This is a genomic window from Kocuria sp. CPCC 205235, assembly GCF_040980905.1.
Classification (GTDB): Bacteria; Actinomycetota; Actinomycetes; order Actinomycetales; family Micrococcaceae; genus Kocuria; species Kocuria carniphila.
The window spans coordinates 1-43,325 of the sequence record NZ_JAVKPR010000021.1; the positions used below are offsets into that span (position 1 = coordinate 1).

General features: G+C 64.0%; 39 protein-coding genes, 2 tRNA genes and 1 riboswitch. Of the genes, 26 read left to right on the forward strand and 15 right to left on the reverse strand.

The window, feature by feature from the left end:
- Nucleotides 1-169 precede the first annotated feature (169 nt).
- The gene (gene adhP, locus RF638_RS12755) at nucleotides 170-1,195 is read left to right on the forward strand and encodes an alcohol dehydrogenase AdhP (protein ID WP_129700347.1); all 1,026 of its coding nucleotides are present in this window, start codon (nucleotides 170-172) and stop codon (nucleotides 1,193-1,195) included.
- A gap of 9 nt (nucleotides 1,196-1,204) precedes the next feature.
- Here adhP and RF638_RS12760 read toward each other — a convergent pair whose 3' ends face one another.
- Both RF638_RS12760 and RF638_RS12765 read right to left on the reverse strand, forming a co-directional pair.
- On the reverse strand, nucleotides 1,205-2,020 hold the full coding sequence (locus RF638_RS12760) for a methyltransferase domain-containing protein (RefSeq protein ID WP_129700349.1): 816 nt from the start codon (nucleotides 2,018-2,020) through the stop codon (nucleotides 1,205-1,207).
- A 78-nt stretch (nucleotides 2,021-2,098) separates the two neighbouring features.
- Nucleotides 2,099-2,175, reverse strand: a tRNA-Thr gene (locus RF638_RS12765).
- Between the two features lie 175 nt (nucleotides 2,176-2,350).
- Here RF638_RS12765 and RF638_RS12770 point away from each other — a divergent pair.
- A complete protein-coding gene (locus tag RF638_RS12770; protein ID WP_368630791.1) occupies nucleotides 2,351-2,857 on the forward strand; it encodes a ferritin in 507 nt (168 codons plus the stop codon).
- A gap of 113 nt (nucleotides 2,858-2,970) precedes the next feature.
- Here the strand turns inward: RF638_RS12770 and RF638_RS12775 are convergent, their stop codons facing one another.
- From RF638_RS12775 to RF638_RS12785, 3 genes are all read right to left on the reverse strand, one after another.
- Nucleotides 2,971-3,573 (reverse strand): TIGR03085 family metal-binding protein, encoded by a 603-nt coding sequence (locus RF638_RS12775; protein WP_315279073.1) that lies wholly within the window; start codon nucleotides 3,571-3,573, stop codon nucleotides 2,971-2,973.
- Between the two features lie 63 nt (nucleotides 3,574-3,636).
- Nucleotides 3,637-5,619, reverse strand: a complete 1,983-nt coding sequence (locus RF638_RS12780) for an ABC transporter ATP-binding protein (RefSeq protein ID WP_259916410.1) — start codon at nucleotides 5,617-5,619, stop codon at nucleotides 3,637-3,639.
- Nucleotides 5,616-7,361: an ABC transporter ATP-binding protein gene (locus RF638_RS12785; protein WP_259916412.1), complete on the reverse strand. Its 1,746-nt coding sequence runs from the start codon at nucleotides 7,359-7,361 to the stop codon at nucleotides 5,616-5,618. The genes RF638_RS12780 and RF638_RS12785 overlap by 4 nt, the downstream gene beginning before the upstream one ends.
- A 130-nt stretch (nucleotides 7,362-7,491) precedes the next feature.
- On the opposite strand from RF638_RS12785, the gene RF638_RS12790 reads away from it, so the two are divergent.
- From RF638_RS12790 to RF638_RS12830, 9 genes are all read left to right on the forward strand, one after another.
- Nucleotides 7,492-8,739: an Nramp family divalent metal transporter gene (locus RF638_RS12790; RefSeq protein WP_095796939.1), complete on the forward strand. Its 1,248-nt coding sequence runs from the start codon at nucleotides 7,492-7,494 to the stop codon at nucleotides 8,737-8,739.
- An 84-nt stretch (nucleotides 8,740-8,823) separates the two neighbouring features.
- Nucleotides 8,824-9,615: a DeoR/GlpR family DNA-binding transcription regulator gene (locus tag RF638_RS12795; protein ID WP_129700484.1), complete on the forward strand. Its 792-nt coding sequence runs from the start codon at nucleotides 8,824-8,826 to the stop codon at nucleotides 9,613-9,615.
- Nucleotides 9,612-10,568, forward strand: coding sequence for a 1-phosphofructokinase family hexose kinase (locus tag RF638_RS12800; protein ID WP_095796937.1), 957 nt, complete (start codon nucleotides 9,612-9,614; stop codon nucleotides 10,566-10,568). Before RF638_RS12795 ends, RF638_RS12800 begins: the two co-directional genes overlap by 4 nt.
- Nucleotides 10,569-10,627: 59 nt before the next feature.
- The gene (locus tag RF638_RS12805; protein WP_368842169.1) at nucleotides 10,628-12,778 is read left to right on the forward strand and encodes a fructose-specific PTS transporter subunit EIIC; all 2,151 of its coding nucleotides are present in this window, start codon (nucleotides 10,628-10,630) and stop codon (nucleotides 12,776-12,778) included.
- A gap of 13 nt (nucleotides 12,779-12,791) precedes the next feature.
- Complete coding sequence (ptsP, locus tag RF638_RS12810; RefSeq protein WP_129700356.1) at nucleotides 12,792-14,522, forward strand: phosphoenolpyruvate--protein phosphotransferase; 1,731 nt, start codon at nucleotides 12,792-12,794, stop codon at nucleotides 14,520-14,522.
- Nucleotides 14,523-14,630: 108 nt separating this feature from the next.
- Complete coding sequence (locus RF638_RS12815; RefSeq protein WP_095796934.1) at nucleotides 14,631-14,912, forward strand: HPr family phosphocarrier protein; 282 nt, start codon at nucleotides 14,631-14,633, stop codon at nucleotides 14,910-14,912.
- A 121-nt stretch (nucleotides 14,913-15,033) separates the two neighbouring features.
- Complete coding sequence (locus tag RF638_RS12820) at nucleotides 15,034-16,944, forward strand: FMN-binding glutamate synthase family protein (protein ID WP_095796933.1); 1,911 nt, start codon at nucleotides 15,034-15,036, stop codon at nucleotides 16,942-16,944.
- Nucleotides 16,945-17,059: 115 nt separating this feature from the next.
- A complete protein-coding gene (locus RF638_RS12825; protein WP_095796932.1) occupies nucleotides 17,060-18,142 on the forward strand; it encodes a peptidoglycan bridge formation glycyltransferase FemA/FemB family protein in 1,083 nt (360 codons plus the stop codon).
- 87 nt (nucleotides 18,143-18,229) lie between these two features.
- Nucleotides 18,230-20,242 carry a threonine/serine exporter ThrE family protein gene (locus RF638_RS12830; protein WP_238663084.1) on the forward strand — a complete coding sequence of 671 codons (2,013 nt, stop codon included), beginning with the start codon at nucleotides 18,230-18,232 and terminating at the stop codon, nucleotides 20,240-20,242.
- A 108-nt stretch (nucleotides 20,243-20,350) separates the two neighbouring features.
- On the opposite strand, the gene RF638_RS12835 is transcribed toward RF638_RS12830, so the two are convergent.
- Both RF638_RS12835 and RF638_RS12840 read right to left on the reverse strand, forming a co-directional pair.
- Nucleotides 20,351-21,205 (reverse strand): siderophore-interacting protein, encoded by an 855-nt coding sequence (locus RF638_RS12835; protein WP_095796930.1) that lies wholly within the window; start codon nucleotides 21,203-21,205, stop codon nucleotides 20,351-20,353.
- Between the two features lie 19 nt (nucleotides 21,206-21,224).
- Complete coding sequence (locus RF638_RS12840) at nucleotides 21,225-21,908, reverse strand: uracil-DNA glycosylase (protein WP_095796929.1); 684 nt, start codon at nucleotides 21,906-21,908, stop codon at nucleotides 21,225-21,227.
- Nucleotides 21,909-21,974: 66 nt separating this feature from the next.
- Here RF638_RS12840 and RF638_RS12845 point away from each other — a divergent pair, with 66 nt between their 5' ends.
- From RF638_RS12845 to RF638_RS12865, 5 genes are all read left to right on the forward strand, one after another.
- A complete protein-coding gene (locus RF638_RS12845) occupies nucleotides 21,975-22,199 on the forward strand; it encodes a DUF3263 domain-containing protein (RefSeq protein ID WP_202976189.1) in 225 nt (74 codons plus the stop codon).
- A 68-nt stretch (nucleotides 22,200-22,267) separates the two neighbouring features.
- On the forward strand, nucleotides 22,268-23,002 hold the full coding sequence (locus RF638_RS12850; protein WP_368629128.1) for a hypothetical protein: 735 nt from the start codon (nucleotides 22,268-22,270) through the stop codon (nucleotides 23,000-23,002).
- Nucleotides 23,003-23,281: 279 nt separating this feature from the next.
- Complete coding sequence (groL, locus tag RF638_RS12855; protein WP_095796927.1) at nucleotides 23,282-24,913, forward strand: chaperonin GroEL; 1,632 nt, start codon at nucleotides 23,282-23,284, stop codon at nucleotides 24,911-24,913.
- 128 nt (nucleotides 24,914-25,041) lie between these two features.
- Complete coding sequence (locus RF638_RS12860; protein WP_129700365.1) at nucleotides 25,042-25,746, forward strand: MgtC/SapB family protein; 705 nt, start codon at nucleotides 25,042-25,044, stop codon at nucleotides 25,744-25,746.
- 40 nt (nucleotides 25,747-25,786) lie between these two features.
- The gene (locus RF638_RS12865; RefSeq protein ID WP_368630795.1) at nucleotides 25,787-26,788 is read left to right on the forward strand and encodes an RNase H family protein; all 1,002 of its coding nucleotides are present in this window, start codon (nucleotides 25,787-25,789) and stop codon (nucleotides 26,786-26,788) included.
- A 6-nt stretch (nucleotides 26,789-26,794) separates the two neighbouring features.
- Here RF638_RS12865 and RF638_RS12870 read toward each other — a convergent pair whose 3' ends face one another.
- From RF638_RS12870 to RF638_RS12885, 4 genes are all read right to left on the reverse strand, one after another.
- Nucleotides 26,795-27,085, reverse strand: a complete 291-nt coding sequence (locus RF638_RS12870) for a WXG100 family type VII secretion target (RefSeq protein WP_095796924.1) — start codon at nucleotides 27,083-27,085, stop codon at nucleotides 26,795-26,797.
- A 103-nt stretch (nucleotides 27,086-27,188) separates the two neighbouring features.
- Nucleotides 27,189-28,661: a sensor histidine kinase gene (locus RF638_RS12875; protein ID WP_259916436.1), complete on the reverse strand. Its 1,473-nt coding sequence runs from the start codon at nucleotides 28,659-28,661 to the stop codon at nucleotides 27,189-27,191.
- 4 nt (nucleotides 28,662-28,665) lie between these two features.
- Nucleotides 28,666-29,379 carry a response regulator transcription factor gene (locus RF638_RS12880; RefSeq protein WP_095796922.1) on the reverse strand — a complete coding sequence of 238 codons (714 nt, stop codon included), beginning with the start codon at nucleotides 29,377-29,379 and terminating at the stop codon, nucleotides 28,666-28,668.
- Between the two features lie 85 nt (nucleotides 29,380-29,464).
- Nucleotides 29,465-29,722 (reverse strand): hypothetical protein, encoded by a 258-nt coding sequence (locus tag RF638_RS12885; protein WP_129700371.1) that lies wholly within the window; start codon nucleotides 29,720-29,722, stop codon nucleotides 29,465-29,467.
- Between the two features lie 150 nt (nucleotides 29,723-29,872).
- Between RF638_RS12885 and RF638_RS12890 the strand changes: the two genes are divergently transcribed.
- The 3 genes from RF638_RS12890 (at nucleotide 29,873) to RF638_RS12900 (ending at nucleotide 32,122) form a co-directional block, all read left to right on the forward strand.
- Nucleotides 29,873-30,256: a cold-shock protein gene (locus RF638_RS12890; RefSeq protein WP_095797005.1), complete on the forward strand. Its 384-nt coding sequence runs from the start codon at nucleotides 29,873-29,875 to the stop codon at nucleotides 30,254-30,256.
- Nucleotides 30,249-30,827, forward strand: coding sequence for a DUF3027 domain-containing protein (locus RF638_RS12895; RefSeq protein WP_158222905.1), 579 nt, complete (start codon nucleotides 30,249-30,251; stop codon nucleotides 30,825-30,827). Before RF638_RS12890 ends, RF638_RS12895 begins: the two co-directional genes overlap by 8 nt.
- 65 nt (nucleotides 30,828-30,892) lie before the next feature.
- On the forward strand, nucleotides 30,893-32,122 hold the full coding sequence (locus RF638_RS12900) for an MFS transporter (protein WP_368842171.1): 1,230 nt from the start codon (nucleotides 30,893-30,895) through the stop codon (nucleotides 32,120-32,122).
- A 111-nt stretch (nucleotides 32,123-32,233) separates the two neighbouring features.
- On the opposite strand, the gene serC is transcribed toward RF638_RS12900, so the two are convergent.
- A complete protein-coding gene (gene serC / locus RF638_RS12905; protein ID WP_368629131.1) occupies nucleotides 32,234-33,364 on the reverse strand; it encodes a phosphoserine transaminase in 1,131 nt (376 codons plus the stop codon).
- 189 nt (nucleotides 33,365-33,553) lie between these two features.
- Here serC and RF638_RS12910 point away from each other — a divergent pair, with 189 nt between their 5' ends.
- The 4 genes from RF638_RS12910 to RF638_RS12925 all read left to right on the forward strand — a co-directional run bounded on the left by RF638_RS12910 (nucleotide 33,554) and on the right by RF638_RS12925 (nucleotide 37,250).
- A complete protein-coding gene (locus RF638_RS12910; protein WP_095796917.1) occupies nucleotides 33,554-34,264 on the forward strand; it encodes a metal-dependent transcriptional regulator in 711 nt (236 codons plus the stop codon).
- A gap of 319 nt (nucleotides 34,265-34,583) precedes the next feature.
- A riboswitch (cyclic di-AMP (ydaO/yuaA leader) is annotated at nucleotides 34,584-34,765 on the forward strand.
- Between the two features lie 5 nt (nucleotides 34,766-34,770).
- Nucleotides 34,771-35,445 carry a C40 family peptidase gene (locus RF638_RS12915; RefSeq protein WP_095796916.1) on the forward strand — a complete coding sequence of 225 codons (675 nt, stop codon included), beginning with the start codon at nucleotides 34,771-34,773 and terminating at the stop codon, nucleotides 35,443-35,445.
- Between the two features lie 238 nt (nucleotides 35,446-35,683).
- Entirely contained in the window at nucleotides 35,684-36,769 is a 1,086-nt protein-coding gene (locus RF638_RS12920) for an NlpC/P60 family protein (RefSeq protein WP_129700375.1), read from the forward strand.
- Nucleotides 36,770-36,980: 211 nt separating this feature from the next.
- Nucleotides 36,981-37,250 (forward strand): hypothetical protein, encoded by a 270-nt coding sequence (locus tag RF638_RS12925; RefSeq protein WP_165189289.1) that lies wholly within the window; start codon nucleotides 36,981-36,983, stop codon nucleotides 37,248-37,250.
- Here the strand turns inward: RF638_RS12925 and RF638_RS12930 are convergent.
- A complete protein-coding gene (locus tag RF638_RS12930) occupies nucleotides 37,221-38,111 on the reverse strand; it encodes a DUF4031 domain-containing protein (protein ID WP_368842174.1) in 891 nt (296 codons plus the stop codon). The two genes, RF638_RS12925 and RF638_RS12930, sit on opposite strands and share 30 nt — an antisense overlap.
- Before the next feature lie 63 nt (nucleotides 38,112-38,174).
- Here RF638_RS12930 and RF638_RS12935 point away from each other — a divergent pair.
- Nucleotides 38,175-38,247, forward strand: a tRNA-Arg gene (locus RF638_RS12935).
- Between the two features lie 45 nt (nucleotides 38,248-38,292).
- Here RF638_RS12935 and RF638_RS12940 read toward each other — a convergent pair.
- Nucleotides 38,293-38,988: a hypothetical protein gene (locus RF638_RS12940; RefSeq protein ID WP_259917075.1), complete on the reverse strand. Its 696-nt coding sequence runs from the start codon at nucleotides 38,986-38,988 to the stop codon at nucleotides 38,293-38,295.
- 164 nt (nucleotides 38,989-39,152) lie between these two features.
- Between RF638_RS12940 and RF638_RS12945 the strand changes: the two genes are divergently transcribed.
- Nucleotides 39,153-39,884, forward strand: coding sequence for an integrase (locus RF638_RS12945; RefSeq protein WP_368629134.1), 732 nt, complete (start codon nucleotides 39,153-39,155; stop codon nucleotides 39,882-39,884).
- Nucleotides 39,885-39,948: 64 nt separating this feature from the next.
- Complete coding sequence (pcrA, locus tag RF638_RS12950) at nucleotides 39,949-42,402, forward strand: DNA helicase PcrA (RefSeq protein WP_368842175.1); 2,454 nt, start codon at nucleotides 39,949-39,951, stop codon at nucleotides 42,400-42,402.
- Nucleotides 42,403-42,429: 27 nt separating this feature from the next.
- Here the strand turns inward: pcrA and RF638_RS12955 are convergent, their stop codons facing one another.
- Nucleotides 42,430-43,164 (reverse strand): hypothetical protein, encoded by a 735-nt coding sequence (locus RF638_RS12955; RefSeq protein ID WP_368842176.1) that lies wholly within the window; start codon nucleotides 43,162-43,164, stop codon nucleotides 42,430-42,432.
- Between the last annotated feature and the right edge of the window lie 161 nt (nucleotides 43,165-43,325).

The window sequence follows — 43,325 nt, forward strand, 5'->3', positions numbered from 1 at the left end:
GCTCATCACCCCAGGGAACTACGCGGACATTCTTACGTGAGGCACCCGCTCCCGTTCCCGGACCTTTTAGCTGAGTCTCGTCGTTCCGTTGAGACCGTGATGCGGGTCTTATAGACTGAAAATCCGCTGAGGCGGTTTCATCGACGGCACCGTGCAAAGGAGCATGAGGATGAGCTCGACATTTCAGGCAGCAGTAGTTCACAACTTCGGTGACGAACTCACTATCGACGACGTAGAGGTTCCTGAACCGGGTCCGGGGCAGGCGCTCGTCAAACTGATTGCATCCGGTGTGTGTCACACCGATCTCCACGCGGCCCAGGGGGACTGGCCCGTGAAACCCACCCTCCCGCTGATCCCGGGACACGAGGGTGTCGGCACCGTGGTCGCCGTGGGCGAAGGGGTGGATGACCTCAAGGAGGGCGACCTGGTGGGCAACGCCTGGCTGGGCAGTTCGTGCGGCAACTGCCAGTACTGCCGGGCCGGCTGGGAGACCCTGTGTGAGGAGCAAACCAACTCGGGGTACTCATCGAACGGTTCATTCGGCGAATACATGCTGGTGGACGCCAAGTTTGCCGCGCGGATTCCCGAGGGCGCGGACCCCTACGAGGTGGCTCCGGTGCTGTGCGCCGGCGTGACCGTGTACAAGGGGCTCAAGGAGACCGAGGTGCGCCCTGGTGAATGGGTCGTGATCTCGGGCATCGGTGGTCTGGGCCACCTGGCCGTCCAATATGCCGTGGCCATGGGTATGCGGGTCGCTGCGGTGGACGTCGCGGACGACAAGCTCGCGCTCGCCAAGAAGCACGGTGCGGAGGTCACGGTGAACGCGTTTGCTGCGGATCCGACCGAAGCCATCCAGAAGGAGATCGGTGGCGCCCACGGCGTGCTGGTCACGGCCGTTCATCCGGATGCGTTCGGGCAGGCGATCGGCATGACTCGCCGCAAGGGAACCATCGTGTTCAATGGCCTGCCACCGGGAGAGTTCCCCGCGCCGATCTTCGACATCGTGCTCAAACGACTCACGATTCGCGGTTCCATCGTGGGCACTCGTAAGGACATGGAGGAGGCCCTGGACTTCTACGCCCGCGGCCTGATCCATCCCACGTTCCACACCCGTGAACTCGGCGAGATCAACCAGATCTTCGACGAAATGCACCACGCCAAGATCGACGGTCGCGTGGTGATCAAGTACCAGTAGGTCGCGCGCTTACTTAGCTGTGGGAAGGGCCGGGCGCGCCAGGATCTCGGTGTGCAGCATCGCGAACCACGCGTCCGGCTCTCCCGCCCAGCTTTCCCAGGCCTCAGATATTTCGTCGAGTTCAGCGGGCGTGCTTAAGCCGAGTTCCACGGCTCTGCTCCCGTACGACGACGCTCGTACCCGTGCCGCCCACGAGTCACCCCACCAACGGGTTCCCTCCTCCGTGGCATAACACCACGACGACGCAGTGACCCGCACTTCCCGCAGGCCAGCTTTGCGGGCCCAGGATTTGAGGTGCCGCCCGGCATCGGGCTCGCCGTGGTTGGCTCGGGCCATGGCTCGGTAAATCTCCAGCCACCTGCTCAAACCGGGGGATTCCGGGAACCAGGCCATGGACGCGTAGTCCGCATCCCGCACCGCCATCACGCCGTCAGGTCTGCACACGTGGGACATTTCTCGGAGGGCCAGCACAGGATCCGGCAGGTGTTGGAGCACCTGGTGGGCGTGTACCACGTCAAAGCTCTCGTCCTCGAAGGGCAGGGCGTAGACGTCGGCGGTCATGAAGGTGACGTTGGACGAGTGCCGCGCGCGAGCGGCGTCGGCGGCGGAATTAACGGCAGCTGGTGACTGGTCGGTGCCGACCACCGGCCCCGGCGCAACCAGTTCCGCGAGGTCCAAGGTGATGGAGCCGGGTCCGCAGCCGATGTCGAGCAGGGACATCCCCGGGGACAACTCGGGCACGAGATACGCGGCGGAATCCGCGGCCGACCTCGTGCCGTGAGATGCCAGGACCGAGGGGGAGTGTCCGTGGGAGTAGAAGCTCATGTAAGCGGTTTACCGGGTGGCCGTCCCGGAGAAAAGTACTGCCCGGATGCTGAGACGAGCACCCGGGCAGTTCGGTGGTGGAGCCCCCTGCCGGATTCGAACCGGCGACCCTCTGTTTACAAGACAGATGCTCTGGCCATCTGAGCTAAGGGGGCGTGCCCGTCGCCGTGCGTGATGGCGCGGTGCTGGGACCGCTCCATATTACTGGACAACTCCCTGACGGACGAACCGTGTCCCGATGGTCGGGAGAGCTGAACCACTAAGGACGCCCGTACTTAGTTAGGAATTACTCACTATCGGGCGACACTCAAACGTGGTTTCATATCAATCATGGAAATCAAGGGAAAACTTGCCGAAGCCATTAATGACCAGATCACCATGGAGCTGCAGGCCACGGTTGTGTACCGCCAGCTTGCCATTGAAATGGACGTTGCCAGCCTGCCCGGATTCGCCAAGTGGTTCCGAGCCCAGGCCGCCGAGGAAATCACGCACGCCGAGAAGTTCATCGACCACATGGTCGACCGCGGTGGAGACCCGCAGATCGGTGACATGGCCGGACCCGACATCCAGGACAAATCCGTTCTGGGCTGCTTCGAATCCGCGCTGAACCACGAACGCAAGGTCTCCGAGTCCATCCGTAACCTGTACCGCTTGGCGCAGGAAGAAGGAGACATCGACTCCATGCCGCTGCTTCACTGGTTCATCAGCGAACAGGTCGAGGAAGAAGCTACCGTCGAGGGTATCTGCGATCAGGTGCGTCTGGTCCACAACGACGGTCCGGGTCTGCTTCGTTTGGATGGCGAACTCGGTTCCCGCAAAGCGCCCACCGTCGCCTAGCCCGATCGAGCTTGGGCTGAGCGACAAAAGGCCGGCACTGCGCAATCGCAGTGCCGGCCTTTCGCTATGCCATCAGCGTTTCCCCAGCACAGGGATCGTGACGGTGGAGTGCGTTACTCCTGGGTGATGTCCACGTCCGCCTGTTTCTGGCGGCCGAAGGCCCACAGCAGCAACTCGGACGGCTCGCCGCGAACCAGGTCCACGTGGCGCGCGGAGCGCTTGCCACCGCGGACGGCACCGAAACCATTGGCCAACAACACCACGGAGTTGGACTCCTTACGCAACATGGCGGGGCCCATAAGCTTGAGGATGTTCCAAAGGTCTTTCTGCTCGTCGTGGAGCAGTTGGCGGGCGTGCCACTGCGGCTGGGCACGGCGCACGTCCTCGTGGTGGACGAAGAATTCACCGGTGTTCATGCGCTTGTCCACTGGGGACCAGCGTGCGGGGGAGTGCAGCGGCGGGCGCTCCACCAGGTCGACCAGCTCTTCCCAAGGCATGTCGTTGTACTTGTTCTCGACGGTCTTGAAATGGGAACCCAGCACCGGAAGCTTGGGCGCGAAAATACCCACGGCGGCGTCGGGTCGGCCATCGCGAATCACCAGGTGGACCGCCAGATCGCGCGCGTTCCAGCCCTCGCACAGGGTGGGGGCGTCGGGACCCACGCGGCGTAGCAGAGCGGCCAAGTGGCGACGTTCAACATTGGCGAAATTAGTCATGAATCATCCGTTCTAGCGGTGCGTACGGTCAGTTTCCACGGTAGACGGGCAGGGTGCTGATTACTAGCGACCCTCCGCGGGAGCTTCCTGGGTGGGTCCCTGACCAGGGGAGAGTTCCGGAGTGTCAACGGGCGCCTCGGGTGCATTGAACTGTGAATCGTAGAGATCTGCGTAGTGGCCACCCAGGGCGATGAGTTCTTCGTGGGAGCCCTGCTCCACGATCTTGCCGGACTCCATCACCAGGATGGTGTCCGCATCACGGATGGTGGAGAGGCGGTGAGCGATCACGAAGGACGTGCGCTGGGCACGCAGCGCAGCCATTGCGTGCTGTACCAGCAGTTCGGTCCGTGTGTCCACGGACGACGTTGCTTCGTCCAGGATCAGCAGCGAAGGTTGCGACAGGAACGCGCGGGCAATGGTGATCAGTTGCTTCTCACCGACCGAGATGCTGCCGCCCTCTTCATCGATCAAGGTGTCGTAGCCGTCCGGGAGGGCACGAACGAAGCGGTCCACATACGTGGCCTTCGCGGCGTCGACGACCTCCTCGTCGGTGGCGTCCTGGCGGCCGTAGCGAATGTTCTCCATGATGGTTCCGGAGAACAACCAGGCGTCCTGGAGCACCATGCCCACCTGCGACCGCAGCTCATCGCGGCTGAGATCCCGGATGTCGATACCGTCCAGGGTGATGCATCCTTCATCGATCTCGTAGAAGCGCAGGATCAAGTTCACCAGGGTGGTCTTGCCGGCACCCGTGTGACCCACGATCGCCACGGTGTGACCCGGCCGGGCCTGGAACGAGAGACCCTCGATCAAGGGGCGTGCGCCGTCCGCCAATGCCTGCTTGTCGTAGGTGAAGCTCACGTTGTCGAAACGAACGTGACCGCTGGAGCGTGCCGGGAGGTGCTGCGTTGCGGTCTCCGGATCTTGCTCGTCCGCGTCCAACAACTCGAAGGTGCGCTCGGCAGACGCCACACCCGACTGCAACTGGGTGGCCATGCCGGCCACCTGAGACAGGGGCTGCGTGAACTCACGCGAGTACTGGATGAAGGCTGTCGCGTCACCGAGGGTCATTTGACCGGTCGCAACACGCAGCCCACCGAACACGGCAATGCCCACATAGGAGAGGTACGAGATGAACTGCATGACCGGCATGATGGTGCCCGACATGAACTGCGCACCGAACGAGGCCTTGTAGAGCTTCTCGTTGCGTTCGTCGAACGTGGCATCCATGTCGTGCTGCCTGCCGTAGGCGTGCACCAGCTCGTGACCGGAGAAGGATTCCTCGATGTGGCCGTTGAGGTGACCGGTCGCTTCCCACTGCTGCGTGAACAGTTTTTGGGACCGTGTACCGATGAAACCCGCGGCCACCGCGGACAGGGGCAGGGCGATCAACGCAACCAGTGCCAGCTGCCATGACACCACGAACATCATCACGGTGATGCCGATGACCGTGAGCACGCTCTGCACCAATTGTGAGAACGCCTGCTGCAGGGCGGTCTGGATGTTGTCGACGTCGTTGGTCACGCGGGACATCACGTCACCGCGCTGGCGGGAGTCGAAGTAGCTCAGGGGCAGAGCATTGATCTTCCGCTCCACCTCGGCACGCAGGTTGTACACCACGCGCATCACCACGATGTTGAGAACGTAGCCCTGCAACCACATGAGGAGTGACGCCATCGCGTACATGCCCAGCACGGTGAGGATCAGCGTGCCCAGGAGGGTGAAGTCCACGCCCTGTCCCGGAACCAGGGTGATGGCGGACATCATGTCGGCCAAGGTGTCCTGGCCCTGCGCTCGCAGCCCGTCGACCACTTGGGCTTTATCCACTCCCTCGGGTAGCTCCCGGCCGATCACACCGGCGAAGATCACGTCCATGGCGCGCCCCAGCACGCGTGGTGCGTAGACGCTCAGGACGACTGAAACGACCACCGCCGCGAACACGACGGTCAGGGCGAGCTTGTGCGGGAACAGAAGCTTGACCAGGCGAACGGCGGAGGGCCAGAAATGGCGTGCCTTCTTGACGGGCTCTTCCACTTCGTAGCTCATGACCGACCCCCGGTGCTCTGCTCAGCGCTGAGCTGAGACTCGACGATTTCGCAATAGGTGTCGCTGGAGTCCAGCAGTTCCCGGTGCGTGCCCCGGGCGGTGATCCGCCCGTGCTCGAGAACCAGGATCTGGTCCGCCCCGGTGATCGTGGAGACACGCTGAGCCACGGTCACCACCGTGGACTGCCGGGTGACGGGCCGCAGGGCCTCGCGCAATTTAGCGTCCGTGGTGACGTCCAGCGCCGAGAACGAGTCGTCGAAGACGTACACGCGGGGGGCGGTCACAATGGCGCGCGCAATGCACAGCCGCTGCCGCTGACCTCCCGAGACGTTCGTGCCGCCCTGTGAAATGGGAGAGTTCAAACCCTCTGGTTTTTCTCTCACGAACTCGTCCGCCTGAGCCACCGCGAGCGCTTCCCACAGTTCGTCATCGGTGGCCTCCTGGCGGCCGAAGCGCAGGTTGGACGCAATGGTGCCGGAGAAGAGGAAGGGCTTCTGCGGTACGAGACCGACACTCGAGGCCAGTTCCTGCGGCGGGTATTCGGTGAGGGCGACGCCGTCCAAGGTCACCTTTCCCGCGACGGGGTCGAACAGCCGCGGGATCAGGTTCACGAGTGATGACTTGCCGGAACCGGTTGCACCGATGATGGCCAGGGTCTGACCTGGTACGGCCGAGAAACTAATGCGATCCAGCACGGGGGCTTCGGCGCCGGGGTACTGGAACGTGACGTCATGGAACTCGAGAGTGCCGTCATGGGACGCGGGGTCCATAGGGTGAGCGGGCGGGTGCATGGTGGGTTCGGTACTCAAGACCTCGGTGATACGTTCGGCACAGACCACTGCTCGGGGGACCATCATCATCATGAACGTGCCCATCATGACGGCCACGAGGATCTGCAACAGGTACTGCAGGAACGCGGTGAGCGCACCCACCTCGATGAGCCCCTGGTCCACCCGTTGTCCGCCGAACCACAGTACGGCGGCCGTGGCGATGTGCATGATCATGTTGATGATGGGGAACATGAGCACGAACAGCGAGCCGATCTGCACGGAGATGTCCGTGAGTTGCTGATTGGCGCGAGCGAAACGCTCGGTCTCGTGACGTTCCTTGACGAACGCCCGAATCACGCGGATGCCGGTGATCTGCTCGCGGAGTACCCCGTTGATGCCGTCGATGCGGTCCTGCATGATGCGGAACCACGGCATCAGTTTGGCCACGATGATGCCCAACAGCACACCCATGACGGGAATGGACACCCACACGAGCCAGGACAGCCCCGGGTCCTCACGCAGGGCCATCACAATGCCACCCACGCACATGATGGGTGCCATGACCATGAAGTTGAGTCCCATGAGCGTGAGCATCTGGATCTGCTGGACGTCATTGGTGTTGCGGGTAATCAACGTGGGAGCGCCGAACTTCCCCACTTCGCGAGCGCTGAAGGATCCAACCTGGCGGTACACCGAACGGCGCACATCGCGGCCCAGGCCCATGGCCGTGCGGGAACCGCAATAGACGGCGATCACCGCAGCAATGACCTGAACGAAAGCGACGCCCAACATCACGGCACCGGTACGCCAGATGTAATCGGTGTCTCCGCGGGCCACGCCCTGGTCAATGATCCGGGCGTTGAGACTCGGCAGATAGAGCGTGGCGATGGTCGAAGCCAACTGGAAGATGAGTACGGCGATGATCCAGGGCCGGTAGGCGCGGGAATAGGTGCGCAACAAACGCAACAGCATGCGGGGTCCTGACTGTGTTCCTAGCGAGCGACGCTCGGCTATGTGAAACAGGATACGCCTGGGCTCAGACACCCAAACGAGCTAAAGTTTCGGTATACCGAAACTTTGAACTGCAGCACCAGGAGGCACCGTGCTCAACCGCAGGACCCGGGTCGAGAACCGTCCCGCCACTCGCGGCATCATCACGGCACTGGGGCCGGCATTCGTGGCGGCCATCGCCTATGTGGACCCGGGCAATGTGGCAGCCAATGTGAGCGCTGGGGCGAGTTTCGGCTATCTGCTCGTGTGGGTCCTCGTGATTGCCAACGTGATGGCCATGGTCATCCAGTACCTCTCGGCCAAGCTGGGCATCGTCACGGGCAAGTCCCTTCCCGAGGTGGTGGGGGAGTCGCTACCCCGTAGGGCGCGTATCGCCTATTGGGTGCAGGCCGAATTGATGGCCGTGGCCACTGACGTGGCCGAGGTGATTGGTGGCGCCCTCGCACTGTGGCTGCTGTTCGGCGTTCCGCTGCCCCTGGGTGGCGTGATCGTGGCCGTGATCTCGATGGCTGTGCTGTCCGTTCAGAACCGGCGGGGCCAGCGGATCTTCGAAACCGTCATCCTGTCCATGCTGGGCATTATCACCGCGGGTTTCCTGGCGGGGCTGGTCGTAGCACCGCCCGAGCCCGCCGGTGTGCTGGGCGGTGTGGTGCCGCGCTTGCAGGGTTCGCAGTCTCTGGTGCTGGCGGCGAGCATGTTGGGTGCCACGGTCATGCCGCACGCGATCTACCTGCACTCCGCGCTGTCCCGTGACCGGCACGGTGGTGCACATGGGGTTCGGCACACCCAGTACCTGTTGCGGGCCACGCGAGTCGACGTGGTGATCGCACTGATCGTCGCCGGGTCCGTCAACATGGGCATGTTGTTGTTGGCGGCGCGCAACCTCTACGGCGTGGACGGTACCGACACTATCGAAGGCGCGCACGCGGCCATTGCGGAGGCGCTCGGTCCGGCGGTGGGCATCGTCTTCGCCATTGGTCTGTTGGCCTCAGGATTGGCCTCCACCGCGGTGGGTTCCTACGCCGGGGACGTGGTGACGGCGGGGTTGTTGCATCGTCGGATCCCGCTGTTCGCGCGCCGGGTGTTCACCATGATTCCCGCCGTAGTACTGCTCGCGGTCGGAGTCGAGCCCACGGCGGCGCTCGTGGGGAGCCAAGTGGTGCTGAGCTTCGGCATCGCCTTTGCCTTGATTCCGCTCGTGTGGTTCACCGGGCGACGCCGCCTGCTCGGGCAATTCACGAACGGTCCGTTGCTCTCGGGGTTCGGTTGGGCCAGCTCCGGGATCGTGGTCGCGCTCAATGTTGTCTTATTGGGACTTATGGCAATCGGTGCAGCCTAGGGGCTAGTAAAACCACACAAACACACATAAACTCACATCACAGTGAGGGGAACCACTGTCGCAGCCCCCAACCGTGAGGTGCATATGTTCGCTGAGGAACGTCAAGAAGAAATCGCCCGACTCGTGGCCCAGTCCCGCCGTGTCAACGGTGCAGAGTTGGCCAAGCGGTTCTCCGTGACCATGGAAACCGTGCGCCGCGATTTGGCGGTGCTCGAAAAATCCGGGAAGCTGCGACGCGTTCACGGCGGTGCGGTGTCAGCCGATCAATCCACCAGCGGGGAACAGGGGATTGACTCGCGGCAGCGCATCAACGCCGACGAGAAGCGGCGGATCGCCGCGGCCGCGCTCGACGTCCTGGTCGATTCGGGTGCGGGCGCGGTGGTCCTGGATGCCGGTTCCACGGTGGAGATGCTGGCCGACCTGTTGCTGCATCGTGACAACGGCTTGCAGGACGGTCAGGAACGGCTGATCATCACTCACGCATTGCACATTGCCGCCAAGCTCGCGGATACGGACGGCATCGGCCTGGAGTTGGTGGGTGGTCGAATTCGAAAGCTCACCTGGGCCGCTACCGGTGCTCGGGCCAGCCAACATTACGAGCAGCTCCGCCCGGATATCGCGTTCGTGGGCTGCAACGGCATCCACGCGCAGTTCGGACTCTCCACCCCGGATCCCATTGAGGCCGTGGTGAAAACCGCGATCGTCCGAGGCGCTCGCCGAGTGGTGGCCATGTGCGACCACAGCAAGCAGGACCGGGAAACCCTCATGAAGTTCTGTTCCCTGCCCGAAATCGACACTCTCATCACCGATCGGGCACCGGGGGCAGAGCTCTCCCGTGCCCTCGAAGAAGCCAATGTGGAGGTGATTGTCGCGTGATCGTCACCGTGACACTCAATCCGTCCGTCGACCGCACCGTGGAACTCGCCGCACCCTTGCAGCGTGGCCAGGTGCAACGCGCCGAACGAACCAGACAGGACCCCGGTGGCAAGGGGGTGAACATCTCCCGCGCGCTGCAACTCAGCGGCGAGCCCACCTTGGCCGTGGTCCCGGGGGACAATAACGACCCCTTATTACAAGGGCTCGAAGAGGCAGGCGTGCGGTACGAATCCGTCTCCGTGGGCGCACCGCTGCGTTCCAACATCACCGTGACGGAACCGGGCGGCACCACGACCAAGATCAATGAACCCGGTCCCGAACTGGACTCCGACACCGTGGAACGGATCATCGACCAGCTCATCGCGCGCGGAGCGGGCGCCCAGTGGCTCGTCCTTGCCGGTTCGGTCCCTCCCGGGCCCGCCCCCAATATCTACGCACACATCATCAACCGCGTTCGGGCGGCACTGGGAAGCGCGGCACCGCGCATTGCCGTGGACACGTCCGGCCGGCCCCTGGCCGAGTCGGTGTCCGAAACGGTGGATTCACAGCCGGACATCATCAAACCCAACGGGGAGGAACTCGCCGAATTACTGGACCGCACGGACGGCGAAACCCTCGAAGCGGACCCGGCCGCGGCGGCGTCGGCGGCTCGTGCCCTGATCGAGCGTGGAGTGGGCGCAGTGCTGTGCACCCTGGGCGGGCATGGCGCGGTCTTGGTGACCCGGGACGGTGCGTGGCACGCCGTGCACGAACCCGTGACCGTGAATTCCACCGTGGGCGCCGGCGACAGCGCCCTGACGGGGTACCTGATCGCCGACGTCCGAGGCGAATCGCCGGAGGACTGCCTGCGCCAGGCCGTGGCCCACGGATCCGCCGCGGCAGCTTTGCCCGGAACCCAAATGCCCTCGATCGACAACACCACACCGCAAGCCGTGACCGTAACGGCCTTGTAGCTGGCCCTCGGGCCGGGCCGGCCCACCTACGCACCACGCGTACACCACAAGGAGCACCCATGTCGGATCTCATCAACCCCAGATTGGTCCTGTTGGACCAGGACCTGGGCAACACCACGGAAGAAGTGATTCGCGAACTCGCGAGCACCGTTCATCGCGAAGGCCGAGCGGAGAACGCGGACGCACTGGCCGCAGACGCACTGGCCCGCGAAGCCAAGAACGCCACCGGTATCCCGGGTGGTATCGGCATCCCGCACTGCCGTTCCGAGGCCGTTACGGAAGCCACGCTGGTCATGGCGCGGCTGCACCCGCCGGTCGATTTCGGCGCCAAGGACGGCCCCGCGGACATCCTCTTCTTCATTGCAGCACCGGCCGGCGCTGACCAGGCCCACCTCAAGCTGCTGTCCAAGCTCGCGCGCTCGCTCATGAAAAAGCCCTTTGTGGCCTCGCTGCGCGAAGCCGAGACGCCCGAGCGCGTTGTCGAGCTCGTGGATGATGCTCTTGGCCTGGGAACACCCGCCGACGCCAATCCGACCGGTGGCGTTGCGGCGGCACCCGCCGCGACCCCGAGTGATACCACCACCGACGGCGCCCAGAACGGCGCCGGTAACGTGACGAGCGCTGGTTCCACGGCGGCTGCGGCTGCGGTGGCCGGCCCGAATACCGTTGCCGCGGCGGACGGTGCACCGGGTGCGGCCGCTTCCGGCGCTCGTCGGTTGGTGGCCGTGACCGCGTGCCCCACGGGTATCGCTCACACGTACATGGCGGCTGATTCGCTCAAGAACACCGCGGATGAAATGGGCGTCGACCTCCAGGTCGAAACCCAGGGTTCAGCGGGCGCCACCCGCCTGGATCCGTCGGTGATCCGCAATGCGGAAGCCGTCATTTTCGCCACGGACGTGGACGTTCGTGAACGCTCCCGGTTCGCAGGATTGCCCTATATCGCTTCCGCTGTGAAGCGTGGCATCGACGAACCCCGCGAAATGATTGATGAGGCTCTGGCCGCCGCCGACAACCCGGACGCCAAGCGAGTCAGCGGTGACCCGGCAGATGCGAGCCAGACCTCCGACGCCGCAGAAGGCTGGGGAACCCGCATCCGCAAGGCCGTGATGACCGGTGTCAGTTACATGATCCCGTTCGTGGCGGCGGGCGGTCTGCTCATGGCCATTGCCTTCATGATCGGCGACGCGCAGGCAGTTCCCGTGACTGCGGACGAGATCCTGACGACCGCAAGTCTGGGAAACCTGGGTGACGTGAGCTTGGGTGCCTACATTGCGGCTGTACTGTTCAAGATCGGCAGTCTCTCAATGAGTTTGCTGGTCCCGGCGCTCGCGGCGTACATCGCCTACGGCCTGGCCGATCGACCCGGTATCGCACCGGGCTTCACGGTGGGTCTGGTAGCCAATTTCATGGGCGCGGGCTTCCTCGGAGGCATTGTGGGTGGTTTGCTCGCCGGTCTGTGCGCTTACTGGCTCACGCTCCCGCGGTTGCCCCGTTGGCTCGGATCACTCATGCCCGTGGTGATCATTCCGCTGTTGGCCACGCTGTTCGCCGGCGGTCTGATGTTCTTCCTGATCGGCGGCCCCATTGCCCTGTTCATGGAATGGCTGACCGGCCTGTTGACCGGCATGAGCGGTGCTTCCGCCATGGCTCTGGGAGCCGTGCTCGGACTGATGATGTGCGCTGACCTGGGTGGCCCCATCAACAAGGTCGCGTACTCGTTCGCGGCTGCAGGCCTGGGTGCTGCGACTGTGGCGAATACCGCCCCGCAGGAAATCATGGCGGCCGTGATTGCGGCGGGCATGGTTCCTCCGCTGGGTATGGCCCTGGCCTCCACGGTTCTGGGCCGCAAGTACTTCACGGCGCAGGAGCGTGAGAACGGAAAGGCTTCGTGGCTGCTCGGCGCATCGTTCATCTCCGAGGGCGCCATTCCCTTCGCCGCGGCGGACCCGCTGCGCGTACTGCCCGCCTCGATGCTCGGCGGTGTGGTGACCGGTGCCATGAGCATGGCCTTCGGTGTCACCTCGGTGGCGCCGCACGGAGGGATCTGGGTCATCCCCACCATTGGCGGGCCCATCTGGTTCATCCTGTCCATCCTGGTCGGCACCGTGATCACCGCCGTGACCGTGGTCGCTCTCAAGCACATCGGCAATGCGCAGAAGCGCGTGGCCGAGGCGACCGTTGCCGAACCAGCTCCCGTCAACGCCTAAGGGTGTGAACGACATGGAACATACACAGTCAGAAATCAACGCCGTTCAGTTGCGCTACACGGGTGTGGGTGTGAGCCCCGGCCGGGTGATCGCTCCGCTGATTCCCATGGCACCTCCCGTCGCGGCGCCCCCGGAAGGCGACCCGCTCGTGGAGGAGATCGACGGCGCCGTCGAACGTCTGAATGACGCTGCCACAGCGGTGAAGGCCGAGCTGAAGGAGCGTGCCGAGCGCGCTCGCTCCGAGGCCGCCGCCGAGGTGCTCAAAGCCACCTCACTCATGGCGGGCGACAAGGCCTTGATCAAGAACGCGGTCAAGCTGGTGCGCAACCAGTCCCTGAGCCCGGAACGCGCACTGTGGGACGCCGCCACCGGATATGCCGACCAGATGCGCACCATGGGCGGTTACATGGCCGAACGCGCCGCGGACATTGAGGACGTCCGGGCCCGCATCGTGGCCGAGCTGCGCGGCATGCCCGCTCCGGGGGTTCCCCAGCGTGTCGAACCATTCGTGCTGGCGGCGGAGGACCTCGCTCCCGCGGACACCGCGGTGCTCGACCCGGACACCGTGGTCGCCCTGGTCACGTCCTCCGGCGGGCCGCAATCGCACACCGCGATCCTGGCCCGGAACCTCGGATTGCCCGCCGTGGTTGCCGCAAACGGTGTGACCGACATCGAGTCCGGAACCTCAGTGTTCGTGGACGGCTCTGCAGGATCTGTGGTGACCCACCCCGGTGCCGAGCACGAGCAAGCGGTCGCCGCGTGGCATGAAGCCTCGGAGCAGCTGGCGAATTTCGACGGTCGCGGCGCGCTCGCTGACGGCACCGAGGTCGCATTGCTCGCCAACGTGGGCACCGCCGACGACGCTCAGGCGGCGGCCGCGGCCGGCGCGCAGGGCGTGGGGTTGTTGCGTACGGAATTCTGCTTCCTGGGGCGGGACACCGAACCCACGGTCGAGGAGCAGACCGAGGCCTACATCGAGATCTTCAAAGCCTTCGGTTCCGACAAGATCGTGGTGCGTACATTGGACGCCGGGGCGGACAAACCCCTACCGTTCCTCACGGACACCACCGAGCCGAACCCCGCGCTGGGTGTGCGTGGCTACCGTACGGACTGGACCACTCCGGGTGTGCTGGCGCGCCAGCTGCAAGCGATAGCCGCCGCCGCGGATCAGACCGAGGCAAACGTGTGGGTTATGGCACCCATGATCTCCACAGCGGGAGAGGCCGAACACTTTGCCGGTCTCGTCCATGCTGCGGGGCTGAAGGTGTCCGGAGTCATGGTCGAGACCCCGGCCGCTGCGATCACCGCGGAACAAATCCTGGACCGCGTGGACTTCGTGTCCCTGGGCACCAACGACCTGACCCAGTACACGATGGCCGCCGACCGCATGCTCGGTTCCCTGGCCGAACTCAACTCGCCCTGGCAGCCGGCCGTGCTGCGCATGATCGAGCGTACGGCGGCGGGTGCGCACGCGGCGTCGTCGACCTCGGGAATGCACAAGAACGTGGGCGTGTGCGGTGAGGCCGCCGCGGACCCTGCTCTGGCAGTGGTGCTGGTGGGGCTGGGTGTGGACACCCTGTCCATGAGCCCGCGCTCGCTGGCGGCCGTGGCTGCAGTGCTGTCCCGGGTCGATCCGGAACAGGCTCGTACCGTGGCGCAGACCGCGTTGGACTCCACGAGCGCCCAGGAGGCCCGCGATACGGTCCGTGCCCAACTGCCCGTGCTGGAGGAGCTCGGACTCTGAGCGAAACACTCGGTGCGCCTGGGGACAGACCCGGGTGGCACGGAACACAATGGAAGCACGTCTTGTCCGGGCCCCGAATCGGACAGGCGACAACACAGAGGAGTTGCAATGGCAGAACGCACCGCAACCGTGGCCTCGCGAGTGGGGCTGCACGCACGACCAGCAGCGATCTTCGCGGAAGCCGCCGGTGAGTACGAAAACCTGGAGATCACCATCCGGTCCGACGGCGAAGGCGCCGAGGACGGGATGGATGCCGCGTCGGTACTGTCCCTGATGTCCCTGGGCGCGGCCCACGGAGACAAGGTGATTTTGGCCGCAGACGGCGACGGCGCCGACGAAGCCCTGGACCACCTGGTCTCCATCATCGAGACCGATCATGATGCGGAATAGTGATTTCATTCATCTCACCGCCTGAAAAGTGACATATCGGACACCACACTGCGTGGTGTCCGATATGTCATACAGGGGGTCATGTCGCCCGCTGTCACCGTTTCGGGAGTACGGTGATGGCATGGTGCGAATTCTCATTTTGGCTGCCCTGATCGTGGCGGCAATCGCTACGGTCACGGCCGCAATACTCGGTCCCTGGGGATGGTGGATCCCCGCTGTCATCTTCATCCTGCTGCTACTGCTCGGTATTCGAGACGCCGTGCAAACCCGGCACTCGATCCTCCGAAACTTCCCGGTGCTCGGACACGCGCGCTATTTCCTGGAGGAGATCCGCCCGGAGATTCAGCAGTACTTTATCGAGCGCAACTGGGACGGTAAGCCGTTCAGCCGCGATCAGCGTTCTTTGATCTACTCGCGTGCCAAGGGTTTCAAGGGTGACAAGGCCTTCGGTACCGAGCTCAACGTCAATCAGCCCGGCTACGAATACTTCATCCAGTCCATCGCACCCAAAGCGGTACCTGATCTGGGTCACCGTGTCCGATTGGGCGGCCCGGACTGCACGCAGCCCTATGACGCTTCGCTGCTCAATATTTCGGCCATGAGTTTCGGTTCACTGTCCAAGAACGCGGTACTGGCCATGAACAAGGGTGCGGCACAGGGCGGGTTCGCGCACGACACCGGTGAGGGTGGCCTGACCAAGTACCACCGTGCCTACAACGCAGATCTCATGTGGGAGTTCGGCTCGGGATATTTCGGAACCCGTGACAAGGACGGCCAGTTCGACCCCGAGAAGTTCCGGGAGAAATCCAACCTGGAACAGGTCAAGGCCATCACCGTGAAGCTGTCGCAGGGTGCCAAGCCCGGTCTGGGCGGTGTTCTCCCGGGAAACAAGGTCACTGAAGAGATCGCCGAGGCCCGCGGCGTACCGGTTGGCGAGACCTGTATTTCTCCGGCCAGCCACTCCGCATTCACCACGCCACGCGAACTGGTTCGCTTCATCGGCCAGTTGCGTGAACTCTCGAATGGTAAGCCCATTGGCTTCAAGCTGTGCATCGGCTCCCGCGTGGAAATCCTGGCCATCTGTAAGGCCATGATCGAGGAGAAGATCACCCCCGACTTCATCATCGTGGACGGTTCCGAGGGCGGCACCGGTGCGGCACCTCTGGAGTACCAGGACCATGTGGGTACCCCGCTGGTCGAGGGCATCATCCTGCTCCACAATGCACTGGTGGGCACCGGGCTGCGTGACCGCATCAAGATCGGTGCGGCCGGCAAGATCATCTCGGGTCACGACATCGTGCGCCACATCATTCAGGGCGCGGACTTCTGCATGAGCGCTCGCGCCATGATGATGGCCGTTGGCTGTATCCAGGCTCAGAAGTGCCACACCAACACCTGCCCCGTGGGCGTGGCCACTCAGGATCCCAAGTTGTACCGTGCCCTGGACGTCGATTCCAAGGGCGATCGTGTGGAGCGCTACCACCGCTTGACCGTTGAAGAGGCCGGACAGATCATCGCCACCATGGGTTGCGAGAGCCCGGAACAGATGACGCGCCAGATGCTGCGCCGTCGCATTACCGCAACCGAGAGCGTTTCCTACGAGTCGCTCTACCGTTGGCTGGATCGCGGTGAACTGTTCGAAGGTGTAGAAGGCGGCTGGGGCGAGGACTGGGACTACGCCAGCGCTGACAGCTTCACCCCGGGTCACCCTGGCAAGTATGTGTACAACGATCGCACCGAGTTCACTCACGAAGGGGAGACCACGGTGCGTCGCGAACCGGAACTGGCAACCGTGGCACAAGGATCCTCCGCAATGGGTTCGGACGTCACGCCTGAGCCTCGGCATGGCACTGCCCCTCGATTGGCCGACCACGAATTGACCGGGACCGCCTCGAGACAGGACGATCGCCGGTCCAGCAATGTGGGAGATACCAAACGCGCCGAGGGTCAACCCGGTACCGAGCCCGGTGCCCAGCACACGACTACGAGCCCGGATGAGACCGACGGGCACGTGGACCCTGCCGACAAGTAAGATCGGAAACTGACCTAGAATGTGGGTCGGAGATTCCTCCTGAGGCGGCGTCGCGACCAGCGGCGTCGCCTCAGGTCCACCGAGCTACCGGTACCGAACCAGGATTGAGAGAGCCTTGCGAGAATTCACCGCACGCTTTGCCACTGACGAAGAAATTCGCGCGTGGGACTCCCACGTCACGGCCAATCCCTCCGGCGGCAACCTGCTGCAGTCCGAGGCCTTCGCGGAGGTCAAGAAGGACCACGGGTGGACCCCGCGCCACGTGGTGTACGAACCCACGGATGGTTCGCAGCCCAGTTACAACCTGGCTCTCGAAAAGCGTGTCCCCGGTCTCGGCAAGATCTGGTACATGATTAAAGGTCCGGACGTGGAGTCGATCGATGACATGCCCGGGATCGTGGCGGCCAACAAGAAATTCGTGGCAGGCGCCGCCAAAGGTGTCTTCGCGATCAAGTACGAGCCCGAAATTCTGGCCTCGGACTACGCGAGCGGCCTGCTGGCCCGCTGTGGCCTTGTGAAATCCTTCGAGATCCAGCCCAACGATTCCACCGCCGTGCTGGACACGACCCCCGATGAGAAGGCGCTGTTGAAGTCGCTGCACTCTCGTGGCCGTAATGCCGTGCGCCGCGCCACCCGCGAGGGCTGCGAGGTCGAACGGGTGGAACTCACCGAGGACAACATGCGGGCCATGTACGCCCTCATGGACACCGTGGGGCAGGGCCATGCAAAGGTCACCCTGCGTTCCTACGAGTACTACCGCGCCTTCTGGACCAATTTTGCCGAACGCGGCCAAGGTCGGCTCTACTTCACCTATGAGGACGGCGAACCCTCGGTGGGTGCCTACGTGATCGCGTACGGCTCCAAGGGCACCTACAAGGACGGCGGTTCCAAGCCGCGCCGCAAGCAGTACGGTGATTCGCACCTGCTTCAGTGGCAGGCCATTCTGGATCTCAAGAACGACTTCGAGATCGAACAGTACGACTTCTGCGGTACGCCGCCCAGCGACCAACTCAAGAACAAGGAGCACCACTACTACGGTCTGGGGTTGTTCAAGACGAGTTTCACCAAGACGGTCGTGGACTATGTGGGCGTGTGGGACCAGCCACTGAACAAAGCCAAGTACGCGGCGTGGGCCAACCTCGGAGAAAAGGTGCAGCGTCAGCTCTGGGTTCGCCGTACCGGTCAGCCGTTCTACTGATCCGTGGCGGTGTAGAAACTCGTCTGTACACCGTTCATCACCACTAGCAGTAACCTGCGGGGTCAGGGAGGTTCAACGGCATTGAGCGTGACCGAGCAACTTCGGGAGCTTGCCCATCACGGGTATCCGTCCTCGGGGGCAGACCCCTGGCATGATGACCTGGGTGGTGAGCCCTTCGGCCCGGGTGGCGACACCTCACTGACGGATGCGGCTCGCCCGATCACGATGTACGGCTTCTCCCCGGTAGCCGTCAGGCCCACGGAATCTCAGGCCGCCCGTGCACAGACTCGCGCGCAGCTCGCTACGGGACTGCAGCCGGTCGTCCCGGCCGATGGTTCAGACACGGCACGAACTGGCAGTGTGTCGTCGCAGGTCGGTGCCCTGCCGGTACTCACCCCTAGCCAGATCGAGGCGGACAAGGCAGGGGCCACCCCGCGCCCTCAGGGTGCCGCGGCGACTAGGCCGGTCACCCAGATCTCTCGTCGCGGTTCGGCGCAGACCACCGCGGTGGAACGTCCCGAAACCTCCGGGATCGCCCACGAACCCGCGCCTGCCACCACGCAGGTACCCCGCGGCGCCTACCCGTCCACGCGTACGCGGGTCGCGCGGTCTTCCAAGGACAAACTCAAGTCGATGATCCGGGGCGACGCCGCTCCGACCGCACCCATGCGCGTGGTCGATCGACTCACTGCCACGCCGTTCCACAACCTCAGGCGTTTCGGGGACAGCAACGATCGGCAGGCTCGCCGGACTCTTAACTTTGCACTGCGGTTGGCCGAAACCATGTTCCACTACGGCGCCGACGCCCTGGACGTGGAGAACGCGATCGTTGCGGTGTGTGCCACCTACGGCGTGGAAAACCTCGAAGTGGACATCACCAACCAGTCGGTGACCATCAACTATGTCGCTGAGATGACCGAAACCGGCAAGCTCACGGCCGCCGGCCGGAGCACCGACGGCACGGGACAAATCACCAAGTCCCGCACCAGCCAGGACGTGCTGGACGACCCCAACACGTACAGCCACACGGTCATGCGCGTTGTGCGGTCCTGGACCGACAACTATGCCGGGCTGGCCAATTCGCATCAGCTGGTGACCCGCATCATCGAGGGCACCATGCCCCTCAAGGAAGCCGAACGGGAGCTCACCGAGATCAATTCACGGCCCAAGCCGTACCCCAAGTGGGCGGTGTGGTTGGCCACCGTGGTAGCAGCGGCCACCATCACCGTAGCCATCGGCGGTGGCGCGGCCGGAGCCTTGGTCGCGGCGGTCTCGTCGGTTCTGGTCCAGGTCGTCTCGTCGAAGCTCGGCGCCTGGCGCATCCCGGAGTTCTTCGCGCTGGCGGCCAATGCCCTGATCGTGACGCTCGCGGCCATGGGGATCTCGGCATTGGGAGTGGACCTGTCACCACCCAGAGTCATCGCGGGTGGCATCATCATGCTGCTGCCCACCACGCGCATGGTGTCCACCATGCAGGACGCCATCAACGGGTTCCCCGTGACCGCCATGGGACGACTGATGTCCACGTCCTTCGCTTTCCTCGGAATCATCGCCGGGATCGCGGTGGGTATCGCCCTCTCCGGATACTTGGGGATTCCGCGCATCGACGTGTCCCAGTCCTCGTTCACACCGCCGGATGCGTTGACCAACACGGTCTTCATGCTCATCTCCACGGCCTTGGTGGCCGTGACCATGCAGGCCAAACCGCGGCACATCTTCCCCGCGGTACTGGCAGCGTTGGCGGGGCTGTTGGTGTTCCATATCGGCGGAGATTACGGGCTGGGGGCCCGACTGGATACGGCTCTCGGCGCAACCACCACCGGGTGTGTAGCAGCCTTGCTCGCAGCGCGCTCACGTATCCCGCAGACGATCCTGGCCATCCCGGCCATGACCTACCTGTTGCCCGGGCTCTCCATCTTCCGCGGTATGTATGCCATCACCGTGGAGGTGGAGACCACGGGGGACGGTTTCACCGGCCTGATCAATGCCATGGCGTCCATCGTGATGATGGCTTCCGGTGTCGTGCTCGGAAGCTACCTGATGCGACCGTTCGTGGAGCGCATGAAGATCTTCTCGTTGCGCCGGAACCGGCGCCGCTGACGTGACTGACTCACCGGACTAACATGCCCGGGAGGGCGAGGCGTTGGCGGAGCCAGCGAGCGGGATCTAGCGGACCTACGCCCGCTGGGCCGGGCCGGCGTTCCGGGATCAGAGAATCTTGCCCACGGGCAGTTTCTTCTCCGCCTGGAAGAGGTCCTCGTTGCGTCCTGCGGCCCAGTAACCGGACAGTGATACCTGCGAGCGGTCCAGGTTGCGACGGTCGAAGAGTTCCTTGCGGGCTTCTTTCATGGCTTCGCGCTCACCGTGCACGAAAGCCTGGACCCCGGTCAGGTCCGAGGGCCACTCGGCCTGGGCGATCGCCACAACGAGGGCTCGTTCACCTGGTTGCTGACTCGAGCGGTAGACCCAGCGAATCTCGACATTCTCCGGAACGGCCACGTCATCGAGGTCATGCTGGTGTGCGGGGCCCTGCACCTCGAGGATTGCCAACCCCCGGGCGGTCTCAGGAAGAGCTTCGACGTTCGCCAGGACGGCGGGAATGGCGGCCTCGTCGCCGGCCAGCAGTGTCCAGGAAGCGTTCGGATCGGGTTCCCATTTCCCCCCGGGCCCCACGGCCACGAGGCGATCGCCCGGCTTGGCGGTGGCCGCCCACGGGCCCGCGTGACCCTCGATGCCGTGCAGGGCGACGTCGATCCACAAGGTGCCCGCGGCGGCGTCGTAGCGGCGCAGCGTCATGTGACGCGTGACGGGCAGGTCCTCGGGAGCCGCCGATTCGCGCACGGACCAATAATCCGGGAACTCGCCCGCGGGCGTCTCGGCCAGCGTGGCGTCCGAGAAGAACACGAGTTTGACGTATTTTTCAGGCGGGGTGATGTCCTGATAATCCTCATGGTTGAGGATGCTGCACACCACGCGCACCATGCCCGGGGAGAGTTCTTTGCGTTCGACCACCTCGAGATTGAGCTGAGGCTTCCGAGGTTTACGCGCGGTGCTCTTGTCCATGACCCCAGCTTAGGTGTTCCTAAGCAGGGATCGTCCAGTTGACGGGCTGGGCACCTAGTTCTTCGAGCAGCGCATTCGCACGGGAGAATGGGCGCGAGCCGAAGAATCCGCGGGACGCGGAGAGCGGCGAGGGGTGTACCGATTCCACGGTGGGCGCCCCGCCCAGCCACTGCTTGGTGTCTCGGGCGTCCCGGCCCCACAGAATTCCGACCAGGGGAGTGCCGCGCTGGGCCAGGGCCTTGATCGCGCACTCCGTGACGGTCTCCCAGCCCTTGCCACGGTGCGATGCGGGGGAACCTTCTCGCACGGACAGGGCCCTATTCAACAGCATGACCCCCTGCTCGGACCACGACGAGAGATCCCCGTGTTCGGGCGGCGACACATCCAGATCGGACTGTAGTTCCTTGTAGATGTTCTGCAGGGAACGGGGAATCGGTCGAACGTGGGGCTGTACCGAGAAGGACAGGCCCATGGCGTGCCCCGGAGTGGGGTACGGATCTTGACCGACGATGAGGACTTTCACCTCCGAGAAGGGCTCCTGGAAGGCCCGGAAAATGTTCTCGCCGCTCGGGAAGGTGCGGTGGCCTGCGGCGTGCTCGGTACGCAGGAATTCGCCCATGTTCCGAATGGTCGGCTCCACGGGTTGTAGCGCCTGTGCCCAGTCGTCGCTCATGATCTCGTTCAAGGGACGAGGGTCGGTCATGAGTGGATCTCCATTCACGGGTGGCTACGAATTACACGTATGAGATTACCGGTTAGGGTGGCTGTCATGGCTGAACCGGACGATGGGCTCGATTCCCTGGACAAGGCCATCCTGCAGCTGGAATCCGAGCACTGGAAGTATCGCGGCGCGAAAGAATCCGCGATACGGCAGCGCCTGGGCCTCAGCCCCGTGAATTACTACCAGCGCCTCAATGCACTGATCGACCGCGACGACGCCGCTCGGTTCGCTCCCATGCTGATCTCTCGTCTCCGCCGGGCGCGGCTGCGCTGACGGGTAGGAGAACTCGGAGCGGGCGTGGGATAGTAGAAGCAAACCCTGGCTGACCGGAAGCGCACATAATGAGTGAATACCCCCGCGACGAATTCGACGACGTTCCCGAGGACGGAACGCGTCAAGGTGCCCACCGAGGTCACAACCCTCAGGCTCGCACCGGTTCTCGCAAGGGATTTCTCGCCATCATCGGGGCGGGAATCCTGGCGCTGGCCGTGGGAGCCGTGGCGTTCGTGAATGCTCCGCGCACCGCTCAGGACGCCGTCGAGAACACCCCGTCACCATCGGGCAGCATCACTACAAGCACTTCCGAACCCAGCCCGTCAGAAACTTCGGACGACCCCACGAACGAACCCACAGATCCGGGGGCGCAAGTTCCAGCCGTACCCGGTGAGGGTGGCGTACCCGGCCAGGAGCCGGCCGCACCCGCGGATCCAGGCGCACCCCAGGACCCAGCTGCCCCGGTCGCACCCGAGTCACCAGCCGCTCCGGAAGCTCCCGCGCCTCCTGCACCGCCTGCACAGCCCGGTCCCGAGACCCCGGTCAATCCGGCGCCCGAGGTTCCAGGCGTTCCTCCCGAAGTACCGGGCGAAGGGGAAGCACCGGCCGGAGACCCTGCCGAGCCGGGCACCGGCGCGGCCGACTCCGAGCCCGGTGACTCCGCCGGTCAGGAACAAGCGGGCGCAGCCAACGGAGCGGACTCCTCTGATGCCGCTACCGGGAAGGCCGCCGACAACGCAGCCGAACCCGCCGTCACCTCACCGGACGCCGCGGCCGCCGCCGGGGCGTCCCAGAGTCCGTAGAAGTAGGCGTATTCGGCGTTTCAGCCCCGAATGAAACGTGAGTTCTCCTGACTCAAGACGTTTGCACTCTCCGGGGGCGAGTGCCAGTATTGACTTAGCACTCAGTTGAGTGGACTGCTAACCCCGGGTCCGGGGGAGGCCCACTCGCACGATCGAGTGAAAACCATCCATCACGGTGAGGTGCGTTTCGCACGGGTGAGGACCCGCGCGAACCATCGTCCGTCGCGGGCACCGTGATGAACAGATTTGTTTGTCAACCGTCCAGGAGGGACGCAACACATGGCAAAGATGATCGCATTTGACGAAGAGGCACGCCGCGGACTCGAGCGGGGTCTGAACACCCTCGCCGATGCCGTCAAGGTGACCCTTGGCCCGCGCGGACGCAACGTTGTTCTGGAGAAGGCCTGGGGCGCTCCCACCATCACCAACGATGGTGTGTCGATCGCCAAGGAAATCGAGCTCGAGGATCCGTACGAGAAGATCGGCGCCGAGCTCGTCAAGGAAGTTGCCAAGAAGACCGACGATATCGCCGGTGACGGTACCACCACGGCCACCGTGCTCGCACAGGCCCTGGTCAAGGAAGGCCTGCGCAACGTTGCCGCCGGTGCCGACCCGCTGTCGCTCAAGCGCGGTATCGAGAAGGCCGTTGCCGCCGTGACCGAGGAACTGCTGTCCTCGGCCAAGGAGATCGAGACCGAGGAAGAGATTGCCGCCACGGCGTCGATCTCCGCCGCTGACCCCGAGATCGGCAAGCTCATTGCTGCCGCCATGGAGAAGGTCGGCAAGGAAGGCGTCATCACGGTCGAGGAGTCCAACACCTTTGGGCTGGACCTCGAACTGACCGAAGGTATGCGCTTCGACAAGGGCTACCTGTCCGGTTACTTCGTGACCGACGCAGATCGTCAGGAAGCGGTCCTCGAGGATCCCTACATCCTGATCGTCAATTCCAAGATCTCCAACGTGAAGGACCTGGTCCCCGTCCTGGAGAAGGTCATGCAGGCCTCCAAGCCGCTGCTGATCATCGCCGAGGACGTCGAGGGCGAGGCCCTGGCCATGCTCGTGCTGAACAAGATGCGCGGGGCCGTGAAGTCCGTGGCCGTCAAGGCCCCCGGCTTCGGTGACCGTCGCAAGGCCCAGTTGGCAGACATCGCCATCCTCACCGGCGGTCAGGTCATCACCGAAGAGGTCGGCCTGTCCCTGGAGTCCGCAACTCTGGACCTGCTGGGCACCGCCCGCAAGGTGGTCGTCACCAAGGACGAGACCACCATCGTCGACGGCGCCGGCACTCAGGACGAGATCGAAGGCCGCGTGGCCCAGATCCGCGCCGAGATCGCCAACTCCGATTCGGACTACGACCGAGAGAAGCTGCAGGAGCGCCTGGCCAAGCTGGCCGGCGGTGTGGCAGTGCTCAAGGCTGGTGCCGCTACCGAGGTGGAGCTCAAGGAGCGCAAGCACCGCATCGAGGATGCCGTACGCAACGCCAAGGCAGCCGTTGAAGAGGGCATCGTCGCCGGTGGTGGCGTGGCACTCATCCAGGCCGGTCAGAAGGCCTTCGACAAGCTGCAGCTCACCGGTGACGAAGCAACTGGCGCCAACATCGTCAAGGTGGCCATCGACGCACCGCTCAAGCAGATCGCCGCGAACGCGGGCATGGAGCCCGGCGTTGTCGTGGACAAGGTGCGCGGCCTGCCCACCGGTCACGGTCTCAACGCCGCAACTGGTGAATACACCGACCTGATGGCTGCGGGCATCAACGACCCGGTCAAGGTGACCCGCTCTGCGCTGCAGAACGCGGCCTCCATCGCCGGCCTGTTCCTCACCACCGAGGCAGTCGTCGCGGACAAGCCCGAGCCCGAGGCTCCCGCCGGTGCCGGTGCGGATCCCATGGGTGGCATGGGCGGCATGATGTAAGCAGTGCCCTAGGGCACGCTTGACCGCCTCGTGCGGTTCAGCCGTCACAGAGCCCCCGGAACGCAGTTCAGCTGCGTTCCGGGGGCTCTGTCGTGCGCCTATGATCGGAGCTAGACAGGAGGTGCACCGTGTGGGAGTGGGACGAAGAATTCTGGGCCCAGGCCACGGCGGTGCTGCTCGCTTTCGGTTTGTGCACCGTTGTGGGGGTGGAACGACAGCTCAGGCGAAAATCCGCCGGAATTCGCACCCACGCACTGGTGGGCACGGGCTCGGCCATTTTCACGCTGGTTTCCGCCTATGGTTTCCATGTGCTTCCCGGAATCGAGCAGGGACCGGGAGATCCCTCGCGTATCGCGGCGCAGGTGGTTACGGGAATCGGGTTCCTTGGGGCGGGGGTCATTTTCCTGCACAAAGACGTGGTTCACGGGCTGACAACGGCCGCGAGCGTTTGGGTTGCTGCGGCAGTGGGCATGGCTTGTGGGGCCGGGCTGTTCTCCTTGGCGGTCCTCGGAACATTGATCCAGTTGTTCGTCTCCCTGGTGCTCAAACCGGTCTCCGCTTTTCTGCACAAATACCCCGGTCACCGGGCCGTTGAACTTCGCTACGAGGACGGCAAAGGGGTGCTGCGCTCCGTTCTTGCCGCGGCCACGGAATTGGATCTTGCGGTCACGGTGCTGCGCACGGATCGGATGTACACCAGTTCCGGAGCTCACGTGGTGATGGTGCTCAAGATGCTGGGGCGCACGGACGTCCACCGTGCCGTGGTCGAGTTCTCCGAGCTGCCCGGTGTGATCTCTGCAGCGGTGATGCCGGAACCGGAAGCCGACGAATAGTCAGTTACTGCCTGTCGGAATCGTTTGTAAGGATGATGGCATGACGATTATTGCTGCGGCGGACGGTTCTGCCCTGGGAAATCCCGGCCCCGCCGGTTGGGCCTGGTTCATCGACGAGACCTCCTGGCGGGCCGGTGGTTGGAACCACGGCACCAACAACATGGGTGAGCTCACCGCGGTGTTGAACCTTTTGGAGTCAACCCGCCACCTGACGGACGAACCCCTCAAGATCCTGTGCGACAGCCAGTACGTCATCAACTCGATCACCAAGTGGATGCCGGGCTGGAAAAAGAAGGGTTGGAAGAAGAAGGACGGTAAACCCGTCCTCAACGTGGACATCATGAAGGCCCTGGACCGGGAAATGGCCGGGCGCACCGTGGACTTCGAATGGGTCAAGGGCCACGCCGGGCACGAACTCAACGAAGCGGCCGATGAGCGCGCCCGCGCCATGGCATCCGCTTATCAAGCGGGCCGAGCCCCCGGAGACATGCCCGTTGGACCGGGCTACCGCGAACGTGACGGGTCCGTGCAGGAAACGCCGTCCCAACGGCCGGCCCCGGCAGCGGCCACGGTCTCGACCCTTGGTACTCAATCCCTTGAGGAACCGGACCTGTTCTCAGAACTGTGGAGCGGCAACGAGGATCCGGTACTCGAGGATTCGAGCGCACATGAACGCATCACCCGGGAGGCGGACCCCGCCAACCGCGTCCTGTCGCTCGAGACCGCCATGCTGACCCCCACAACTACCGAGGGTCGCCGCATGGAACTACTGCACGATGATTTTGAATACGTGGCCCGCGACGGCTCCGTCAACGGGGCCCAGCGCTTTGTCACGGAGCTTCAGGGAGGCGCTTACGGTGCGGATCCGGACGTGAGTCACAGCGCCTCAGTAGCCCTGGGCTCCACCGCGTACCACGTCTCCTACCGGCTCACCGACAGCTCCACCGTGACCCGGCGTAGCTCACTGTGGATCCGCGAGGACCACCACAACGAAATGGGGCCCTGGCTGCTCCGCTACCACCAGGTCACGACGGAAAGCTGACCCGAATCAGCCCGCAAACATTCGAGCGTTGGCTGCTTCGGTTTCTGCGTACTGGTTGCCCGCGGTCGTCAGAGCCTGATTGATCTGCGCCATGGCCTGTTCCATCTGGGCCTGGGCAGCTCGCCATGACCGGAAGGCTTCCTGGAAGCTGGCGGACGCGGTACCGGTCCAGGAATTCTGCAGGTCCGTGAGTGTGGAGGTCATGCCGTTGACCTCACCGGTCAGGCGTTCGATGTGGCCTTGGGCCTGTTGGGATTTGGCGGCAATGGTGTCGCTGTCGACCACGAACTGTGCCATGGCTGTCTCCTTGCTGTGGGTGTGAGCTTCCGTGAATACTCGGACACTCACACCGTAGGCAGCCGTTGGTCACGGTGGGGGTCGACAACCGCGCCCGGTGGATTCAGTCGATCACGGGAGCGTTATCCACAGGCTGACTGTGCGGGACTCGCACGGTGAAGGTCGCTCCTCCGCCGGGGGTCTCCTCGAGTTTCACGGTGCCGTCGTGCTGTTCCACGATGGCCGCCACGATGGACAGCCCCAATCCTGTACCGCCGGTTTCGCGGGTGCGAGAGGAATCGGCGCGGTAGAAGCGCTCGAAGACCCGATCGGCGTCGTCGCCGTGGATGCCGGGGCCGTGATCGCGAACCTGCAGCACGGCGTCGAACTGGGAATCGACGGTCGGTTCCAAGCCCACCGCCAGCTCAAGGGGCGTGCCGCCCGGGGTGTACCGGAGCGCGTTGGTGAGCAGGTTCGCCACGACCTGGCGCAACTTGGACTCGTCACCGTAGGTCCAGGCCTGCTCCGGTGTGCTGTCCGAGAGCCCGACCACCTGGACCACGCGATCCGGTGCGGTGGCGTGCGCGTCGGAAGCGGCATCGTAGGCGAGGTGTAAAAGATCCATGTGCTGCATGGTGGCTGCCCGGCGTTCGTCCAGACGCGCCAGCGTGAGCAGATCCTCGACCAATTGAGTCATGCGCTTGGCCTCGGACTCGATCCGGTCCATGGCTTTGCCCACGTCCTCCGGATTCTGCAGGGCACCGTGGCGGTACAGCTCCGAATAACCGCGGATGGACACCAAAGGCGTGCGCAGCTCGTGCGAGGCGTCGGCCACGAACCGACGCAACTTGGTTTCGGACCTGGTGCGGGCCTCGAACGCGTCCTCGATGTGTCCGAGCATCGTGTTGAGCGACATGGACAACTGACCGATCTCGGTCTGCGAGTTGTAACCCTCCATGCGCTGTGACAGGTCGCCCTCGGCGATCTGCGCGGCCGTGGACTCCACTTCCCGCAACGGCGCGAAGGCCCTGGTGACCAGGACCCACCCCACCGCCATGGCGGCCAGCAGCGTGGCCAGGCCAAAACTGAAGGTCAGCAGGGACACCGCAGAAATGATGGAATTGGTGCGGTCCAGAGGTTGAGCGACCACCACGGCCATGTCGTAGTGCTGAAGCTTGGCCGGCAGGACCCGCCATTTCCGTTCGGGAGCGCCGATTGCGGACACGGTGGTGGGCTGCAAGTTGTTGGCCACCACGGTGGACAGATTCATGCCGGAGAGATCCGGGGCCGGCCGGGTCGCGCTGGAATCCTGACTGTTCTCCGCCGCGGCAATCACATTGCCCTGCGCGTCCAACAGGTATCCGGAATGGGGGACCGGCGTGGCAATCGTGCCCTCGAGGCCGTCCAGGAGCGCCGTGGACACGGAACTCACGGACTGCCTCAGCTCCTGATCCGTGTTGTCGACCAGGGCGTCCCGAAGCACGGAAATGGCCACCAGCGAGGTCACGAGAATGCTGGTGGCCAGCAGCAGGCCCGTGAGGACCATGAGCTGCGAACGCAGTGAGGCGGAACGCCACCTGCGGGAAATCCGGGTCAAGAGATCAGTGGCGCTTGTCGGACGAGCGCAACAGGTATCCGACACCGCGCTTGGTGTGGATCAACGGCGCCTGTTCCGGATCGTTGTCGATCTTGCGGCGCAGGTACGAGATGTAGGACTCCACGATCGAGGCGTCACCGTTGAAGTCGTACTCCCACACGTGGTCCAGGATTTGGGCCTTGGACAGCACACGGTTCGGGTTGAGCATCAAATAACGCAGCAACTTGAACTCGGTGGGGGAGAGATCGATCTCGCGGTCGCCGCGGAAGACCTCGTGGGCGTCGTCGTCGAGGACCAGGTCGTCCACGTGGAGCCTGGAGTCCTCTTCCTCAATGGGCTGGGTGCGGCGCAACACGGCGCGGATGCGGGCGACCACCTCGTCCAGACTGAACGGCTTGGTCACATAATCATCGCCACCCACGGTCAGGCCGGTGACCTTGTCATCCGTGTCGTCCTTGGCGGTGAGGAACAGGATGGGGAAGTGACGACCAGCGGCGCGCAGCTTGCGGGTCACGGAGAATCCGTCCATGTCCGGGAGCATGACGTCAAGAACAGCCAGGTCCGGGTTCTCGGCCTCCGCCTTGAGCAGGGCGTCGCGCCCGTTGGCCGCGGTCACCACCTCGAAGCCGGCGAAGCGCAGCGACGTTGCCAGCAGCTCGAGGATGTTGGGTTCGTCGTCGACGACGAGCAGTTTGGCTTCAGGAGTCTTATCGTTCACCGTGCCAGTATCTCGGAGTTTCCTGAGCACAGACTGAAGCAATTCCTGCGGTTGTCTGGACGCGTCCGACGCCGCTCGGTCGGGTTCAGCGGCGGCGTCGCCTGAGCGCCGTGCGAGCCAGCTCGATGCACATGAGCATGAAGGCCACCGGGAAGAAGATCGCGGGGAAGATCGTGAATCCGCCCCACACGGTCTGACCCATGAGCGCCGCGATCAGAACGATCACCAATGACACCGAACTCAGTGCGGCCAGGATCAAGGCGATCATACCCAGCCCCGTGAGGCCTCCGATACGGACGGGTCGGGCGGGCTGAGGGTGTTCCGTGTGTGTGGGATCAGACATGGTCACCAAGGTACCAATTCAGCTCACGCGGTGGGTGAACAGCGGCTCGGACCACTCCGGCGAGGGGATAGACTCAAGAGTTCTTAGACGACCGTGAACGCCCCGCCCACCAGGGCCGGGAGCGAGACAAGAGAAACTGAGGTGATCCGCGTGCCCACGGGCAAAGTCAAGTGGTTCGATTCCGAGAAGGGTTTCGGCTTCCTGGCAACGGATGATGGACAGGAAGTGTTCTTACACTCTTCCGCCCTCCCGCAGGGAGTCACCACAGTTAAGCCGGGAACCCGCATGGATTTCGGCATTGCCGCCGGACGCCGCGGTGCCCAAGCCCTGTCCGCCACGATCATCAGCAAGCCGCCGTCCGTGGCTCGTAACACCCGCAAGCCGGCCGAGGAGATGGCGGTGCTGACGGAAGACCTGATCCGCCTGCTGGACGACATGTCTACCGGACTGCGCAAGGGCCGGTACCCGGACCGTGCGCACGGACACAAGATCGCCTCCATCCTGCGCACCGTGGCGGATGAGCTCGATGTCTGAGGAAACCACCACGCAGCCTGAGGGGACCGCCGAGAGTACGGATCAGCCCGCCGCGGTGGCGACCCTGCGACGTCGTGCGCCCAAACAGGACGGCACGCTCGCCCAGGCCGTCGACATCGCCCGCCAGGCGGTCGTGGATTCCGCCGGTGCGGAGAACGTGGGGGAACACCTGGGCATCGACGTGCACGAGGACCGACTGCTGACCCACCTGTTCGAATGCACCATGTCCGGGTATCCAGGATGGACCTGGTTCGCGACGGTGGCCAGGGCGCCCCGGACCAAACTGGTCACGGTGTGCGAGGTCGGGTTGTTGGCCGGCGAAAATTCTTTGCTGGCTCCCGACTGGGTTCCTTGGGAAGAACGCATGCAGGCCGTCCATGATCAGGAAGACCACGACCAGGTCGAGGAATCAGGGGGCCAGGGCGAAAACCCCGACTCTCCCTCTGCGGGCTCTGAGGCCGGGTCCACCGAGACCACTGAAGCGGACGCCACCGAAACCGGCGCCGGGCAACCTGACGAGGACGCAGCCACAGAGGCAGGGACGACCGACGAGAACGAGGCGTCATCGTAAGAGCGCCCTCGTCCGCCGGTGAAACCAACGAGCACCCCGGCCCAGCGGAAACGCCGGGGACGGGGATGTTTCGTTCTCTGAAGATCCGCAACTACCGGTTGTGGTTCACCGGTGCTCTGGTGTCCAACATCGGGACATGGATGCAGCGCACGGCGCAGTCCTGGCTGGTGTTCGATGAACTGACCGACCACGATGCAACCGCCATGGGCGTGGTCATGGCCCTGCAGTTCTTGCCGCAGCTGTTGCTGGCCCCGTACGCGGGTGTTACGGCGGACCGCTACGACCGGCGCAGGATCCTCCTGGTGACCCAGACCCTCATGGGAGTGCTGGCCGCCGGGCTGGGGCTCATGGTGCTGTTCGGAGTGGCAGATCTCGTCACCGTGTATGCGTTCGCGCTGGGCTTGGGCATTGTCGCGACGTTCGATGCGCCGGTACGACAGACCTTCGTGTCCGAAATGGTGCCGGACACCCACCTCTCCAACGCGGTGGCCCTGAATTCCACCTCATTCAACTCCGCGCGGTTGATCGGCCCGGCCGTGGCCGGTGTCCTGGTCGCAGCAATTGGTTCCGGTTGGGTCTTCCTGCTGAACACTGTGACGTTCGCGGCCATGATTGCCGCGATCCTGGCGATCAATGACAAACAATTACGGTTGATGCCCAAGACCAAGCGAGGGCGAGGTCAGATCCGCGAGGGCATGGCATACGTAGTGCACCGGCCGGATTTGGTCGCCGTGATGGCCACGATCTTCATGATCGGTACGTTCGGGATGAACTTTGCCGTATATCTCGCCGCCATGGCGGGCTCTGAATTCGGTCGCGGTTCGCAGGAGTTCGGGGTGCTCAACTCGATGCTCGCCGTCGGAACGGTGACCGGTGCGCTACTGGCGGCCAAGCGGGCGCGAGCCAGACTGCGGTTCCTGTTCGCGGGGTGCATAGCGTTCGCACTCTCGACGCTCGGTGCCGCAACCGCGCCGTCCCTGGTGATCTTCGCGCTGTGGCTCATACCGAGTGGCGTCTCGGCCATGACCATCATGACCACGGCCAACGCGTACGTGCAGTCCACCACGTCCCCCGTTATGCGCGGGCGCGTGATGAGCCTCTACATGGCCATCTTCATGGGCGGCACGCCCATCGGTGCACCCGCCGTCGGTTGGCTCACCGATACTCTGGGCGCCCGCTGGGGCATGGGGTCCGCGGTGGCCGCGGGCCTGATCGGTGCGGCAATCGGGGCGTGGTTCTTCTGGCGGTTACGCAAGGAGCAAGGGCGGTTTCGTGAAGAACCGGCGGTCGAGTAGGCGAGCGATCTGTTAAAGCCGAGCGGGCGGCGTCGTCAACTACGACGCCGCCCGCTCAGCTCTCCGGGGCCACGCACCTTGAGCAGGTGCTTTCGAGACCGGCCGGGACGATCAGGACAGGGCGTTGGCCAAGGCCCAGTCGATGCACGCGAGCAATGCCTGGACGTCGGACTGGGGCACTGAGGCGAACGTGGCGATGCGCAGCTGATTGCGCCCGAGTTTCCGATAGGGGTCCACGTCCACCACACCGTTGGCACGGAGCACGGACAGCAGGCGGGCGGTGTCCACGCTGTCGTCGAAATCAACGGTGCAGACCACGGGGGAGCGATGCTGCGGATCGGCAACGAACGGGGTCGCAGTGGGAGTGCGTTCGGCCCAGTCGTACACGAGGGACGAGGTGGCTGCGGTGTGTCCGGCGGCCCACGCCATTCCACCGTTGGCGTTGAGCCAGCGCACTTGCTCGCCGAGCATGACGAGACCCGCCAGAGCCGGAGTGTTATAGGTCTGATTCTTGCGGGAGTTCTCCACCGCCGTGGCCAGCGACAGGACATCCGGGATCCAACGGTCGGAACGCGAGAGCTCGGAAATCCGATCCAGCGCGGCGGGAGAAACGGCCGCGAACCACACACCGCCGTCGGAACCGAAGTTCTTCTGCGGAGAGAAGTAGTAGACGTCGGATTCGCTGATGTCCACGTGCATTCCACCCGCGGCGGACGTGGCATCAATGATCGTCAGCGCGTCAGGGTCGGTTCCCTGCGGCCGAGTGACATCCATGATCACGCCGGTCGATGTCTCGTTCTGGGGCCACGCGTAGACGTCGATGTCCGCCCGTGGTGCGGGGCCGGCCGGTCGCGACCCGGGGTCCGCGCGCAGGATGTCCGAAGGTTCCAGGTGCGGGGCGCGGTCGGTCACCTGGGCGAATTTGGAACCGAACTCCCCGAACGAGAGGTGCTGCGCGCGGCGTCGTACCAAGCTGAACGCGGCGCTGTCCCAAAAGGTGCTCGCGCCACCCAAGCCCAGGATGATCTCGTAGCCCTCGGGGAGTCCGAAGAACTCGGAGAGCCCTTCGCGGATCTCTCCCACGAGATTGCGCACGGGAGCCTGGCGGTGCGAGGTGCCCAGGAGATTGTGGCCCGCATCGACCAGGGCGCTGACCTGTTCCGGTCGGACGCGGGACGGGCCCGCGCCAAAGCGCCCGTCCGCGGGCAACAGGGAGGCGGGAATGACAGGCAACTCGGACACGGTGCTCCTAGCGTGGTGGATCATTGAGGCAGTTCCCATTCTGCCCCCTCCAGGTTGCGGTAGGACGCAGTGTGCTGGGGCGGGCGTACCTGTCGGAGTGGGCCGATATGCTTATCGTGAATTATTCAGGAAACCCCGAATGAGAGCGCTCCTACTCGACGCGCACCCAGATTTCTCGAAGGATGGACCATGAGCGGCGATTTAATCGACACCACCGAGATGTATTTGCGCACCGTGCTCGAACTTGAAGAAGAGGGCATTGTGCCCATGCGTGCCCGCATCGTGGAGCGTCTTCAGCATTCCGGGCCCACCGTCTCCCAGACGGTCTCCCGGATGGAGCGCGACGGACTGCTCGAGGTCCTCAAGGACCGTTCCCTGTCTTTGACGGAGGCCGGTCGGTCCAAGGCCATCGAGGTCATGCGAAAGCACCGGCTGGCCGAACGTCTGCTGGCAGACGTCGTGGGGCTGGACATGGCCTATGTCCACGAGGAAGCCTGCCGTTGGGAACACGTAATGAGTGAGCGGGTCGAGCGTCGCCTCATGGCGCTGCTGGATGAACCCCGCTACTCGCCGTACGGCACGCCGATCCCGGGGATGGACGCCATCGGCGGACCTCAGGTCGGTGCCGACCGTTTCAAGGGGATGAACCTTCTGGACGCCGCGACCCAGAACCGCTCGGCCACGTTCACCGTACGGTTGCTCCCCGAGGTCATTCAGGCGGATCAGGAGCTGATCGAGACCCTCAGCTCAGCCGGTGTGCTGAACGGGGCCCACGTCAAGGTTGCCCCCTCGGACTCCGATGATTTGCGTGTCCTGGTGACCGTGACAGACACGGGCCATAGCGTGGATCTGGACCATGTGAGCGCCAAAGCGATCCGCGTGGACCTCGAACAGAACTGAGTTTGATAACAACTTTGGGCTTGTCCCCGGATGTGTGGATCATCACGGTGTGTACTACATGTGAGCCCCGTCACATACCCGCGGTAGGTAGTGTTCTCCCACGTCAAAGGGTGTTTTCAAGGGTAAAATCACCCCCACTCCACAGCGAAACGGGGGACTGATTCTGTCGGGATTTCGACTTAATCAGGCCGCATTTATCCACGTCTGCACTCGTTTCGTGACCTGTCGTAACCAAAACGTGACAATTTCGTTATCTGTCATGTACTGTTCTTTTCGTGCCGATCGCTGGTCAGATCGGCGCTCACATGCGTACCGCCTAGTTCTGCCATCGCCTGTGATCCGTACACACAATCCGCAAGGCAGAAGCGGGGGAACCAACTTCGGGCCCGTCAAGATTTTTGGGTCCTTGGGGTTAAGTCACACCGAAGCCATTGGCTGGAGTGCGGCCGGATGTCTCCCATCCGAACCCGACAGCTCACCTCGTAGGCGCAGGGAGGAAAACCAAAATGACTTTTGTTAAGAAGAACTCTGCCCGCCACCGCGTCGAGACCAACTCGCACGCAGTCCGCAACACCTCCATCGCAGCAGCTGCTGCTGGCGTTGCAGTGGCCGGCATCGTTGCCCCGGCTCAGGCCAACAGCGGCATCGTCGAGCTGGGCAGCAACACCTCTTACGGTTACCAGTCCGTGTCCTCGCTCGATTCCTTGGGTGGCACCAGCTACTCCTGGACCACCGAGGCTCCCGCTGCCGCACAGGCACCGGCTGCTCCCGCTGCAGGCGGCGTGGCGCAGGCTTCCAGCCACACCGAGCAGGACTCGGGCGTTTCCACCCAGTCCAACTCTTCCGCAAGCGGCGTCGTCGGCACCGCGTTCCAGGGTGTTGGCCAGGGCTACGTCTACGGTGGCCCCGCCGTTCCCGGGCAGTGGGACTGCTCCTCGTTCGTGCAGTGGGTTTACTCTCAGCACGGCGTGGACCTGCCCCGCACCACGTGGGCACAGTTCGCATCGGCCACCCCCACCTCCACCCCGCAGCCGGGTGACCTGGTCTCCCAGAACGGTGGCGGCCACGTGGGTATCTACATCGGCAACGGCCAGATGATCTCCGCTCTGAATGCATCTCAGGGCACGCAGGTTCACTCCGTGAACGCTATGCAGCTGGACGGCTACTACTCCGTACGCTGATCCGCATGAGCTGGGCGGCGCTCCAATCGCCGCCCAGCTACTGCGCGTCTTGACGGGCACGTGCTCTGCCACCGCACCGTCAGTCGGGTCCCCCGATGACCCCACCTTTTCTTTGATCCGGCACCATCGTGCCCCTCCGCCCGCACCCTTGAATGATTCGCGCATGTTTCCGCGCGCTGATCTTCAGCACACTCCCGTGCCTGTGGGCGGTCTCCGAACGCGTAAGGAACCCTGACGTATGTCGCCCGAAACGAACACCCAGACTCGCGCCGGCCTCTTCGCCGGTAAGGCCCGCACCGTGGCCGCCGTTGCTGCATTCTCCGGTTTGGCTCTCGCCACCACCGTCTCCGTGCAGGCAACCCAGAACGCTTCCGACGAGACCCCCGCAGCCGTCGTGGCCGAGGCTCCCGCCGCAGAGCAGACTGTAACCGCCGAGCCGGCCGCCAAGTCCGATTCCTCCAAGGCTGAGAAGGCCGAGAAGAAGGAAGAGAAGGCAGCCCCGAAGGCTGAGGCTCCCAAGGCTGAGGCAGCTCCCGCAGTGGTCGAGGCAGTGCCCGCTTCCCAGGTTGCTCCCGCCCCCGAGGCTCCCAAGGCCGAGGTTGCTCCGGCTGCTCAGGCTCCCGCGGCTGAAGCTGCTTCCATCAAGGTTGCTCCCGCTTCCAAGAACGTGACCCCGGTTGCTCCGGCCGCCCAGGCTCCCGCTGCTCAGGCACCGGCTGCCGAGGCTCCCGTTGCTCAGGGCCGCCACGCTGCTCCGGCAAACGCTGACACCCAGGCACGCGAAGCTGCTGCAGCTCAGGAAGCCGGCGTTGCCTACCAGGCTCCCGCCGCTCCGGTTGTGACCCCCGCGTCCAACAACAACGCTCCCGCTGCTCAGGCTCCCGCCGCTCCGGCTCCGGCCGCTGAGGCTTCCAAGCCTGCTGCTCCGGCCGCACCGGCCGCACCGGCTGAGAAGCCCGCCACCGTGGCTCCGCAGTCCTCGAACGCTTCCGCCAGCGGCAAGGGCCAGGCCATCCTGAGCGCTGCTGAGGGTCAGATCGGCGTCACCCAGGACTGCACCATGCTGGTGACCAACTCCCTCAAGGCTGTTGGCATCAACCACCACGGCTGGCCCGAGAGCTACAAGTCCCTGGGCACCCAGGTGTCTGCTTCCGAGGCCAAGGCCGGTGACATCGCCTACTACGCCAACGGTGGTTCCGGCTTCGCACACGTCGCCATCTACGCCGGTGACGGCCAGGCTATCCACGGTGGTTGGAACGGCAACCAGACCGTGAAGCAGAGCGTCAACGTGGGCTCCGGCCCCGAATTCATCCGCGTGGGCTGAGTCTAGACACTCACTTATCCGCGGTAGGCACCCGTCCTTGACGGTGCCACGCCTCGAGTCGGGACCGGTTGTGTACCCGGCCCCGATGAGAAAATAGCAAAACCACACGAACCCCGCCGACCACGGGGTTCGTGTGTTTTTGCGTTACACGCATGTTTTGTGGATCACCCCGTTCACGCGGCATTCAGAGGATCGATCTAAAATGAGGACCATGCCCACCGATTACTCACGCGCAGCGCGCACGCCCCTGGATCAGGAATTCACGTACCTCGCCATCGGTATGGTCGCCGGCGCGATCCCCGGCATCATTGTGGGATTCATCGTGGCGGCCTTCGTGGGCCACGCAGCCATGTGGTTGTCGGTGTTCGGTGGCGTGGGCATCGTGGTCGGCCTGGTCGTGGCCACGCTGCTTTATCGCCGACGCCGCTCCAAGACGTCCGCGACCGTGGCGTCAGATCCGGGCGATCGCCTCAAGCGCTGAAATCTCGACGCGCACGTTACTCCGCGCGCGTTCCTCCCATAATTCCGCCCCTCGGTCGGTGTGGAAGAGCGCGGGTTTGTCGAGCAATCGCGTCAAGATCTCGGCGCGGGCCGGTGCGAACTCCGAGTCCGGAACGTGGCGGTATTCGTCACGAACGTCTCGGGCGTACTCATCGTAAGTGGCCTGATCCGCTCCGAGGATCGACAGATCCGCATCCACGAGGGTTTGCGCTTCAACATCGTCCGGAGCGGGCCGGTGGTCCACGGTCACCAGAATCAAGTCGGCTACGCGTCGGCAGCGATCCCCGTCCCAACCGGCCATGCTCAATCGGTTTCTCGCGAGATCGGCCGATTGCTGTTCGTCCGTACCGGCCTGCCCCTGGTGAACGGCATCGTGGAACCACGCTGCGGCCATCAGCTCCGGGTGCTCGCGCGGTTCCGTGAGAATCTCGATGGACTCGAGCACACGCAGGAGATGACTGAGATCGTGATAGCTGCGATGCGGCTCGCTCCACCGTTCCACGAGTTCCTCACTGAGCCAGGGTATGCCCGGGAACAAGCTGTGCCAGCGCTGGTGCAGAGCCGATGCCAACCGTTTGGGGCGGCGTCGTGCGGGCACCCGCATACCGCTGGCCACGAGGATCTTGACCAGTTCTTTACCGTCCACGGGAATGGCCCCGGCACCCATGGCGTCAGCGTGGCGGTGGGCCGGGACGTCATAGTGGTCCAGATCGAAGGCGCGCGGTGAGATCCCCAGTGTTGCGGCAAACGCGTGAAGCTCCGCGACCGAGGTGTCCGAGACCAGGTGGGAGAAGACTGTTCCGTGCGCGGGCCACCGGGGAGGGTCGATAAACAAGGTCATGGTTCCATTGTGGGGGTTCCAACTCGCGGCGGACGTTCACGCGGCATAAACTATGTTCTCGTTGCCCTCGTAGCTCAGGGGATAGAGCACGGCTCTCCTAAAGCCGGTGTCGTTGGTTCGAATCCAATCGAGGGCACGAAAAAGTCCCACCGTTGCCGGTGGGACTTTTACATGTCAAGACTCAGTCGTGGGGTTTCTGGCCGGGGAGCTTGCCCTGCGCGAAGTCGTTGAGCTTGCGGCGCACCACCATGATGTTCACGATCAAGGCCACCACGATCACTGCGGCGAGCAAGGCCCAGCGTGCGAACACGAGGCCCGAGGCCGAGGAGACCAGAGCGGTGTCGTCGGGGGAGGCCACGGCGGCTTCGAGAGCCCGGTTGCCGAGTACGAAAACCAGGGCGTACGCGAGTGCCACCAACCAGAACAGCCACTTCACGGCCCGCTTGGCGGTGTTCAGGCCGAAGAACAAGAGCAATCCCAGCGCGAAGAGGAGGGGCGCGAACAGGCCGGTGGTCGCGTGGACCCCGGTGTAATCGCCCAGTCCGGTGTCGCCGAGGGCTTGCGAGAACTGCGCAATGTACGGCTGGTCGAAGCCGCCGAACTGGAGCTCCGGAACCCCCATGCCGCCCGCGGCTCGCTCACTGAAGCCCGGCAGAACGACGGCATGGTAGTACGCCCAGATCGCGAGGCCGATCACGAGTACCGCGCCCACCACGATCGACGCCGACGACGCCTTGGCCGGCTCGGCCTTGAGCGCACCGTTGGGCATCTCGTGAACGTGTTGTCCCCTGCGGGGCGCTGGGGCTGCCGTGGCACCCGCGCGTTTCGACGAGCCCGCCGACTTTCCGTACTTCTTGGCCTTCTGCGAATTGGTCATGCCCATGACAGCCATTATCCCCGGTTCCTGGGTCCACGGGCGTTGCCGAGAGTTCGCGGACAGGTGGGTCGCGTGGGAGTAGGCTTTGTGACTACGGGTACACATCGGAAAATCGCCGGTGACACTAGGTGCCCCGCGGGCACCGCGGAAGGATGGTGACGGTTGTGGAACTTTCCATCGGCCTGCCAGACGGGTTCCTCATGCGTGTGGATCAAGGGTCCGCGCTCACGCTCTACGAGACTGATCACAGCACCGTTCGGCGGCGAATAGATTGCTCGTGCCTGGACGGAGCCAAAATCGTGGACATCGTGTGGTCCCACAAGCTCTCGGCGGTCATCGTGGCGGTTCCCTCCAGGCATCAACTGTTCCGGTGGGATGCCTACACCGACACCCTCCAGGAATACGCCGGGACCGGTGAGAAGGGTCGTCGAGACGGCCGCATCGCGCAGGCCAAGTTCGCTTCCACGGTGTCCATCACAGAATCCGGGGACGGACGGCTGTGGTTCGTCGACAAGGATTCGTCCTCGTTGCGCTATATCGAGATCGACACGGACCGACCCGACGGCGGACCCCATGTGGTTACGGTGATCGGACGTCACGGGGCAGGGTACAAGGACGGCCCCGCGGATGAAGCCCAGCTCAACCATCCCGAAGATCTCCAAGTTCTCTACGACGGTTCGATCGTGGTGGCCGATACCGGTAATCACGCGATCCGTCATCTGGACGTCAATGAGTTGGAAGTCTTCACCACGTATGGCGGGCCCGAACAGGATCCCAACGAGTTCGATGATGACGACTTCAGGTTGGAGGCACCAATTCGCGTGACCGTGGCGGACTCGCAGCTGTGGGTCGACGACGCCAACGGTCGCCACATGCTGGAGCCCAAGTACGTGTGAGCGCAATCCTCGTGTAATTCTCGATGTAATGGGTGTCTGACGGCCTGGATACACTGGGCGGACCATGGATTACCTCGCAGACAACCCTTTGCTCTCGGCCGCTTCGGTGCGTTCGTCGTCCGCGCCCGCTACACCCGCGCACCAGGGTGCTTCCACCGGGCAACTGGTGGAGGGGCTCAACGAACCGCAACGCGCTGCCGTGGAGCATGCTGGGTCGCCGCTGTTGATCGTGGCGGGCGCGGGATCAGGTAAGACTCGGGTGCTGACGCATCGGATCGCCTATCTCTTGGCCTCGGGGCGAGCCAATCGCGGTGAGATCCTGGCCATCACGTTCACCAACAAGGCCGCGGCCGAAATGCGCGAACGCATCGAGGACCTGGTGGGGGACTCCGCCCGCTCCATGTGGATCTCCACGTTCCACTCCCTCTGCGTACGGATTCTGCGCCGCGAGGCCAAGACGCTGGGCCTCACCTCCAATTTCTCGATCTACGACGCCGCCGATTCGCTGCGTTTGATCACCCAGGTCGCCAAGCAGCACGAGTTGGATCCCAAGCGCTTTGCGCCCAAGGCCATTCAGCACAAGATCTCCGCGCTCAAGAACGAGCTCGTGGACGACGAGACGTTCCTGTCCCGTGCCAACTCCACCGACCCCTTCGAAATGGCCGTTGCCGAGGTCTACCGGGGCTACATGCAACGGCTGCGGGCGGCCAACGCCCTGGACTTCGACGATCTCATCGGGGAAACGGTGCATATGTTCCGGGCTTTCCCCCAGGTCCTCGACTACTACCGTCGCCGTTTCAAGCACATCCTGGTGGACGAGTACCAGGACACCAACCACGCGCAGTACGCCCTGGTGCGTGAACTGGTGGGCGGCACCTCGGAGAACTACCGTGACGAGACCGGTTTGCCGCCGGCCGAACTCACGGTCGTGGGTGACTCCGATCAGTCCATTTACGCGTTCCGCGGCGCAGACATCCGCAACATCACGGACTTCGAACGGGACTTCCCCTCGGCCCGGACCATCCTGCTGGAACAGAACTACCGTTCCACCCAGAACATCCTGTCCGCGGCCAACTCCGTGATCTCGCAGAACTCGGGTCGCCGGGACAAGAAGCTTTGGACGGCCGAGGGCAGCGGCGCACCCATCATCGGTTACGCCGCGGAGAACGAGCACGAAGAAGCTCGTTTCATTTCCGAGGAGATCGACCGCCTCCAGGACGAAAATGGTGTGCGTCCCGGGGACGTGGCCGTCTTCTACCGCACCAACGCGCAGTCGCGCTCCCTCGAGGAGATCCTCATGCGCGTCGGACTGCCGTACAAGGTGGTCGGTGGCACGCGCTTCTACGAGCGTAAGGAAATCAAGGACGTCATCTCATATTTGCGCGCCATTGCGAACCCCGAAGACGACATCAATGTGCGGCGCGTGATCAACGAACCCAAGCGGGGCATCGGCGACCGGGCCCAAGGTGCAATTGCGGCACTTGCGGATCGAGAGAACATCAGCTTCAGTCAGGCCATGCACCGCTTGGACGAGGCGCCCGGGCTGGCCAAGCGATCCGCCAATGCCGTGGAGAAATTCGTGCAACTCATGGACGACCTCGAGGAATTGTCGCGCACCTCATCCGTGACCACTGTGCTTGAGGCCGTCCTGGAGCAATCCGGGTACTTGGAGGCGCTGCGCTCGTCCAACGATCCCCAGGATGAATCCCGCGTGGAAAACCTGGCAGAGCTCGTGGCCGTGGTCCGCGAATTCGAGAAGGACCACCCGGACGAGGGGTTGGGGGAGTTCCTCGAGCACGTGGCTCTTGTGGCGGACGCGGATCAGATCCCGCAGCAGCCCGAACCCGCGGACGGTTCGGTCAGCGCGCAGCAGATCGCCAAGGAGGTCGAGGAAGCCCGGTCACAGGGAGTCGTGACGCTGATGACCCTGCACACCGCCAAGGGACTCGAGTTCCCGGTCGTGTTCCTCACCGGCATGGAGCACGGAATCTTCCCGCACCAGCGCAGTTTCTTGGACCCCTCCAGCATGGAAGAGGAGCGCCGTTTGGCCTACGTGGGCATCACCCGCGCTCGGCAACGGCTGTACCTCACGCGCGCGGAATCCCGCTCCATGTGGGGTCAATCGCAGTTCAATCCGCCCAGTCCGTTCCTGGAGGAAATTCCGGGCGACCTGTTGGACTGGAAACGCGAAGGGTCGGCCTCCTCGGGCCTGGGATGGGGTTCACCCATCCACGCGGGCGGGGATCGGCGGGGTGCCATGAGCGGATCCTCCTGGGCGGCCGGGGCCGGATCGGGAGCGTCCTTCAAGAGGCTTGGAGCGGCGTCGGCGGGGCGAGTGCAGCCGCGCAAAGAAATCCCGGCGCTGTCCGTGGGTGACGCCGTGGAGCACACGGCATTCGGCAGAGGCTCCGTGATCTCCCTCGAAGGATCCGGGGACAAAACCGTGGCCAAGGTGCGCTTCGGCGCGGAGGAGAAGCGACTCCTGCTGCGTTACGCCCCCATCAGCAAGGTGTCCTGAGCCCGGACCGACGCACCAGCGGACCACCTAGAGGAACAGGAACACCAACGCCGTGAATACCGCGGTGGCGCGTAACGACTCTCCCGTGAGCACATGGATGATTCCCAACAAGAGCGTGCTGACCAGGGTCGCTATTGCTACGGCACCTCCCGCAGCCAGGAACATGACCACTCCGAGTGACACTCCCACCACGACTCCGCCCCAGGGAATGAAGCCGGCGGCCGGAAACGAGAAGCGGAGGCGTAACGCGCGGTGGCTGTATGCCAGGAAGCTCGCGATCAGGCACGCCCGACCCACGTGATAGACCAGCCAAGCGACCATGGGCAACCATGCAACGGGTCCGTACATCTCGTAGAGCTCGAAATAGTTCCGGACCGGCGCCATGCTCCACGAGTCCGTGACGAACACGGGCAACACGATGGCCGCGAGAACGGCGGCGACAAAACACACGAAGGTCCTGGACCACGTCCGGTGACTCAGCGGAGTGCCGAACTCGGAGGGCATCGGGTCCACGCCACGGCGGCGGGACCAAGCGACCAACAGGCGCGCGAGTGCGAGCCAGGCCAGGCCCAATCCGACCCAGAAAAGAATTTGCAACGCCAACGGGTAATACGTGGGAATGTCACCGGTGACCGTGAGTACGGAACCGTCGACCACCAGTTCCAGGCCCAGTCCGATGAAGGACATGGTGGCCAGAGCAGTCATGAACCCCCGGTCGGCAGGGCGGGCATCCCAAACATCCGCAAGTTCCACGCTTCGCATGGGCACCAGTCAATCAGTCCTGGGCGAGGAAACGGCGAATTGCAGCGCACGGAGAGCTTTGCATCTACTGAAGTGTGACGCGAGTTATCTGGCTCATCGCATTTGAGGGTGTAGCAGCGGCCTGAAGCCGCCGGCCTCGAGCAGCGATCTCGCGATGTAGT

What these genes read in the sequence shown, in the direction of transcription:
- RF638_RS12915 (WP_095796916.1), top strand. Translation starts at nt 34,771, where the DNA reads ATGACTTTTGTTAAGAAGAACTCTGCCCGCCACCGCGTCGAGACCAAC.
- ptsP (WP_129700356.1), top strand. Translation starts at nt 12,792, where the DNA reads ATGGAACATACACAGTCAGAAATCAACGCCGTTCAGTTGCGCTACACG.
- RF638_RS12815 (WP_095796934.1), top strand. Translation starts at nt 14,631, where the DNA reads ATGGCAGAACGCACCGCAACCGTGGCCTCGCGAGTGGGGCTGCACGCA.
- RF638_RS12955 (WP_368842176.1), bottom strand. Translation starts at nt 43,164, where the DNA reads ATGCGAAGCGTGGAACTTGCGGATGTTTGGGATGCCCGCCCTGCCGAC.
- pcrA (WP_368842175.1), top strand. Translation starts at nt 39,949, where the DNA reads ATGGATTACCTCGCAGACAACCCTTTGCTCTCGGCCGCTTCGGTGCGT.
- RF638_RS12850 (WP_368629128.1), top strand. Translation starts at nt 22,268, where the DNA reads ATGAGTGAATACCCCCGCGACGAATTCGACGACGTTCCCGAGGACGGA.
- RF638_RS12785 (WP_259916412.1), bottom strand. Translation starts at nt 7,361, where the DNA reads ATGCTGTTGCGTTTGTTGCGCACCTATTCCCGCGCCTACCGGCCCTGG.
- RF638_RS12770 (WP_368630791.1), top strand. Translation starts at nt 2,351, where the DNA reads ATGGAAATCAAGGGAAAACTTGCCGAAGCCATTAATGACCAGATCACC.
- RF638_RS12885 (WP_129700371.1), bottom strand. Translation starts at nt 29,722, where the DNA reads ATGTCTGATCCCACACACACGGAACACCCTCAGCCCGCCCGACCCGTC.
- RF638_RS12920 (WP_129700375.1), top strand. Translation starts at nt 35,684, where the DNA reads ATGTCGCCCGAAACGAACACCCAGACTCGCGCCGGCCTCTTCGCCGGT.
- RF638_RS12805 (WP_368842169.1), top strand. Translation starts at nt 10,628, where the DNA reads ATGTCGGATCTCATCAACCCCAGATTGGTCCTGTTGGACCAGGACCTG.
- adhP (WP_129700347.1), top strand. Translation starts at nt 170, where the DNA reads ATGAGCTCGACATTTCAGGCAGCAGTAGTTCACAACTTCGGTGACGAA.
- RF638_RS12865 (WP_368630795.1), top strand. Translation starts at nt 25,787, where the DNA reads ATGACGATTATTGCTGCGGCGGACGGTTCTGCCCTGGGAAATCCCGGC.
- RF638_RS12820 (WP_095796933.1), top strand. Translation starts at nt 15,034, where the DNA reads ATGGTGCGAATTCTCATTTTGGCTGCCCTGATCGTGGCGGCAATCGCT.
- groL (WP_095796927.1), top strand. Translation starts at nt 23,282, where the DNA reads ATGGCAAAGATGATCGCATTTGACGAAGAGGCACGCCGCGGACTCGAG.
- RF638_RS12840 (WP_095796929.1), bottom strand. Translation starts at nt 21,908, where the DNA reads ATGACCGACCCTCGTCCCTTGAACGAGATCATGAGCGACGACTGGGCA.
- RF638_RS12900 (WP_368842171.1), top strand. Translation starts at nt 30,893, where the DNA reads ATGTTTCGTTCTCTGAAGATCCGCAACTACCGGTTGTGGTTCACCGGT.
- RF638_RS12795 (WP_129700484.1), top strand. Translation starts at nt 8,824, where the DNA reads ATGTTCGCTGAGGAACGTCAAGAAGAAATCGCCCGACTCGTGGCCCAG.
- RF638_RS12925 (WP_165189289.1), top strand. Translation starts at nt 36,981, where the DNA reads ATGCCCACCGATTACTCACGCGCAGCGCGCACGCCCCTGGATCAGGAA.
- RF638_RS12845 (WP_202976189.1), top strand. Translation starts at nt 21,975, where the DNA reads ATGGCTGAACCGGACGATGGGCTCGATTCCCTGGACAAGGCCATCCTG.
- RF638_RS12870 (WP_095796924.1), bottom strand. Translation starts at nt 27,085, where the DNA reads ATGGCACAGTTCGTGGTCGACAGCGACACCATTGCCGCCAAATCCCAA.
- RF638_RS12930 (WP_368842174.1), bottom strand. Translation starts at nt 38,111, where the DNA reads ATGACCTTGTTTATCGACCCTCCCCGGTGGCCCGCGCACGGAACAGTC.
- RF638_RS12940 (WP_259917075.1), bottom strand. Translation starts at nt 38,988, where the DNA reads ATGACCAATTCGCAGAAGGCCAAGAAGTACGGAAAGTCGGCGGGCTCG.
- RF638_RS12760 (WP_129700349.1), bottom strand. Translation starts at nt 2,020, where the DNA reads ATGAGCTTCTACTCCCACGGACACTCCCCCTCGGTCCTGGCATCTCAC.
- RF638_RS12835 (WP_095796930.1), bottom strand. Translation starts at nt 21,205, where the DNA reads ATGGACAAGAGCACCGCGCGTAAACCTCGGAAGCCTCAGCTCAATCTC.
- RF638_RS12895 (WP_158222905.1), top strand. Translation starts at nt 30,249, where the DNA reads ATGTCTGAGGAAACCACCACGCAGCCTGAGGGGACCGCCGAGAGTACG.
- RF638_RS12780 (WP_259916410.1), bottom strand. Translation starts at nt 5,619, where the DNA reads ATGAGCTACGAAGTGGAAGAGCCCGTCAAGAAGGCACGCCATTTCTGG.
- RF638_RS12775 (WP_315279073.1), bottom strand. Translation starts at nt 3,573, where the DNA reads ATGACTAATTTCGCCAATGTTGAACGTCGCCACTTGGCCGCTCTGCTA.
- RF638_RS12910 (WP_095796917.1), top strand. Translation starts at nt 33,554, where the DNA reads ATGAGCGGCGATTTAATCGACACCACCGAGATGTATTTGCGCACCGTG.